The organism is Aerococcus kribbianus (genome assembly GCF_026805545.1).
Taxonomy (GTDB): Bacteria; Bacillota; Bacilli; order Lactobacillales; family Aerococcaceae; genus Aerococcus; species Aerococcus kribbianus.
Genome location: NZ_JAPRFR010000001.1, coordinates 346,029 through 403,699 on the forward strand (window position 1 = coordinate 346,029; position 57,671 = coordinate 403,699).

The window sequence follows — 57,671 nt, forward strand, 5'->3', positions numbered from 1 at the left end:
AAAAACAGAGTTTAACACGTTATATTGAAGATTATGGTGTTATTTTAGGGGTTTGTGGGGGCTTCCAGCTGCTAGGTGAATATTATATCAATGCAGCTGGCCATCGTTTAGAAGGGATTGCTGCCCTTGACCACTATACCTTAAATCAAGTTAATTCACGTTTTATTGGCGATATTGAACTCTATAATGACCGTTTTGATCAAAAATATTTTGGTTATGAAAACCATAATGGCCGTACCTTTTTAGGAGAAAATACCCAGCCTCTAGGGATGGTCAACCAAGGCCAGGGCAATAATGGTGAAGATAAAACAGAAGGTGTCATGTATAAAAATACCTTTGGCACTTATCTGCACGGGCCAGTTCTAGTCCGTAATCGTCACTTCGGCCAACAATTAGTTGATTTAGCCATTGACCGGTCGAACAAACGCCAAGCAAGTAATTCCTAAGTAATAACTGTTAAAAACTATTAATCACAAAAGGACGATCACTCTTAATTTGATGTGATCGTCCTTTTTTATGACAATAATATTCTAATTGGCAATTCTCACTCAATAAATTAATGCTAAACGATATTATCTTTTAATTCGTCATCTTCGTAGAGTCCAGAAACACGACGATACCAAGTAAAGAAATGGGTAACAACTACCTTGAGTACGGCATAGACGGGAATAATAATAATCACACCTAAGACTCCAAACATATTCCCACCAGCAATCAAGAGCAACATAATCGTGATTGGATGAATTTGTAGGTTGTTTCCCAATATTAATGGCGAAATGACCCGACTCTCAATCGTTTGCTCAATAGCAAAGACGATGGCAACTTTAATAATCATGCCAGGTCCAATTACAATCGCAATAATAAAGGCCGGTATCATGGCTAAAAATGACCCAACATAAGGAATAATATTCAGAAATCCAGCGGCTACCCCGATAATAGCACCATATTGCAAGCCAATAATCTGATAACCAATAACAAACATAATGGCAACCGCAATGGCGACTAAAATTTGTCCACGAATATACTGACTGATTTGTTGGTTCATTTCTTTTAGTAAACTAAGAGTTTTACCTCGAATCTTCACTGGAAGATTTTTTGCTATTAAGCCGGGTAATTTGTCTGCGTCCTTGAGCATATAATAGAGGATAATTGGTGCGGTGGCGATGGCAATTACAATCCTTGATACTGTGCCCACGAAACTACCAATAGAATCAGCTGCTCGGTTCAAAAGATCCTGCCAATCAAGATTAGATAACTGGGTATTGTCTTGAATAAAATGATTGATATAAGCTTGAAGTTCATTAGTCCATTCATTAGGAAGATAATCGTCTACCACCGCTTGGTAAGAGGTCCAGATTCCTTGCCAATCACGTACCAAGTCATTCCCTTGATCAATCAAGCTTGGAATTAACAAACCTAACAAGAAAATAAGTAAAGCAATTAAAATCAGAATCAGCCATGCCCCATAAGCACGCTTGACTCCCCTACGCTCTAATAACTCAACTAGAGGTACTGTTAAATAATAAAACACCGCTGCGAAAACAATCGGCAGTGAAATAATTTGAATAAATTGGCCCACAGGTGCAAATATTGGGGCGATTTGTTGTAACGATAAAATTAAAATAGCCAATAATATCAAGACGATGAGAACAGAAATATATTTATTATCGACAAACAGTTGGTAAAACCAGGAATTTTTTATGGTGTCTTTCTTTTTATCTGTTGTTCGCATAAAATCACCTCATTGTTATTTTAGCATATTACTGTTTAATCACTATAAATTTAGTATAATTAAGTTAAGATAAGCATAGAAAGGAAGATTTTTTGCAAACGATTTATTTAAGCGGTTATACCCGTAACACCAACCAAGGGATTCACCAAGTCACCTTTGACCCTGAACAAGGAAAATTGATCAAGGATAAGCTCCTGGTGACTGAAGCCAATCCTACCTATATTGCCTTGTCCAAAGACAATAAACATCTTTATACCTTAACGGAATTGAAAGACCAACCTGGTGTCAACCACTATGAAATTACCAATGACCAGGCAAAATTAATTGATCATGTGGATGTCTTCCCAGGCAACGCTTGCTATATTAGTCTTGACGAAGAAAAACAAGTCCTTTACCTGGCTGACTACCACCATGGTGCTTTAGCTGTGGTTAGCCTAGATGACCAAGGAAAAATGACGCTCGCTGATACTATTAGCCATCAAGGCTCAGGACCACATCCCAACCAAGAAAAAGCCCATGCGCATTTTCTCAACCGACCAGAAAACAGTAATTTTATCTATTCATGTGATTTGGGTACTGACCAAGTTCATACCTACCAACTAAATGAAGACAAACACTTACAGGAAGTTTCCGTTTACACTGCTGAACCTGGAACTGGTCCTCGCCACCTAGCATTCCATCCTAGCAAAAAAATCGCTTATCTGATTGGTGAACTGTCTTATACAATCGACGTTTTAAGCATGGAAGACAATGGCAAATTAACTTTTATTGAACGTTATCACAGCATGCCTGATGACTGGAATGACTTCAATTCTTCCTCTGCCATTCGTATCAGTCAAGATGGTCAATTCTTGTATGTCTCCAATCGCGGTCATAATTCGATCACTGCTTACAAAATCAGTGAAAACGGCGAAGAATTAACCTATATCGCTACCTACGCTAGCCAAGGTGACTTCCCACGCGACTTCAACTTCACCGCAGATGAAAACTACCTAGTTGTAGGTCATCAAAAAGATCCTAAAATTACGGTATTTAAGCGGAATAAAGATAACGGTGAACTCACTTTAAGTCAAAAGGACTACCCCATCGATGAAATTGTTTGTGTGGTAAGTGCTCATGACTAAATGGCACCAATATCGGAGTCAAGATCTCTCTAGTAAGGAACGACATAAAATCTTAACAGGTGCCTTGGCTCCTAGACCAATCGCTTGGGTTTCTAGTCTCAACCAAACAGGAGACGTGCTAAATTTAGCCCCCTTCTCCTTTACTTCGGTTGCTGCCAAAGAACTACCGCTCCTGTCCCTATCTGTATTACCCAACTCCCGAGGACAGAGAAAGGATACCAGTCGCAATATTATCCAACGCAAAGAAGCCGTCATCCATGTCGTTGATGAGAAAGCCATTGAGGCGATGAATACTAGCTCCAGCTCGCTTGACCCTGATGAATCCGAGTTAACCTTAATCAATGCAGACACTATCACAAGTGATTATATCAGTGTCCCAGGTATTGATTTATCGCCGCTTCGTATGGAATGTAGACTCTACCAACACCACCCCATGGAAGATTATAAAGGTAACTTAATTGGCGATCTCTTCTTATTAGAAGTCCTAGCTATCCATTTATCCGACAAAATTTACAATCCTGAAACTGGCTATATTAATTATGATAACTATAGCCCAGTGGGACGTTTAGCAGGCAACTTATACAGTAACATCACCCCACCATTCACCCTCAAACGTCCTGAATAAAAAAAGGATGTGAGCAAAAGCGGTAAGAGCGAGAGATTTGAGCCAATAGGCAAAAGATATGAACTTAAATCTATTAGCCTATTGGACAAATATTCGAAGCTCTTGCTTTTGCGAGCTCGACTAGAAGGATGTGAGTCAATCGCGTTAAGGGGCGGACCATATCGGAAGGAGACAAAAAATGGTGAAAGCCATTTTACTGGCTCATTCAGAAATGGACGCCGTCCCTGCGATTGCGAGCTCGACTAAAGGATGAGATGAAAAACGGTTAGCCCCAAAGGATTTATCTGAAAATGGGAAGTATTCGCAGAATACTGACTCATTTGCAGAAAATACTGATGGGGCTGTTTTTCAGAACTCGACTAAAAGGATGCGATGAAATGCGGGAGCTCCGAGCTGTTGGACTAAAGAGTGACGGATAAGAGAAACTTATCCAAACCTCTTTAGGAAACAGTCGAAGGAGCTGCATTTCAGAACTCGACTAAACAGGATGTGATGAAAAGCGGTAGGACGGAATCGTTGGACCAAAAGCCTGAAGATAGCGACTAGCTATCAAAGACTTTTGGGAAACGCATGTCAGTCCTGCTTTTCAGAACTCGACTAAAAGGGTGCGACAAAAGTTGTTAAGAACAAAAACCTTGGACTAAAACTCGAAAGATGGCATACGGCCATCAGAGAACTATTTCAATTAACAATATTACGTATTTCCTGCCAAATTCATAATATTTTAAAAAAGATCAGAGCCCAAACTCTGATCTTTTCTTTTGCTATTCAAGTTAATTTTTAAAAACTAAGCTTGTTCTTGGCTGGCGGAAACTTGACCGAGAACATCTCCTGCTGATACATGGCCTTGACCTGTGATTTCAAAATCAACGACTTCATTCATGTTAGTGAAAATAACAACCATGGTATTTTCCTTACCCGCTGATTCTAAAGCAGCTAAGTCAACATCAGCAATTTTACTGCCTTTATCCACTTTTTGCCCTTCTTCAACAGCAATAGTAAAAGGGCCACCTTCTAGTTCAACGGTATCAATACCCATATGTACTAAAACTTCTAAATCAGAATCAGTTTTAATATATACAGCATGTTTTGTTTGGAAAATACTCATGACAGTCCCTTTAACTGGAGCATAAATTTCACCATTGTCTGGTGTAATCCCATAACCATCACCCATCATTTTTTGAGAAAAAACAGGGTCGTCAATGGCATCAATAGCAACAAAGTCACCATCAGCAACAGCAAAAATATCTTGGCTGACAGTTTCAAGTTCTTTTTTGTCATTATCATTCTTTTTGCGTTTTAAGAAATCAAACATTATTTCACCATCCTTATTATGCCACTATTCTAACACAGTTTGCGCCTAGGTAAAAATAAACATCTTTAATTTTGTCTTAAAAATATTTCCCTTCATTAAAATTTAAGCTATACTATACATTAGCTTTAACGCAAGAAAGGATTATTATCATGATAGAACTTTTAAAAATTATTTTTATCGGTATTGTCGAGGGAATCACCGAGTGGCTACCGATTTCTTCAACTGGACATATGATTTTAGTTGAGGCGTTTATGCAATTTAATTTACGGCAGGAATTCTGGGATATTTTTCTCGTCGTTATCCAACTAGGCGCCATTATGGCCGTCGTTTGGATCTACTTTGACCGTTTAAATCCCTTTAGTCCGAATAAAACCGACCGCGAAAAACGTGGTACTTGGGATACTTGGTTCAAAGTAGCTATCGGTTGTGTACCCGCCGCCTTCTTCGGATTTTTACTAGATGATTGGATGGAAGCCCATCTGATGAACTGGTTTGTCGTGGCCTTAGCCTTAATTATTTATGGGATTGCCTTTATTGTCGTCGAAAACCATAATGAAGGCCGCCGCCCTTCCACTCAATCTATGGGTGAATTAACTTACAAGAAAGCCTTTCAAATTGGTCTTTTCCAAACCCTTTCATTGGTACCAGGAACGTCTCGGTCAGGCTCATCTATTTTAGGGGCGACTATTTTGGGGACTTCACGTCCTGTGGCTGCTGACTTTTCATTCTTCATGTCCATCCCAATCATGTTTGGAGCTTCTGGATTAAAGGTGGTCAAAGCACTCTTAGATGGCTTTGTCTTTACAGCTTCAGAATTAGGTTTTCTCCTAGTTGGCATGGTAGTGGCTTTCATCGTTTCGGTGATTACGATCAAATTCTTACTTCGCTACATTCAACGTAACGATTTCAAGGTTTTCGGGTGGTATCGGATTGCTCTAGGAATTATTGTTATTATGTATTTTGGATTATTTGCATAAAATATCAGACATAAATTTAGGCTGGAACTCAAGCGATTGGTTCCAGCCTTTTAAATTTATCCCTTGCTTTTGAACAATTCGGTCAAGACACGACCATCTGTTGGTTGAGGAAAGGCTAAATTCAATAGGGCTAAGAAAGTTGGGCCTTCATCTACCAAACGAGCTTCAATTAATTCAACCTCCTGGTCAATTTTTGGACCAGCAACCATCATCATGGTTGTATAATCCGCTTTTTGGGGACTATAACCATGACTACCGCGTAAGAGTTTAACTCCAGGAATTGTTTTGTTGGTATCTTCCAAAATAGGTCGTTGGATACTAGAGTCAAAGTAATAACCTGCCTTGGCTTCTAGAATAGCGAAACATTGGTCATCCGCACCCATAGCTTGGGCTTGGTTATGGTCATAAATCCGCTCAATAGTCGATTGAATAGGAGCTAAAATGGCTTGTAATTGATCAATGGTAAAATCTGGATCCTTGCTATAAATATAAGCAGACCCATCTGCTGCCTTGAGATAGACTTGATAATCTGCAATTTCTTGCTTTTTATTAACAGTCAAATAACCGGCATCTCTTAAAAGATGATTTGGTCGTACTACCGTATGAGTATCAATTTGGTAATGGTCTCCTAAAAGCACCATATGACAATCGCGATAGGATGGTGTTTCCTCTATGGCTTGGAAGATTTCTCCTAGATGGCTATCCATACGACGAATCGCTGCCTTGGCTTCCTCGCTTTGGACACCATTATCATGACGGGTAGAATCTAAGTCCACCAAATGCACCGCTAGAAGATCGGGTTGTTCTTTTTTAATGGTATCCACTGTCACTGCAGTAACGAAATGATCTAGTTCAGGCTGTTTAATGCCTTGGCGTAAATGTTTAAACTTTTGATTTTTCTCTAAAAGATACTTGGAAGAAGACGCATATAAGGACACCAAACTTTGCGATTGCCATTTACGGTTAGCAAAAATTTCGGCAATATTATAATCGATTGATGGGCTACGACCAGTGACTGGCCATAAAATCGCTGCCGTTGACAACCCATTATCCTTGGCCACATCAAACATGCTAGCTGTTTTTATTTCTTTGCTATACCAATACCAGTCGGGCGATTCGCGATGACTTTGTAAATGTGTGTTATTAATCACTCCATGCTTGTTGGGATAATTTCCTGTCGCAATAGAAGTATGGCACATGTAAGTTAGTGATGGATAAACCGTTTCAACTGACTTTACCAAGGCTGCCGATTGTCTGAAACGCTTGAAATTGGGCAAACTTAGGGCATAATCTAAATCAGCCGATCCAAAAGCATCTAAACTAATCACGATGAGTTTATTATTGGTCATAAAGTCCCCTCTTTACATTTAGTTCTAATTTCATTATACGCTACAATTGTAAAATAAGGATTAAGGAATTGTAAATTTACCAATTTATCAAAAAAGGTCAGGTGACTCATCACCTGACCTGATTTTAGACTAGGGCCAGCAGTTGTTCACATCAACCACTGACCAACACCCACTTCCTGTGTTGGTAATTGAATACCTGGTGTCTCTATTAGACTGATACCTTACATTCGGTATCATGTCGCCTCATCGCATGAAACTATATTAGCATGTCTTACTCCGTCTAGCAAGTTATTTTTCGCGAATGACTTCAATTTTATAGCCATCTGGGTCGACCGCGAAGTAATAACTTGGATCTTCACCAGGTAAGCCTTTTAATTCAGTGACATTTAAGCCTTTATCCACTTGGGCTTGGTGTAAACCTTCTAAGTCATCAGTGGCAATAGCGATGTGACCATAGCCATCACCAATTTCATAAGGGCCGTGGTCATAGTTATAAGTTAATTCTAATTGCACGCCGCCACTTGGTAAGGCCATATAAACTAAAGTAAATTCATTTTCGGGGAAATCACGTTTTTTTACAACTTCATAATTGAAAGCTTCTTCATAAAACTTAATTGAAGCCTCTAAATCTTCTACACGAACACAAACATGGTCTACTCTCACAATAATTCCTCCTTTGAATGCTATACAATACTCTTAATCCATTATCACAAATTTATAATGACTTATCCAGTAATAAGGCTTAAATTCAACCTAACTCTTTGAAAGAGGCTTGAAATTATTGGCATTTTTTTATATGCTTAGGGGTGCTTTAATCAACTTAACCATAAGGAGCGACAACTATGAGAAAATCCAAAAATTGGTTTACTTGGATCAAAAAGCGGCCCAAGCAAAATGCCAATCATGATAACATCACTATTAATGAAAATAGCCGCAAAAGTCAAAAAAATAACTATCGTAAAGGCTCTCTAGCCAACTATTGGCACTATCTGATGACCGGATTAAAAGCCCCCTTTTCTGACCATAAGGCAAGTTCCCCTCATCCCTACTATGGGCTATGGACTTTACTTTTGATTAGTATCTTTAATAGTATTAGCATCACGGCCACGAGCAATCATTTCATTTCCACCTATCAGTGGTTTGCCAATATCTCAATCCTACCTGGTCTTTCTTTTCGTTTTATTGCTTGGTTGTTTGCCATCCAAGTTTTCTTTTTCTTGCTTATTTCTTTATGGCTTCTTCCCGCTTTTATTTATGTCATAAAAAATAAGCTCTTCCAAGAAGAAACTGATTTGACCCTGTGGTTGAGCGAGTTTTATTCTCATAATGTATTACTGGTTTTCTTAAGTGCCTTAGCGCTAATAATGAGTTTACTAGCACCCTATGTTTTCTTCATAGTAGTCATTTTCTTATTGTTACTCCAAATCGGTATTTTATTGATGACAACAGTGATGACCCTATTGCTCTACCAAGACCAAGTTAAATTGCCAATTTTTTATTGGATCCTCGTCGTATTCATTGTTTATTTAGTCACAGAGATTATTCTCATCAATTTAATCTTTTAGTATTGACATCGACCTATTTATTATGTAATATAATATTTCGGATGCAATACGCGGCTATGGCGGAATAGGCAGACGCGCTACCTTGAGGGGGTAGTGAGAGTAACTCTCGTGCAGGTTCGACTCCTGTTAGCCGCATAAGCTATAGCAAAAGAGGTTAGGACAAAAAGTCCTAGCCTCTTTTTTGTATGGAATTTATTATTTTTTAAGAGTTATAATTTCTGTCCCCTGATAGTTCAAGCGACCTTGGCAACGACCACAAACAAAACGCTTGGTATCTATTCGCCGCTTGCGATGGTAGACATGCCCGCAATCTTGGCAAATATAAGTATGGATTTTACCTTTATTAGCAATAATGAGGGGCATAGCGTGCCCCTCCCACTGCTTTAAGCCAATTTTTAAAATCTTGGTCCTTATGTTGGTAACCACGTCCCAAAAGATGTAAGTGGTAATGGCAAAGTTCATGTTTGATAATCCCTAGGAGTTCTGTTTGTCCATAATCCCTTAAGATTTTAGGGTTAAAATCCAAATCGTGGCTCTGTAAATGATAGCGACCGCCACTAGTTCGCAAACGGCCATTCCACCGCGCTTGGTGACTAAAGGGACGATGAAAGTATTCTAAGGATATCTGTTCAACCAAGTCTTGTAATTGGGCATCAGTCATTGGCTCAACCTTAGTCAAGTGGAATCATGGACAAACCAATTCGGCCCCTATCCATATCCACTTCACTCACCCAGACATCAACAATATCGCCCACAGACACCACATCAAGCGGGTTTTTGACAAATTTTTCACTCAGCTTAGAAATGTGCACTAAACCATCTTCTTTGACACCTATATCAACAAAAGCGCCAAAATCAACCACATTACGAACAGTTCCCTGTAAGGCCATGCCAACAGTCAAATCTGAAATTGCTAAAACATCTTGTCGTAATAAAGGTGCAGCAACCTCATCACGTGGATCACGACCGGGTTGCAGTAAAGCGTCAATAATATCAGTCAAGCTTTCTTCACCGATTCCATAAGATGCAGCAGCAGATTTAATATCTAAGTTGGTAAGTATTTCCTTAATAGTTGGATCAGTAAAATTATTAGGATCAATAGCTAAATCATTGAGTATTTGGTCGACCAAATTATAATTTTCCGGGTGAATTCCTGTTTGATCGTAAATCGTATCCCCACCTAGCACACGTAAGAAACCAGCTGCTTGTTCAAATGTCTTCGGCCCCATTTGCTTGACTGCTTGTAATTGTTTACGGTTGGTAAATTGACCCTTATCATTACGGAAGTTAACAATATTTTTGGCTACTGTTTTTGTTAAACCTGCCACATGCTCTAGCAAGGGCACAGAAGCCGTATTGACATCCACCCCCACTCGGTTAACCACTGTTTCTACAGTAAAGTCTAAACGTTCAGCTAATTGTTTTTGACTGACATCATGTTGATACTGACCCACCCCAATAGCTTGGGGGTCAATCTTAACCAGCTCAGCGAGTGGATCTTGCAGACGTCGACCGATAGAAACTGCTGACCGTTCTTCAACATTATAATCAGGAAACTCTTCACGGGCAATATCAGAGGCTGAATAGACTGAAGCCCCTGATTCATTAACAATACTGTAGTAGAGAGCCAAATCATTCTCACTAATTAATTCCGCAATAAAGGCTTCCGACTCACGGCTGGCCGTTCCATTACCAATGGCAACCATATCAACGCCATAATCTTTGACCAATTGAAGTACCGTTTGTTTAGCTTGGTCGACTTTATTAATGGGTTGATGAGGATAAATGACCGTCTTAGTTAAGACCCGTCCAGTTTCATCTAAGACCGCCAACTTACAACCTGTTCGAAAAGCCGGATCCAAGCCCAAAACCGTTTTGCCTTTTAATGGTGACTGCATTAAGAGATGCCACAAATTATTAGCAAAGATTTCAATGGCATGGTCTTCAGCTTGAGCTGTCACTTGCTTATGAAGATCACGTTGGCTTTGTGGTAGCAGGAAACGTTCCACTGCATCTTGTATAGCAGCTTGCATTTGTTTGATAGAAACAGGATGTCCCTTAACATAACGGTTAACTAAACGATTAACGATAGGAAAATCATCAATATCAAGCTTTACTGTCAAAACTTTTTCTTTTTTACCGCGGTTAATCGCCAAAACTTGGTAGGGCTTTAAATCTTTAAATTTAGCAGAAAAATCATAATAAATGCCATAGACTGCTTTGGGATCTTCTGCTCGCTTACTCTTCTTGGTCACAATCAAGGCTTGGTTAAAGACATAGTTGCGTAGCCAGGATTTGACATTCGCATCCTCACTGATCCACTCACACATAATTTCATGCGCACCATCCAAAACACTTTGGATATCTGGTAGATCTTCATTAATATATGCTTGCGCTTGATTAGCAACATTACCCGTTTTAGGACTAGTAAATAGCCAGCGGGCTAGGGGTTCTATACCTTGTTCCTTGGCTATACTAGCTTTAGTTTGCCGTTTTTGTTTATAAGGAGCATAAAGGTCTTCAACCCTTTGTAAAAGCGTCGCTTCTTCAATGGCCGTTTTTAATTCTGGGGTCAACTTATCCTGGTCCGCAATAGCCTTTAGGACCGTCTCTTTACGATCTCCTAAATTCTTCGTGTAATCATAAGATGAAGCGATTTCGCGAATCTGTAATTCGTCTAGAGATCCGGTCATTTCTTTACGGTAACGCGCGATAAAAGGAACCGTATTACCCTCTGCCAATAAGTCTAATACTTGGTTGATTTGCTTTTCACTATAATTGAGTTGTTTCACTACTTGTTGACGGTAAGTCTTATCCACGACATTTCATCCTCTCTACGTCCTAACAATATACAATAATTTATGACTACCTGTCCAGTTTTGCTAAATGACACTGTTTTTCTATTGCTTTTTTGCGATTTTTAACCTATAATATGAGTAATCGAAATTCGCTTTCCATAGGGGAGTAATCAGTGGCGACTTGCCGCGGTGGTATCAACAATCAGGCAGACCAAGGACTGCTGGTACTACCTGAAATGATGAGACTTATGGCTACTGTTTTACGACATCAGTGGTCATGGGTCTTTTTTTATGGAAGTGGAGGCAGATAATTTATATATAGGAGTGATAGGAGTGTCAGAAACAAACAAGCAAAACTATTTTGCTCAAGATGTTGACTTCGCCAAGCAAGAACTGCAAACTTCTGAGCAAGGGATTTCTGCTAGCGAAGCCAAGGCCCGTCTGGAAAAATACGGTCCCAATGAAATTCAAGAAGGGAAGAAAAAATCAACCCTTGAAAAATTCATTGACCAATTCAAAGACTTGATGATTATAATCTTACTCATCGCTGCGGCCTTGTCTGTTGTTTTAGAAGGTAGCGAAGGTATGGTTGACGCTATCATTATTTTGGCCGTTGTTTTAATCAATGCCATTATGGGAGTTATCCAAGAAAACAAGGCGGAAGATGCCATTGATGCCTTGAAAGAAATGTCCTCCCCACAAGCCAATGTCATCCGTGATGGTGAACAAGTCGCTATTGATTCCAAAGAAATCGTTCCCGGTGATGTCGTTGTTTTAGAAGCTGGTGACGTGGTACCTGCCGATATTCGTCTATTCAAAGCCACTTCATTGCAAATTGAAGAAGCTGCTTTAACAGGTGAATCAGTTCCTGTAACCAAAGAATTAGGTGTCGTTGATAGTGACGCTGGTATTGGTGACCGGACCAACATGGCTTTCTCTTCTACTAATGTGACTTATGGTCGTGGTCAAGGGATTGTTACTGGTACTGGAATGGATACTGAGGTTGGTAACATTGCCGAAATGCTTGAAGGTGCAGAAGGCAAGACTACCCCGTTGCAAGAAAACTTGGATGCTTTAACCAAGTTCTTAACATACGCTATTGTTGCTATTGCCGTCTTTATCTTCGTTATTGGTTTGATTAATGGTCGTGAATGGGTTGAAATGCTATTAACTGCTATTTCAATTGCTGTTGCTGCCTTACCAGAAGGTTTACCAGCTATCACCACCATCATTTTGGCTTTAGGAACCCAAAAAATGGCCGACCGGAATGCGCTTATCCGTAAGTTACCGGCTGTAGAAACTTTAGGTGGTACTGAAGTCATCTGTTCTGATAAAACAGGTACGCTTACTCAAAACAAGATGACCATTGAAAAAGTTTACTATAATGGTCAACTTCACGATGCGAGTGAAGAAATTTCCTTTGATGAACCTGTTTTCCGAGTAATGAACATGGCCAATGATACTAGCATCAACAATGCTGGTGAACTGGCTGGTGACCCAACTGAAACAGCGATGATCCAATTTGGTATGGATAAGGGCTTTGATGTTAAAGCTGTCTTAGCTGACCAACCACGCGTTGGCGAAGTGCCTTTTGATTCTGATCGGAAAATGTCTTCAACGGTTCACCCAAGTGGTGATCAAGACCAAGGGCAATACATCTCAATGACTAAGGGTGCCCCTGACGTATTGATTGCTAACTGTAACTATTACTATGACAATGGTGAAATCAAAGAATTAACTGATGACGTTCGTCAACAATTATTAGATACTAACCATGACATGGCTACCCAAGCACTACGGGTTTTAGCGATGGCTTTCAAATATTGGGACCAAGAACCAGCCGCTTATGACAGCGAAACCTTAGAAAACGACCTTGTTTTTGCTGGTTTAGTAGGTGAAATTGACCCTGAACGTCCTGAAGCCAAAGACGCTATTGCTCGTGCCAAGGGTGCTGGTATCCGTACTGTAATGATTACTGGTGACCACAAAGACACTGCTTCTGCTATTGCCGCTCGTTTAGGCATTATCGAAGAAGGCGACGAAGCAGCAGTGACCACTGGTGCTCACTTAAATGAAATTTCTGATGAAGAACTCGCTCAAAAAGTGGACCAATATTCTGTTTATGCTCGTGTATCTCCAGAACACAAGGTTCGAATCGTAAAAGCGTGGCAATCACATGATAAGGTTGTTGCTATGACGGGTGATGGTGTTAACGATGCGCCTTCACTTAAACAATCTGATATCGGTGTAGGTATGGGGATTACTGGTACAGAAGTGTCCAAAGGGGCTTCTGATATGGTTCTTGCTGATGATAACTTCGCCACTATCGTAACAGCTGTTGAAGAAGGACGTAAAGTCTTCGCCAATATTCAAAAAGCTGTTCAATTCCTATTGTCTGCCAACCTAGGTGAGGTTACTACCCTATTCGTTGCAACTATGCTTAACTGGCAAATCTTAGAGCCAATCCATATTCTATGGATTAACTTGGTTACTGATACCTTCCCAGCTATCGCCCTCGGTTTAGAGGCTGCAGAAGCAGATGTTATGGATCATACACCACGGGGACGGCAATCAAATCTTCTATCTGCTGGTGTGCTACCATCCATTGTCTACCAAGGTTTATATGAAGGGGCGATTACCCTATTCGTCTTCTGGTTTGCCCGTGTACAAATGCAAGTGGAACTTGTGGATGCTGAAGCAATGGCGTTCTTGACCTTAGCCTTCATCCAATTATTCCACGCCTTTAACTCTAAATCTGTCTTCAAATCTTTATTCTCCCATAACCCATTTGATAACAAGTGGTTAAATATTGGGGTTGGCGTGTCTACCCTACTTATGCTAGTCACTGTTTTCGTTCCCGGCTTAAATGATGCCTTTGGAACAGTTCATTTAGTAGGTGACCCACGTTCTACTGAAATGTGGACAGTTATCTTGCTTGCCTCAGCATCTATCATCTTATATGTTGAGATTGTTAAGGCCATCCTACGTGCCACTGGTCTAGCAGCTAAATGGCAAGACAATAAATAAGTATCGTAAGGCATTATAAATAGAAAGAGTCACAACAGTTCGATAAACGAACTTGCTGTGGCTCTTTTTATATGAAGAATTGAAATAAATCGGCTTAAGATAAGTGAATATGATGTGGTAGTTAAAAAATATCGTCATATAACTATCGATTTGTCGCAATAATAGGTAAAGCGCGCCATATGACAAGAAAAAGGACACGATAAGTCTATTATCGTGTCCTTTATTTTATTAGCAGTGCTTTATACCTGATACCTTACCGCATGGTGACAAATTCTTCTGCACCTGTTGGATGGATAGCAATGGTTTGGTCAAATTGGGCTTTATTAGCCCCCATAGTCACTGCGACAGCGAAACCTTGTAAAATTTCGTCCATACCAAAACCAATACCATGTAAACCAACCACACGTTCTTCTTCCCCTACAACGACTAATTTCATCGTCACTTTACGCCGATTATTGGTAGAGGCTGCTGAATACATATCCGCAAAGTTAGACCGATAGCATTTGACTTGGTCATCGCCAAATTTTTCCTTAGCCGCAGCTTCAGAATAGCCAATTGTTCCAATTGGTGGATGAGCGAAAATGACAGTAGGAATCATATCATAGTCAATAAAGAATTTATCGGCTCCATTGAATAAGTGGTCAGACAAGGTTCGTCCTGCTTTAATGGCGACTGGGGTGAGCTCTACCTTACCAATGACATCTCCAAAGGCATAGAGACCAGGAACATCAGTAAAGTGATAATCATCCACTGGAATGTAGCCTTTATTATCTAATTGGATGTCGGTATTTTCTAATCCCAACTTGTCTGTATTCGGTTGCCGACCAATCGCATAAATTACCCGATCAACTTCTAAGACGTCACCTTCTTGGAATTTGACTTCCAATTTTTGATTGGATTCTTTAATTTCAGCGACATTGTGTTCAGTTAATAAATTTATGCCAGCTGCAGTCATTTCTTCCGTCAGGGTATCGATGATTGTTTGGTCATATTGCCTCAATGGACGATCATGACGAACCGCCAAAGTGGTATCAACACCTAAACCATTTAAGACGCCAGCAAATTCAACAGCGATATAGCCTGCGCCAATAATGGCCACTGATTCTGGTAATTGCTCCCAAGCAAAAATATCATCCGAAACATCAACCAACTCAATACCCGGTAGATCTGGTAAAGCAGGCCGCCCACCAGTCACTATGGCGATATGATCGCCTTGAATCTCTTCCCCATTCACACGAATGGTATGGTTATCAACAAACTCGGCATGGCCCTGAATAAAGTCGGTACCCCGACTCTCAAAACCTGAAAAATAAGACTTATGAACGCGGTCAATATAAGCTTGACGAGAGGCCCTCAATTCAGCAAAATCAAGCTGTTTATTATCCACATGGATACCATAGGCTGGACCAAAGCGGTCAATATCTTCATTGAGTTGAGCCCCGTACCACATAATTTTCTTAGGAACACAGCCCACATTAACACAGGTACCACCGACTTCATTTTCTTCAACGATTAAAGCCTTTTTACCATATTCAGCCGCACGATTGGCAGAAGCAATTCCTGCACTCCCTCCACCGATTGCGATATAATCATAATGTTTCATAATTACCTTCTTTCTAATGCTTTGGGTTGGTGACGAAAACAAGGTCGCTTTCATGACTCAGGACTGTTGTCGGTTTCTTTTCTGCGATATCTTTATCAGGATAAGGCAAAACATAGACATAAGAAAAAGTCTCTTTAGCCGGGATTATGGCTTGGGATTTGCCATGATTATCATAGGCTCTGAAATATAAGTCTCCTGCCTGGTCATAAGCATAAGCATAAACTAGGAGCCAATGATTTTTATAGGGAGAACCTAATAAGGATAAGGTTCCCACAATGACTGGACCCTTGCCTTGGTCAATCAGTTTAGGCACTGCTTTTTCAGTAAATAAGCCAGATTGGGCGTAATAGCCCACATTAGCCAACATATAATTTAAGGCAAACTGGATATTCCAGAAAAAAGATCCTGGATGTAAGGTTAATTTATCAATAGGTTTCAAAAGTCCATTGATAAGCAACTGTTGATCTAATTTAGCACCTGTATCCTTATACACGCGGTCATGAACTAGAACTGCAGCGCAATAAGTGCCACAAACACCTACTGGCCCATTATTTTTCCATTGGGCGTATGGACGATAATGGCTCCCTGCTTCGCCCCGCCATTGTAATTGTGTTTTCATCAGCCATCCCCCTTTGTTAGTCATTATAGCATGCTTAAAATTCAGCGATAAATTATCTGCCTTAAAGTTTAAAATAAGCTAAAAAATTGACAATTTCTCATTTTATAGTCGAATTTATTGTTATAATAAGGCATAAGTGTTTTGTTTTGGGAGGATCGTCGCATGGTCACAGATGAATTAAGTCCGCTTAATTGGCAGCTCAATCGTATCTTAATTACAATTTTATTTATTAGTAACTTTTTTCCTTTTTATATTACCTTAATCGTTTTTGTTGTCGAACTCATTCTTCTCTATGCATTGGGAGTTTTTCGCCGGATTGACAGTCGCCAACAAGCGTCACCTTATCTGTGGATTTTTATTGCTTATTCCTTAGTAATATCGATCATCTTCCAAAATATTGTCGGAGCCTTTATTAGCTTAGGATTAGCGGTCATACTTGTATATTTCCATTATTATCAGACAATAATTAAACCCTACTATTTCGAAGAGCTTTTGAATATGGCCTTGATTGCTTCCTTTATCCTCTTTATTTTTGCTGGTTTGGAGCATCTTGACTATATTCCAGAATGGGATTATACCTTTATTTCCGATATTATGGGACGGACTCACAATAATCGAGTAGAGGCCACATTTTTTAATCCCAACTATTATGCGATGATGTTAGAATTCTTCATTATGATTGGGGTCTATAAGGCTACTAGGACCCAAAAACTGCGTAAAAAATTTGTCTATAGTTTTATTAGCTTATGTAATGTGGTTGCCCTCTTATTTACAGGAACTCGTACTGCTCTCGTTGTTGTCATTGCTTGTTTGTTTATCTTTTTTTATGTTTATGGTTACAAACGCACGGCCATTTATAGCTTTATTGCCATGGGGGCAGCTACCCTAACACTTTATTATTTTAACCTTTTACCACGTATGGAAGATATCTTCTATGCGGTCACTGACCGTTTTGAAATTTGGCAGGTGGCAGGTAAAGCCTTATTAGATAATTATTGGTTTGGGCAAGGTCCTCTGACTTATATGCATGTTTGGCAAGATTACGGGGAAAAATATACCCAGCATGCCCATAATATCGTCTTAGATACTCTCCTAAATTACGGTCTTATCGGTTCGTCCATTCTAATCGTCCCGATGATAAAGTTTGGGCAAGTGATTAACCGCATGCGCCATTATCCCCAATTACGCCTACGTTTAGCTTTAATTTGTGCCATCATTGGGGTGGTCTTAATTCACGGACTTACAGATGTCACAATCTTCTGGGTTCAAACTGGCTTCTTATTCCTCTTCATTATCTTAGCTGCTCAACAAATGTTAAATGAAGTAGAAAATCACCCCACAATCTACCAAAAAACCCATAGAATTGAATGATGCTATACACGAGGCTGGGATAAAAATCTCAGCCTTTTTATTTTATCCATTTAGTCGGGCTTCTGTTCTTAACGACTTTTGTCACACCTTTTATTTGAGCTTTCAATCGCAGGGTTGGCGTCCATAAGCGCGATTGGTCACAGCCTTTTAAATGAAAAAAATCAGCCCTGACACTGAGGTCTAGGGCCGATTACTAATTATATAACTAGAATCTTACATTTCTTTTGGTGCTTGGACACCTAAGAGATTAAGACCAGCTTCTAATACTTGGGTAACAGCAAAGACTAAGGATAGTCTAGCATTTAATTGGTCATCATCATTAAGAATTCGCGTATTAGCGTAATAACGGTTAAAGCTTTGGGCTAAGCCAATCACATATTTAGCAATGACACTTGGTTCATAACCATAGTAAGCTTTTTCCACAATACTTGGGAAGAGGTTTAATTCTTTAACTACGGCAAAAGCATCTTCATCAGCTAAGGCAAACTCATGTTGAGTCGCAACCTTAGATTCATCAAACCCTGCTTTACGTAGTAAGGAATTGGCCCGTGCATTAGCATATTGAACATAAGGACCAGTTTCTCCTTCAAATTGCACCACTTCTTCAAGGACAAAGTCAAAACTATTGAGACGGTCGTTCTTAAGATCGTGGAAGACTACAGCTCCAACACCTACTTGGTGAGCTACTTCTTCTTTGTTGGCTAGGTCAGGGTTTTTGCTTTCAATTTGTTCTTTGGCCAAGTCAACCGCATCATTTAGCACATCTTCTAGTAGAATAACATTCCCTTTACGGGTAGACAATTTCTTACCACCAGCAGTGATTAACCCAAATGGCACGTGATGCATATCTTCTTGCCAGTCATGTCCCATACGAGCCAATACCGCTTTTAATTGTTTAAAGTGATAACTTTGCTCATTACCTACCACGTAGATGGATTCAGCAAAATCAAAGGTTTCTTTCCGATATTCGGCAGTGGCCAAGTCACGAGTAATGTAAAGTGACGCCCCATCAGATTTCAAAATCAGCGCAGGGTTCAAGTCGAACTCATCAAGATTAACGATGCTAGCGCCTTGATTTTTTTCGAGTAGGCCTTTGTCTACTAATTCGTCAACAATCCCTTGGAGACGGTCGTTATAGAAGGCTTCTCCTGTATAGTAGTCAAATTCCACCCCTAATTTATCATAAATCCGGTTGAATTCTTTCAAGGATTCATCCTTAAACCAAGTCCATAATTCAACTGCTTCAGGATCGCCATCTTCTAATTTTTTAAACCATAGACGACCTTGATCATTTAAGCTATCATCTTCTTCAGCTTCTTCATGGAATTGCACATAGTATTTCAATAATTCTGCAATTGGGTCACGACGGACATCTTCTTCATTTCCCCAATTTTTATAGGCTACGATTAACTTACCGAATTGGGTTCCCCAGTCACCTAAATGGTTGATACGGATAGGGTTGAAACCAACTTTTTTCTCAATATTCGCAATGGCGTTACCAATCACTGTTGACCGTAAGTGTCCCATAGACATAGGTTTAGCTATGTTAGGACTTGACATATCAATAGTAACATTTTCACCCTTACCAATATTAAGAGTTCCGTAGTCTTTGCCTTGGGCGTAAATTTCTTTGAGAATATTTTGAGAAACTAATTCATGATCAAGTTTGAAATTAATATAAGGTCCAGCTGCTTCAACTTCAGCAATACCTTCTCCAGAAATATCTTGTGCTAAGTCTTTAGCAATATCTTGTGGGGATTTTCGGAGCTGTTTAGCCAATACGAAGCATGGAAACGCAATATCTCCATGACCTTCATGACGAGGGACCTCTAATAAATCCTTAATTTCGTCATATGATAAATCTAAATCTGTTGATGATTCAATGGCATTAGCTACTAGCTGTTTTAAATCCATAAAATTTCCCCCTCTTAATTAAACTGAAGAATGTTTAGCTTGTCATTTTTCAGTTATTTACAAAATACCTCTCATAAATGATAATTTTTAACTCATCATTTGCTAGTTTGCGAGAGGCATTTGTTAATAATATATCCTATTATACCATTGCTTGACCCCATTATAAAGAAAATTAAAAATTTTCTTTTGAATACTTAACCTTCTTCTAAGACTTTGAGTTCGGCAATTTTTTCTTTGGCCTTGACTTGATCATTTTCAGCTCTTAAGAGCTGAACTTCAGCTCCAACATCCATATTGGTTAAAACCACCACAATAGTTGTTTTATAATGATGGCGACGAATGGCATCTAAATCCATCTCTGCCAAGGGCGTACCCACTTCAACCTGGTCTCCTTCAGCGACCAAAGCTTTAAAGGGATAGCCCGGTAGTTCAACAGTGTTTAGGCCTAGATGAATTAAAAATTCTAGACCTCGTTTAGTGACAATCGAAACAGCATGTTCGTGGGTGTGGATTTTTTCGACCCTACCTGCCACGGGGGAAAAAACTTGACCTTCAGTTAAAGGTTGAATAGCAAAACCGTCGCCCATCATTTTCTGCGAAAATACGGCATCAGCTACCTCAGTGATTGGCAATAAATCCCCACTAGCTGGGGCATATAAATCTTGGTGTCCGATAGTTTCAGTAGTTTGGCTTGTGTCTTCAGTTTCTTCACCTGGCCACCAGTCCTGGTCGCGTAAAAATTCTAGCATGCTTTATCCTCCGTTTTCCGTAAACGATTACATTATATATAATAACGTAAAATTCTCGGCGGCGCAAATTATTACGGCGCTTAAATGCTGACAAAATTATTCTATAAATAAAGCAAGAGAGACTGTGATTATGTCACACCCTCTCTAATTTCATTTACAGATAAATATCTTCATAATGGGCTTTTCGTTCTTGAATATAGCGAATGGTTTCTGCTTTGAAGGGTAAACGAATCCCACAGCCAGGACTAAGCAGTAGGCCTCGTCCGCCAGACTGACTAATGGCTGACTCAATTTGTTGATCAATGGCTTCTTTTTGATCATGAGTAATAGTCATTCGTTGTAGTCCTCCCATGATTGTTTGACTATAGTCAGCCAAACCCTGTGCCAAAGAAGGCTCAGACTCGCCGATATGCCAATTAATCACCTGAGTGGGATAATCTTTAAAGAGATTAGGCATGATATGGTCGCCATGCAAATGGAGTACATTAAACCAGCCATCCTTAGCCCCTTGTAGGGCTTTAAGATCATATGGTAAGCCATAATCGCGGTAAAGACTTTCCGTAGTCTTGTTTTGGTCAGCAAGTTGACTGGCAAAGTAAACGCCACTAGCACCTCGTTTAACCGCTTCTTGAGCTAATAAAGCTGTGCTATGGGCAATTTTATCGAGTGCCTTTCTGACTAGGTCCCCTTGCCCCGCTTGGATATGGTTTAAGACTTGACCGCCAGAAAGCTTATAAGCGGTAGTTAGGGGAGAAAAAATAGTCATAATAACTGGCGCTTTACCTTCAATTAAATCTAATAGCTGACTTAAATAATTTAATTCCCTATTCAAAGCTGGCGCTGTCACATCAAGCTCAGCTAAATTGGCCCAATCAGCTGCGTTTTGAATTGGACTGGCAACTAATTCAGCCACTCCACCTTCCATCACAGGTTGGTAGTCAATTGTGGCCCCATAATCTTCAATGGCATACATCCCAGAATTCAAGGTCTTAACGTAATCTAAATCAAAATCTTGGAAATTAGCATAAGTTTGTTGGGCTAGAGCTTTGGGGTCATGATCGATTTTAGGGTAATGACACCAAAACGAAAAAGGAACCGTCTTAACTGCCTTACCAGCCAGAACTTCTTTTATTAACTCGGTTTTATTCATCTTGACCTCCTAATTAAACTGCATCTTCCGTTCTATTCGGTTAAAGATAACTTGCAATAATCCACATAAGAGCCAATAAACCAAGGCAGCGGCAATATAAGATTCTAAATAGCGAAAATTAAGCGCCGCTGCATAACGTGCTTGGGCCAATATATCAACCACGCCTACTGTAAAGGCTAGTGACAGGGCCTTGATAATTTTTAAAAAATTATTTAAAAATAAGGGGGTTACAATCGCGGTTAATTGTGGAATAATGACCCGGCGCAGATTTTGTCGCCTTGTAAAACCAATGGCGTAACCTGCTTCAATTTGACTGGGATCTAGCGAGTTAAAAGCCCCCAAGATTGCTTGGCTTTCAATAGCCGCCTCTAACAGGATATAAGCTGTCAGGACAATCAACAAACTAGGAAAATCATTGGGATCATACGCCACATTAAAGACCGCCAATAAGGAGGCGCCTGCCTCAGGGGGAAAGCTTGCAAGATTAACAGGTGAATCAAAAGCGGAATCCCACGAAAATAGGACACATAGATACTTAGAAGTTGGCTTATGATTGGGATGCGTTTTTCCCTAATAAAAGCAAAAAGAAAGCCCAATATAATACCAAAAAATAATATAATCAACGCTAATACCAAGGTCCGTGGCACCGCTTGGCAAACAATTAAAAAGGTTTCCCAAATCACTTCAGGAGTAAATACCATCGCAACCACCTCCTACAAATACCGTGACCATGAACGACTCAAGCCTTGGAAAGCCCCATCGATCACTAAACACAAGAGCCAATAAATTAATCCAACCACTAAATACACTTCTAATTGGTAGACGCCATAATTTTGCGCAATTAGAATTTCTGCCTGTCCCATAATATCGACTAAACCAATTAAAAATAAAAGAGAGGTGTCTTTTAATAGATCGACCACGGCATTATTAATACTTGGCAAAGCTATGGGTAACATTTGTGGAATGATAATCCGTTTATTGGCCTGCCACTTAGTCATGCCAATACTCATAGCTGCTTCACGCTGGTTAGCCTCTACAGCCAAATATGCTGGCCGTAAAATTTCTGATATAAAGGCTCCATTATAAAGAACCAAAGCCAAAACGGTATAAAGCATGCGACTTAAGTGACCAATATTAATGCCTACTAGTCTTAGCAAAACTGGCAAACCATAATAAACCAAGAAGATATGAATAATACCAGGGGTGGCTCGCATAAAGGAAACATAAATTTCTAAAAGCCAATGTAAGATTGGCAAGTGTTTTAAACGCAACCAAGTGACCAAACTAGCTAAGGCTATACCCAGGACACTGGCTAGGATAAAAATATAAATTGTAATCGGTAAATACCGCAATAACTGAGGTAAAATATTCACCATATAAGAAATATCCATAAACAGGTCCTTTCTGTACTCACTATCATTAATACGTATTACTTAGCGTTTATTCATATTGGAACATGTTTTCGCCATACCATTTTTCAGAGAGTTCTTGTAACTTCCCATTTTCCTTGAGCTCTGCTAAACCTTGGTCTAAGGCTTCTTTTAAGTCTTCTTGATCTGGCGCCAAAACAAAGTAAGTCTGATTGACTTGAACAGGTTCTTCAACAGCATCAACATTAAGATCTAGCTGATCAATAATTTCGTTTGCCCCTAGGTTCGATGGCATCACGACAGCGTCAGATACCCCTTCATCTAAAGCTTGAAAACGTTGGGCGAAATCACCAGATTCACCTAATTGGATTTCAATTTGATTATCTGGGTGCTCGTCATTATAGGCAGTCAAGAGGTTAAAAATTCCCCCATTTGGTGTCACAGGGTGAACTGTTTTACCGACTAAGTCATCTAGGCCTTGGATAGAATCATCATCTGCACGTTTGTAGATTCGAATGACAGAAGCACCAGAAGCTTCATCTGGGAATAGATAGAGGTCTTCTCGTTCTGGTGTCTTGTAGAGTCCCCCACCAATCATTTGATATTTGCCAGAGTCAAGACCTACTTGACTTCCTTCTGCATCCACACTCTCAATATTAAAGTGGAAATCATCAATTACTTCATCAAGAGCTTGAATCGTTTCAACTTCATAGCCAGTCAAATCACCATTTTCATCAGTGAAACTTAAGGGTTTAGAGGCATTTTCCACTGCCACAGTAACAACAGTGCCTTGGCCTTCTTCCTCTTGACTAGTAGTTTGTCCACATGCTGCTAATACCATAATACTTGCTAGGGCTAATAAACTTTTTTTAAACATTTCTTCACTCCTCATTAAAAATATCATGGGAAATTTCGCGTACAAATTTCGCCGTACGTGCTTCTTTGGCATGGTTAAATATCTGGTCTGGACTCGCTTGTTCGACAATCCGACCTGATTCCATAAAGACAACCTGATTCGAAACATTTTCAGCAAAGGCCATCTCATGTGTAGCAATAATCATGGTTATACCGGATTGGGCTACTTCTTGTAGGATTCGCAAAACCTCAACTGAAGTTTCAGGATCCAAGGAGGACGTTGGCTCATCCAAAAGTAACACCTCGGGCTGTAAGGCTAGGGCCCGGGCAATACCGATTCGCTGTTGCTGTCCACCAGACAACTCCTTGGGGTAGGCATTTAATTTATCAGACAAGCCAACCCGTTCAATTTCTGCTTTAGCAATAGCTAAGGCTTGATCATGCGATTTTTTTTGAACAACCTCTAAGCCTTCTAAAACATTTTCTAAAACAGTTTTATGCTTAAACAAGGCATAGTTTTGAAAAACCATGGCTGTCTTTCGGCGCAACTTAATTATATCCTCTTGATTGGCCTTAGCCACGTCTAGTGTTTGGTCTGCAATTTGAATGGTGCCTTGGTCTGCAGGTTCAAGAAAGTTAATGGTTCTAAGTAAGGTTGTCTTTCCGGTTCCTGAAGGTCCAATTAAGGCAACCACGTCCCCATCATTAACAGTGAGGTCAACCCCTTTTAAGACCTCTTGATTTCCGTAAGACTTGCGAATACCACTTAATTGAATCATTGTCACCCACCTTTCCTTTCCATTGGTAATAATATCATGGTCTAATTTATCATTTCAGTTGGAAAACAGCAATTTTAATGCTTACTGATAATTAGCAAAAGTTGCCTTCTCTCAAGTTGAGCCTTGGTAAAAATGCTTGAGAACTTAGTGGGGGTGCAAAAGTTTTTGGTAGCTAAACGCTATCTTCAGTCTTTTGGTCCAACACTTCACTGCTACCGCTTTTCATCACACCCTATTTATCAGACATTAAAAGGAGTTGGATAGTCGCTCCAACTCCTTATTTAATGGTATTTTTCAATTATTTGGCTTTAATATAATTTTGTCCATTGGCTTTAGGTCCGGAAGCCCGACCAAGGAAGAGAACCAAAACAATAATTGTTATCACATAAGGTAAAATCTGTAGATAAACAGACGGGATCTGATTGATCACTGGTAATTGACCGCCAATAATCGATAATGATTGAGCAAAACCAAAAAAGAAAGCAGCCACAGTAGCACCAATTGGATTCCATTTCCCAAAGATCATAGCGGCCATGGCCATAAAACCTTGACCAGCAATTGTACCGATTGAGAATGAACCTGAAATTGACTGGGCAAACAAGGCGCCACCAATTCCAGCAAAGAAGCCTGACAGTAAAACACCGGACATCCGATACTTGCCGACATCAATTCCTAAGGTATCGGCAGCTTGCGGATTCTCACCAACGGAACGCAAACGTAAACCAAAGCGAGTCCGATAAATTAAAAAGGCAGCCAAGACACCTAAGATAATAGCTAAATAAGCCATAACAAAAGTGTTTTTGAAGAAAATATCACCAATGACAGGAATCTGAGCTAAACCTGGAAATGAGGCATAGCCAATCGTTTCGCTAATATTATCTGTTTGGCCCTTACCATCATAGATGACCTTCGTTAAGAAAACCCCCAAGGCTGGTGCCATCAAGTTGAGTACCGTACCAGAAATAATATGGTCCGCCCGCCATTTAATAGTGGCTAAACCATGTAAGGCTGCAAAAAGAATGCCAACTAGACCGCCTAATACAATCCCTATATATGGCGTCCAGTTGCCTAGACTATTAGCAAATTCCAAATTAAAAACAATACCTGTAAAGGCTCCCACAACCATAATGCCTTCTAAACCAACATTTACGATTCCACCACGTTCAGAGAAGGTCCCTCCAATAGCAGTCAAAACCAGCGGCGTGGAATAAACCAGAGTCGAGGTAACAATTAAAGAAATCAAACCTACCATATTCATTAATAGCTCCCTCCTTCGTCGCTAGTATTGGCGTTGGCTTCACTCTCTACTTTAGCTTGGGCTTTTTTTCCTTGCCCTTTTGCCAGTAATTTTTCAATCACATAACGAATGGCTACAAAGAAAATAATCAATGCGGTGATGATACTAACAATCTCAAAAGGAATTCCTGCGCCTGTTTGCATATTAAGTCCCCCAATTTGTAGGGCAGAAAATAGAATGGCGGCTAGTAAAATTCCTAGGGGCGTTCCAGCACCCAATAAAGAAACAGCCATACCATCAAAACCAATGGCCAGATTCGCACTTTGAACGAAGAAGTTTTGATAAGTACCTAAGCCTTCAACCACACCTGCCAATCCGGCAAAAACACCAGATAAGACCATAGAAATAATTATAGTTTGCTTACTTGACATCCCCGCATATTCAGAAGCAAAAGGATTCATTCCCACTGAACGAATCTCAAATCCTAAGCTAGTTTTCTTAAGGATGATCCAAATAACAACTAGAGCAATAAGTGCTAAAAATAATCCCAGGTTAACACGTGATCCCCCAAAGAACCGAGACAATCCTAAGACGCGTAAGCTAGCAGATTCACTCACCATAATAGAGGAATCGACGGAATTACGATAAGTCTCCGGCCAAATATTTTGCAAAATATAAGTAGAGGAATAGAGAATAATATAGTTCATCATAATCGTGACAATGACTTCAGAAGTACCAAAATAAGCTCTTAAAACCCCGGGAACCGCTGCAGTTAGAGCCCCTGCAAGGGCACCAATCAAGACACAGGCGGGAAGTAAAACAGCCCTAGGAAGATCAGGAAAGGCTAAGGCAAACCAAACAGAGGCTACCCAGCCAGCTAAGGCTTGCCCAGATAAACCAATATTGAAGAAGCCCGCCGCTGAAGCCACTGCAAAACCGATAGCCGTAAAAATTAAAGGACTAGCTTGTCGTAAGACTTCACCAAAAGCACGCGTCGTTCCAAAAGCACCTTGGATCAAAGAAGAATACCCAGCCACCGGATTAAAACCAAAAATAAGCATAATCAAGGCACCGGCGAAAAGACCACATATAACGGCAATAATTGGTACCATTACTTCTCTAATTTTTGTATTTTTATTGGTCATTTGTCGTCACCTCCACGCCTTGGCTTTCTGCTCGCGCTTTTTCCAAAGAAGAGCCTGCCATCAATAAGCCTAATTCTTCTTTGTTAGTATCTTCAGCCTTAACAATTCCGGCTACATGTCCATCATGAATAACAGCAATTCGATCAGATAGGTTTAATATTTCATCAAGTTCAAAGCTCACTAACAAGATAGCTTTCCCTTGGTCACGCTGATCAATTAGCCGACGATGAATATTGGATATGGCGCCGACATCCAAGCCCCGAGTCGGTTGAGCAGCAATAATAAATTGTGCATCACGATCTAACTCACGGGCAATAATCGCTTTTTGTTGGTTCCCACCTGACAAGGACCGCATAGTATTTTCAACTGAAGTGGTTCGAACGTCAAAATCGTTGATTAATTTTTCAGCGTTACTCGTCATCGCCTTATCATTTAAGAAACCATGTTTGCTAAAGGGGGCTTGGTAATAAGTCTGCAATGCTAGGTTTTCTGTAACTGTCATGTCTAAGATAGAACCATATTTTTGTCGGTCTTCAGGAATGTGCGACAAACCCTTTTCAGTAATTTGTCGTGGTTTTAACTTGGTCAACTCTTGACCAGCTAACTGAATGCTACCAGACTCAACCTTGGTTAAACCTGCCAAAGCATAGACCAATTCAGATTGACCGTTCCCATCGATACCCGCTAAGCCAACAATCTCACCACCCTTAATAGTTAAGGAGAAATCTTTGACTGCTGGTACACCGCGGCTTTCATTGACCTGCAAGTCTTTAATCACTAGCACATCATCTCTAATCTGACCGGGGGCCTTTTCCGCCTTAAAGCTCACACTGGACCCGACCATCATATTGGCTAATTCTTGACTAGACACTTCTGCCACCTCAACAGTCGCTATACTCTGTCCGCGACGAATAACTGTACAACGATCCGCTACAGCCTTAATTTCATCTAACTTATGAGTGATAAGGATGATTGATTTCCCTTCATCAGCTAGAGACCGCATAATTTTCATTAATTCGTCAATTTCTTGAGGGGTTAAAACCGCTGTCGGTTCATCAAAGATTAAAATATCTGAACCTCTATAGAGCGTCTTTAGGATTTCAGCTCGCTGTTGCATCCCCACTGAAATATCTTGAACCTTGGCATCAGGATTAATATTTAATTGATAACGTTGCGAGATTTCTTCGATAGTTGCCTTAGCTGTTTTTTTATCTAATTGACCGCTAGCCAATGGTTCTTGACCGAGAATAATATTCTCAGTAATCGTAAAGGCATCAATTAGCATAAAGTGTTGATGAACCATCCCAATTCCCAAACGATTAGCTTCTTTTGGGTCTTCAATGGTCACTTCTTGGCCATTAATGAAAATCTGCCCCGACGTTGGTTGCAACAGTCCGGACAGAATATTCATTAACGTTGATTTTCCTGCCCCATTTTCACCAAGTAAGGCATGGATTTCGCCAGGCCTTAAATCAAGATTGATTTGATCATTGGCTTTAAAATCGCCAAATTGTTTGGTGATGTCGCGCATTTCAATAACGTTATTGCTTGACATTATTTCCACTCCTATAGATTCTTCCTTAGTTCTCTGGTGAAGTTGGCACTTCAATATCGCCGTTAGTAATAGCTTCTTTCGCTTTATTGACAGCGTCTTTGGCGTCATCACTCAATTGGCCTTCAGTTAACCCAACGCCTTCATTGGCTAAACCAAATTCAACCACTTCGCCACCAGGAAATTCACCATTATCAGCAGCTTCTACCAAGTCAACAATTGATTCACCAACATTTTTAGTGGTTGATGTTAAGGTAAAGTTACCTTCATTACCATCAGCATCAGTATATGCTCCTTCAGCTTCTTGGTCACGGTCAACACCAATTACCCAAACTTGTTTGTCCCCAGCTTCATTGATTGCTTTAGCTTCTTGGAACAAACCATTACCAGTACCACCAGCAGCAGCATAGATAATATCAGCATCTTGTCCGTACATTCCCTGGGCAATTGAACGCCCTTTGTCTGGCGCATCAAAAGCATCAGCATATTGGACAACAACTTCAATATCTTTGCCTAATTCTTCAGCACCAGCTTCAACACCTGCTTTGAAGCCAGCTTCGAATTCATCGATAACAGCACCACGTACCCCACCAATGAAACCTACTTTGTCCGTTTGAGTTGTATGAGCCGCTGCAACACCAGCTAAGTAGGCAGATTCTTGGTCACGGAAAGTAGCAGAAGCCACATTGTCTTGTCCCTCAATCACTTCATCAACAATAATAAAGTTAGTATCTTGATTTAATGATGCACTTTCTTCAATGGCTGGTTTTAATTTAAAGCCAACTCCAGCAACCACATTATAGCCATTATTAATGGCTTGATCGATATTAGGGATATAATCCGCATCACTCTTGCCTTGGAAGACTTCATAACTTTCCCCTTGAGACAGACCATTTTCTTCACCCCAAGCAACTAGCCCTTCCCAACCAGATTGGTTGAATGAACGGTCATCAATCCCACCTTGGTCCGTTAAGAAAGCAACTTTAGTTTGGCCCTGGTCGGAACTTCCCCCATCAGAAGACCCACCATTACCTGAATCACCACAAGCCGCTAATAAAACAGCTGATGATAAAGTCAATAAACCAAAACTAAACACTTTACTCTTTTTCATTTGTATCCTCCCCAAAATTCAAATTAATAGCTTTTTTACACTAGTAACTATAGCTTATTTCTGAGGAAAAATCTAGACATTAGCGAATATTTTTACATTTCAATTTTGTAACGTTCGGATTTTACTAATTTACACCACTATTTAAATCCTTCTTCATCATATATCACCCTATCTATAAAGCGTTTTCTTACTTTGAAGTGATTTACTAATTTAATATTCGTGTTTATTCAGGCTAGCAATTAAACACACGCTAAAAAAAAGAGGCTATGACTTTCGTCACACCCTCTTCAATAGTACATTTTACTGGTCGATTTAGTTTAATATTTTTATTCATAACTTAACGGAAGCTATTTATTAGGATCAATAACAAGCAACCAATTTTTATCCGGATCATCACTATTCAACTCTTCGGGATAATCTTCTAAGCGAGAATTCTTAGCAACAATTTCACCTGAAACTGGCGCCAAAAAGTCCGTCACAGCCTTCGACCCTTCCACTGAAAAGAAATCCTCGTTTTCTACCAAGTGATCTTGTACACTAAAAGCAAAATAAGCGACATCACCAATGGTATCTGCACCTTCACGGCTTAAACCGATGCGAGTAGTCCCGTCAGTTTCTTCTTTAAACCAAAAGTCTTTTTTTGTCATTAGTCTTCCTCCCTTAGCTGTGCTGGTAATAATTGATTCAACTTTCGTACAATTTTTACAAGCCAATTCTTCTCTAAATCACTTGCTGTGGCTTCTTCCTGATATTTAATCGATAGAACGAGGCCAACACTCAACATATTATTAATTAGCGATGTTCCCCCCATAGAAATAAAAGGCAGAGGAATACCAGTTAAGGGTAAGAGTCCCACCGACATCCCAATATTTTCTACGATATGGAAAGTCAACATCATCACAATACCCGCTACCATAGTTGCATAAAAAGCATCGTGACTTTGATAAGAAATCGAAATCATCTGATAAATCAAAATGAAATAAAGTAATATTAGGACCGCCCCGCCGATGAAACCAAAGTTTTCTCCAATGGTCGCAAAAATCATATCCGATTCTCTAACGGGAACATAGACCTCAAATTGTCCTAATCCCTTACCAAACATACCGCCAGAGCCAATTGCTTTCAAACTTTGAGCTAATTGATAACTTTCATTAGCAGTGTTTCCAAAAGGATTCAACCATGAATCAATCCGTGCAAACTGGTAAGGTTGGAAGCCTAGAAATTCTAGAAAATCACGATTGTAGAAGACCAATAACAGAACTATAACTGCAATAAGGGCTAAAAAAAGACCTACTGGTGCAATAATATGCCAAGTAATTCCTGATACTAGGACTACCCCGACAAAAATCACCATGAATACCAAGGTCGTACCCAAGTCATTTTGTAAAATAACGAGTAATAAAGGGGGCAAGGTCCAAAAAAAGAGCTTGACTAAAAAAGAGAAATCATAACGAATACGGTCTTTACGACTCATGGCATCAATCTGATCTTGACTCCCTTGATGATTGTATTGGGACACTAAACGTCCCATCATCAATATATAAGCTATTTTCATTATCTCTGAAGGTTGAAATGAAAAGGGGCCAATACTAAACCAAGACCTTGCCCCATTAGTAACAGCTAATTCACGATCGTAAAAAATTAGTACCAGAATCAAAAGCGCTAGACCTATAAAATAGGCAATCACTGCAAAATCATATAAACTTTTATGGTCAAATTGCATGGCAATAAACATCAAGATAAAACCAACAACATACCAAATTCCCTGCATCAAGGTTGGCATCAACGAAGCGTTAGAATGTTGTAAATATGTCGTTGAGAAAATCGTCAACATTGACACAACAGCCAAAATGGCCACAACTGTTAAAATAGGAATATCAATCCGGCTATTAGAATGACTTTGTTGCTTAGTTCTTTGGTTGGATGTTCTTCTGTTATCCAAGCCTATTCCTCCTTAAATGAATTGGAACGAGGTAGATTGCCTCGGTAAATTTCATGTTCATATAGGGTTTGATAATTATCTGACTGATAGTAACGGGCCGGTTTAGGCTCTACCATAAATTCTTCCATATGGGTCAATTGGTAAATAATCTGATTCAACAAGGCACCAATGACAATCACCATCGCCGAAAAATATAGAAAAAGCATTAATACAATAAAGACTCCGATAGTCCCATTAGATACTGATGTTCCCCCAAAATACTGAACATACAAGCTAAAGAAACTTGATAATAATAGCATTAACAAAGAAGCGACAATAGCTCCAGGAAGATTATGAACAAGCTTATAGTGATGTTGGGGGATAAACTGATAAATATAAATAAACATTAATAGTAATACGACTAATAAAACCGGCCACCGTAGCGACGAAAATATGGATAAAATCTCTTCCGATATAGGAAACATCGGACTCAGACTCTCCAAAATTGTCTGACCAAAAACAAAAATAATAGACATCAAACCAACTGCCACTACTAAAGCTAGAGCCAAAAGAAAGGATAAGGCTCGGGTAATAAAAAAGTTTGTCGTATTATTGACTGCATAAACCCGGTTTAAGACATTTTGTAAGGTATTAAAGGCTACCGAAGCCGACCAAATGGATAAAATAAACCCAACAGACACGATTTCTGGATGACTATTAGATAAATAAGATTCCAATGTAGGCACTAGCAAAGCCGAAATCTGCTCAGGTAAGAATTCCTGAAAAAGTGACACTACCATGTCTTGGTCTAAAGGTAAAAGTGGAATAACATTAGCAACCATCAATAATGTAGGAAACAAAGCTAACAGCAAATAATAAGACATTTCTGCTGCTGATCCCGCTACATTTGCCTGGGTCACACTATCCATTACAATTGGCAAACGTACCTGTATCTTCTTAAAATTCATAGAAATCCTCCCTAATTCCTCTATCATTACAATATTATATAAAAAAAGGTGGTGATTTATCTACAACAAATGATAAATCACCACAGTTTTTTACTAAATACTAGGAAGGAGTGACATTCTTCCAATTAGCATCAACAATGTTTTGTTCCATAAGGTGACCATGCACACTATCATAACGGTAAATAGTAATCAAGTTAGAATGGTTTTGATCATCGGGTGCCTGTTTACGCACATCAATCTGTACTAAATTATCATTCAGTAACATTGGAATAAAGACATAACCTTCAGCTTTAAAGACATCATCAGAGGCTTCATGAATTAACGGCGCTGCTTCTGCAAGCAATTCACTGGCACGGGCATTATCATAGTTTTCTTCAGGTGCTTCTTCGTCAGCTTCAGTAGATTCTACAGCACTGGTGTCATCTGTATCACTTTGAACTTGTGCCTGACCCTCAGGCACTGGTTCACTAATAATTGATTCTTCTTCTGGCGAAAATTCGCTAGCAGTTGATTCAACCTCATTTTGACCATCGGCTACTTGGTTTTCATCTACAGCAGAATCGTCTTGGTCTTCGCTAGATTCATTAATTTGCTTTTTACTTTCATTGCTTTCGACAATCGGTTTCACTTGACCAGATTTTTCGCTTTCGTTTGAATAAGCTACATTCTCATTATCGTCATTAGAACAAGCAGCTAAAGCTAATACTGCAGAAGAGGCCATTAGTAATTTTAAGTATTTTTTCTTCATAATCTTCATATCCTCTCAACTATTTTCTTTATTATAGTTTATCATAGCTTGGTCAAATCATCATCTTCAAGACTGATTCTTTACTAATTATTAACTTTCCTCGCATTATATTTCAATAATTTAATGTGCAAAATAATACATTTACACTTTATCTAGAACGGTCATTTAAGACTATAGATTTTAAAAACTAAAATTTATAGATTTACCGATTAAAATAATTGTCTTGAAATTATTCGCTTTTAAGCGTATAATTAAGTAGTTATCGATACTTCTTGGGATAGCTCAGCTGGATAGAGCAACGGTCTTCTAAACCGTAGGTCGTGGGTTCGAATCCCACTCTCAAGATCTTTTCTTTTCACCGTCAAACCTTGGTTTGGCGGTTTTTTTTATGCTTAAAATATTTTCACTTATCACTGAAATATATCATTAAAGTGAATGTTTGGACAAATGTTTACACACTAATTTTTACACCCTATAGTTCCATAACCATTCCTCACCAGAAATTCAATCTCCCACATTACTATCTTTCAACTAAATTATAAAAGAAATTCACAATTTTGGGGCAAAATTAAAAAAGATTGATGATTTTTTATTCTAAAACATCAATCCTTTTTATCATAAAATAATTTTTGATTGTAGAAATGTTATCCTAAAAGATAGTCTTTAGGTTTATAAAACTTCACGTGGTAATTATCCTTATCTTTATCAAAACGCATTTCTTCAATATATAGAATATCGGCATCCTTAATCCAGCGGTTTATTTCTGCTGGCGAGACAGTCATTTCTAAATAATCATATTGTGTTTTCATTTGATCAACAATCCCTGTAATAAGAGCCTCAATGCCCTCTTCCTCTTGAGCGGAAATAAAGACTGAGGGTTGGCTAAATAAAATTTTGCCTTGGTCGCTATTCTCAAGTAGGTCTGCTTTATTATACACAAATAGCACCGGAATCGTATCCATACCCAATTCTTTTAATTGGTCTTTCACCACCGCTTCCTGATCAGCTGCATAGGGAGAAGAAGCATCCACAACAACTAAAAGTAAGTCAACTTGTCGGTTTTCTTCCAAAGTTGAATGGAAGGCGTCAATAATCATTGGTGGTAGGTATTGGATAAAACCAACTGTATCAGTGATAGTGAGTTTAAAATGGTTGGGCAGTGAAAACGTTCGTGTCAAAGGTGTCAACGTAGCAAACAATTGATCTGCCTGATAAGTTTCAGCACTAGAAATGTTGTTAATAATTGTCGATTTCCCAGCATTAGTATAACCAATTAAGCCTAATTGAAATACTGAGGAAGCTTTTCTTTTTTCACGTGTCCGTTCACGATGGGCTTCAACTTCTGCCAATTCCTTCTTGATTTTTTGAATTTCTTTACGTAAAACTCGGCGGTCTTGTTCGAGTTTTGTTTCCCCAGGGCCTCGACTACCGATTCCTCCAACTAGTCGCGACATCATTTGCCCAAAACCTGATAGTCGGGGTAATAGGTACTCATTTTGAGCGAGTGCCACTTGGAGCTTTCCTTCCACGGATTGGGCACGTTGGGCGAAAATATCTAATATTAATTGCACCCGGTCAATCACAGGAATATCCAATTCGGCTTGGACATTATTATTTTGAGATGGACTCATTTGTTGGTAAAAGATGACCATGTCAGCTTCATAGGCTTGACTAATTTGGTCTAGTTCGTTTAATTTACCCCGACCAATAATAAAACGGTTATCAATCTTCTCCCGTTTTTGCGTGACTTCAGCCACAACTTGACCTCCTGCGGTGTCAACCAGTTCTTTTAGCTCAATCATTTGCATGGCAAAGCGTGCATCGCTGGTTTCTTGGTTTTGAAGTCCGACAGTTACAATTTTTTGCATATTACTCCTTCTTATCCCTTAAAAAGTCAGCAATTTCTGTCATTAAGACAGCTTGACTTTCAGGTTCTTCTATTAAGTTAAATGAATGAACATTGGTCATCCGGTTACGGATCCAGGTTTCCTGACGTTTGGCATAACGACGTGAATTTTGTTTTAGCTGTTGGCTAGCCTGTTCTAAGCTGATTGCTTCGGCAAAATAAGGGAAAAATTCCTTATAACCAATTGCTTTCATACTTTGTGCTTCTTTATCTAAGTTGGCCTCATAAATCATACGGGCTTCTTCTATTAAGCCCTCTTTAATCATTAAATCGACTCTGTGATTAATTCGTTGATACAGCAGTTGTCGTTCTGTTGTTAAAGCTATAACGTATAAGTCATAAGGACTTTGATGATTATTGTGCGTTTCCTCTTGTTGGGAAAAGAGCTGATTGGAAAATGTACCGACTTCTAACATTCGAATGACTCGTTTTAGATTGTTGGGATGAACACGCGCTGCTGCTTGGGGATCGAGGGCTTGTAAACGCTGATAAACAGCTAGGTTCCCTTCTTGATTGGCAAGGTCATACATTGCTTGTCTAAAATGAGGATGAGGAGAAACACTCTGCCCCAATGACAAATCATAGAGAAAGCTTTCCAGATAAAGACCGGTACCACCAACAACAATTGGAAGCTTGCCCTGAGCTGATAATTGCTTGGTAACTTGCCGGGCATCTGTTTTAAAATCAGCAGCTGAATAGCCTTGCCAAATTTCTCGAATATCGATGAGATGATGACGGACTTGCCTTTGTTCTTGCGGGCTTGCCTTAGCAGTACCAATATCTAAGCCCTTATATATCTGCATGGAATCCCCATTAATAATCTCCCCATTAAATTCTTGGGCAATTGAAATACTAAGCGCCGTTTTCCCTACTGCAGTGGGACCAGTGATTACAATTAATTTTTCTTTTGTCATATGCTTGTGCCCTCACCTACGTTTCGCTTTAAATTCTTCAGAATAATCTAAGAGTTCGGAAGCCGCTTCCAAGGAATGTTGGGTAAGCTGGGTGCCCGCTGTCATTTGAGCAATTTCTCCTACCCTTTGTTTTGATGTCAACTCTTTGACTTCGGTAACGGTACGCTCTTTATCTTCTCGTTTTTGGATATGGAGATGGTGATCTGCCATAGCTGCTACTTGAGGCAAGTGGCTAATACATAAGACTTGGGCATGAAAAGCAATCTCTGCCATCTTATTGGCTATGGCTTGCGCCACGCGTCCTGACACTCCAGTATCTACTTCGTCAAAAATTATTGCCGTAACATTTTGCTGACTTTGTAATACTGTCTTCATTGCTAACATTAAACGCGACAATTCCCCACCTGAGGCGGTCTTAGCGAGTGCTTTAAAAGGCTCCCCAACATTACTTTTAATTAAAAATTCCACCTGATCTAAACCATTGGCATGAATTGTATCTCCCATTTGGATAGCAACCTTAAATTCAGCTTTTTCCATATAGAGAGCTGCCAATTCATGGTTTATGGCCTGATTTAATTGTTGGGCCACCTTTTCTCTGACTTGGTGAAGTTTTTGGCCTTGTGCCAATACTTTTTCTTTGGCTTCTTGATACTTGGCTTCCAGATCCGTTTGATAGGAGTCAAGATTTTCTAATTTCTCCAATTCAACTTGGGCCTGGTTACGAAAGGCCAGGATAGCTTTATCATCTGGGCCATATTTACGCTTAAGCTGACTATATAATTGCAAACGTGCCTCTATATCATCCAAACGTTGCGGATCATAGTAAAGACTATCTTGACTGGCTCGCAAGCTAGAAGCTAAATCTTGTAAACTATAATAGGCCGAATTAGCTTGGTCATAGGCATTTTCGTATTGGTCATCAATAGAGGAAATACTAGCCAATTCATTAATGACGTTAGCCAATAAATCAAGCACATTTACCTCTTGGTCAGTCAGAATTTGATTGCTAGCATTTAAAGCTTGCACTAGTTTTTCATAATTGCGCATTTGTTGTCGTTCTTCATTTAATTGACTTTCTTCACCTATTTGAATCTGACTTTGGTCAATTTCGTTAATTTGATAGGCGAGCAAGTCCATCCGTTGGGCCGTTTCCTGGTCGTTCAAGCTGGCTTTTTCACGAGCTTCTTTGCTGTCTCGATAGGCCTCATAGCTGACTTTATAATCAGTATAAACTTGAGGGGCTGTTTCTTGAGCAAAGGCATCAAGTAAATGAATATGCCGACTAGCCTGCATCAAGGATTGGTGCTCATTCTGTCCGTGAATATCGACAATAAATTGTCCCAATAATTTTAGTAAGCTAACCGTCAATGATACCCCATTAACCTTTATCACATTTTTTCCCGTTTGGTTTAATTCTCGTTGAATTAATAATTGCTGGTCATCAAAGGGAATGTCATTATCTTCGAGAAAAGCTCGACCCTCCTCATTAATATCAGGCATGAAGAAGGTCCCTCTTAATTGATACTTATCCTCGCCGTAACGAATAAAGTCAGTCGAACCACGACCACCCATCAATTGACCAATGGCATCAATAATAATCGATTTTCCGGCACCAGTTTCTCCTGTTAATACCGTCATTCCCTCTGAAAAATCAATGGCAACTTGGTTAATAATAGCAAAGTTCTTAATTTCTAGCACTTGAAGCATAATTATCACCTTCTTATGAGCTTAAACTAACAAGGTCTGATGAGCAGTTTTAACTACCTCATCAACAACAATCGTGTCGGAAATTTCCCCTAGATCAGCAGCGGTATTTTCTAAATGAAGTAGAAATTCAATATTGCCTGTTCCACCTGTAATTGGCGAATAGGTAAGATTTTTAGCAATAAACCCTGTATCCTTAGCAATCGTTAATACATGGTCCAAAACATCTTTATGGGTAGCTGGGTCTCTAACAATCCCCTTTTTACCTACCTTGTCCCGACCCGCTTCAAATTGTGGCTTTACCAGTGCAGCTACTTGACCCCCAACTTTTAATATGTGATGTAAAGGAGGTAAAATCAACCCCAGTGAAATAAAGGATACATCGATACTGGCCAGTTCTGGTTGACCAGCGGTAAAGTCTTCTGGTTGGCTAAAACGAAAATTAGTTTGTTCCATGACAATCACCCGTTCATCTTGTCGTAAACGCCAATCCAATTGGTTAGTACCTACATCTAAAGCGTAGACCTGTTTAGCCCCTGATTGCAAAGCAAAATCAGTGAAGCCACCTGTTGAAGAGCCAATATCCAGCATGATTTTATCTGAAAAATCGATAGCAAAATTTTCTTTGGCTTTCATTAATTTCAACGCGCCTCGCGAAACATATGGGAAATCATCCCCTTTAATTTCTAATCGACAGTTGATAGGCATTTTTTCCCCAGCTTTATCAACCCGCTCTTGCTTGTCAGTATAAACTTGTCCAGCCATGATGTAGCGTTTAGCTTTTTCACGAGAAGGCGCCAAGCCCTGTTTGACCATTAAAATGTCTGCACGTTCTTTGTCCATAAGTCACTTCCTTATAAGCTTAAATAATCAAGGAATCCTGCCATCAAGTCACTATCAAAATCGGCATTATACTCTTTAATCCGAGCTAAGCTAGCTTGGCAAGTGTCAATTTCAGCTTGTAAGCTATCTTTAGCCCCTTGAGTGCTTAAGAGAGCAGGATAGGTGTTTTTTTCATGGCTTTCATCTGAAGCTGCTTGCTTTCCTCTTTGTTCGTCGGTCCATAAGACTTCTTGTAAGTCATTATGAATTTGATAGGCCAAGCCAAAATGGGAGGCAAAGTGACTAAGTTCTGAGCGGATATCCGCACTTAAATCTAAAATAATAGCGGCCGCTTCGAGAGCAAAGCGCATGAGGGCAGCTGTTTTTTTATCATGAATCGCCTGAAGTTCCTCCAAATTGAGCTCCAGACCTTCACCCAAAATATCATTAATTTGACCACCAACCATGCCTAACATCCCAGCTGTTTCACTGAGTCGAGACACTAAGGCTAATTTCTTTGTGTCAGAATCCACTCGATCATCATTGCTTATAATGTAAAAGGCATGAGTTAATAAGGCATCTCCGGCTAAAATAGCAGTAGCTTCATCAAAGGCTTTATGGTTAGACAGCTGTCCACGCCGATAATCATCATCATCCATAGCCGGTAAATCATCATGAATCAAGGAATAAGTATGGATTGATTCTAAAGCCGCTGCAGCCGCCATGCCTTGGTCAACCGGTCCTTGAAATGCTTTTAGGGTTGCTAATACCATAAGGGGACGAATCCGTTTACCACCATTAGCCAAGGAATAACGCATAGAATAAACTAAATTTTTATTGGAGTAATTATTTTGATAGACCTGATCGAGGTAATCATTAAAGTCAGCAATAGTCAGGTCACTAAATTGTCCAAGTTTCATTTTTCTTCCTCTTTTCTATGGCTTTGACTGGAGTCACTAGCATCAAAATCTTTTAAAGACCCATCTTCTGCCACTAATTTAGTCATGGTTTCTTCTGCCTGGGCCAACTCTTGGCTACAGAACTGACTTAGCACCATACCATCTTGAAAGGCAGCCATAGATTCTTCCAAAGGCACATTGCCATTTTGTAATTTTTCTACGATTTTTTCCAAGGCTTCCATCGCTTCTTCAAAGGTCATTTTACTGGTATCTACAGCCATATTTTACTCCTTTTTTTGCTTGTTTTTAGAACTTGCAGTTACATTTGCATAAATTTTCCCATCAGCTAGATGAATCTTCAAGCGATCACCAATATCAATTTGACTCACTGAGTGAACAGGACCCTGGTCATTGGCTAAAAAAGCATAACCCTTACCCAATACTTTTAATGGGGACAAAGCATCTAATTGCTTGATCAAGGCCTGTAAGCGATGGGACTGATTAGTTAAACTTGTTTGAATTGATGAATGTAAATCTCTATGTAAGCTTTGTTGATTTTTTTTTGCTTGCCAAAGCATTTCCTTAGGACTCGCCTGGTCTAAACCGCGCACCTGCTTATTGAGACGATCTTTTTTATCAGTCAATTGCCCTTGCAAGGCGAATAATAAGTCTTGATTGGTCTGGCCTAAACGAAGATTTTGAATTTCATACAAGCGTTGAGGCTCCTTAAAGAAGTAGGCCGACTGTAATTTCAGCAAACGTTTGCGATAATCTAGTACTTCCTGGTTGGTTGCTTGATAAATGCGCCTTTGCCAGTCTTTTATTTTCAATAACATGTCACGCAAAACAGGGGTAGCAATCTCAGCAGCAGCAGTTGGTGTCGCTGCCCTTACATCTGCCACATAATCCACTAAGGTGGTGTCGGTTTCATGCCCCACTGAACTAATCACTGGAATTGGCATGGCCGCAACTTGGCGCACGACTATTTCCTCATTGAAGGGCCAGAGATCTTCAATTGAGCCTCCTCCCCTACCAATAATCACTAGGTCATAGTAATCATTTTGGGCAATTCGTTTCAAATTAGCGACTAAACTATCTTTCGCTTTAGCGCCCTGAACTTGACTAGGATAAAGATTAAGTTGAACAATCGGATAGCGGCGTTTAACAGTAGTAATGATATCACGTATAACCGCACCAGATTCAGACGTTACAACAGCAATTCGTTTAGGGTAGGATGGGATAGCCTTATGGTCAAAATCAAACAAGCCTTCTTTGGCTAATTTTTCTTTTAATTGTTCAAAAGCTTGATAGAATTGGCCCAGGCCATCCGGTAAAATGTCATCGATATATATCTGGTAAGCCCCGTTACCTTCATAAACCCCCACGTGACCCACGACATAAACGTTCATTCCAACTTCCAAATTAAATTTTAATTTTTGGAATTGGTTTTTAAACATGACCGCAGCAATCAAGGCTTTATCGTCTTTTAATGAAAAGTACTGGTGGCCATTGGGGCGTTTCCGATAGTTTGATACTTCCCCACGCAAGAGCACCCGTTCCAGATAAGGATCACGAGTAAACTTTGCTTTAATATAATGACTAAGCTGGCTCACTGTCAAATATTGGTCTTTATCCATAACATTCCGCCCTTAATTTATCAACAAATTGTTTAAACAACATGACATTGGTCACCGGACCTACCCCACCAGGAACGGGGGAAATAGCTTTGGCTTTAGGGGCAACCGACGCAAAATCGACATCTCCTACTAATTTTCCTTGGTCATTAAAATTGATTCCAATATCAATCACTATGGCTCCCTCCTTAACCATATCTCCAGTGATAAATTCGGGAGAACCGATTGCGACACATAAAATATCCGCTGCTTGTGTCATTGCCTTTAGATTCTGTGATTGACGATGACATAAGGTCACCGTACATTCTTTTTGTAAAAGTAATTCTGCCAAAGGTTTACCGACAATAGCTGACCGACCGACCATGACGGCATGTTTTCCTTTAAAATCTGTGCCAATTTCCTCCAACAAGGAAATGGCAGCTAAGGGAGTATTGGGAATTCGGGTTGGCGAATAGGTGAGCAAATTACCCAAGTGGGCAGGATGAATGGCATCACAATCTTTATTGGGCGAGATACTTAAGACCACACGTTTACGATCGATATGATCAGGCAGAGGCATTTCTACCATAATTCCTTGCACACTCTCGTCATTATTCAATTGCTCAATCACAGCAAGAACCTCTTCTGTACTCGCATCATCTGCGAGCTCTTTAATCCCATAATCAATCCCTAATTTACTAGCAAATTTTTGCTTTTGCCGTGAATAGGTATAAGAAGCAGGGTCGGACCCCACATAGACGGTAATGATTTTGGGCACAATGCCAGCTGTTCGCAGTTGAGCCACTTGTTTTTGCATAAGGCTGACTTCTCGTTCTACTAGAGATTTAGAATTAATTATTGTCATTTTGTCACCTATCTTTTTTAAAAGGACTAGATTGACAAATGCCAACATAGTCCTTTACCTGTTATTGGTCCAAATCAGCTAGAATATTAGCTAATACACCATTAATAAATTTTCTTGATGCGTCATCGGAATAGCATTTAGCTAATTCCAAAGCTTCCGATAGGGCCACCACATTAGGAACCACTTCTTCAGAGCTATAGCACATTTCATAGACTGCTAAACGTAAAATTTGAAGATTGATTTTTTCTAAACGTTGCACTGACCATCGCCCTTGAATATGTGCGTCAATCATTTGGTCTAACTCTTCTTGGTGGTTATGAATACCCGTAATAAGTTCGACTAAATAAGGAGGAATACCTTCTTTACTGACATCATTCTTGAGGTCAGTAAAGTTACTCTTAGAAAGGTCCTTTACTTGTTCTATTTTTTTAATCGGCGTCAGATGATTACTTAACTGCTCAAACTCCTCGTCACCAATTTCTGATTGTTGGGTAAATTGCACCAATAAATCACGATTAGCTAAATAATACTGGAAAGAAGCTGTCAAGTCGGAATCTTGGTTGATATCATGCTCATAAAGAAATAAAACTGCGAGTTCACGTATTTGGGAATTTTGCAATGTTACCAGTCACCTACTTCACTAATTCTTTATTGATATTGAGATTAATCACTGAGATATTAACTTCTGCTAGTTCAATATCAGTCATATTAGCCACTTGTTCAGTAATGGCTTCTTGAAGATTAAAGCAAACATTAGGGACAGAAACCCCATAATCTAAGACCACCGCCATGTCTAAGGAAATATGGTCAGTATCATTTTCGTAAAGAAAGGCACTTTCTTCCTTAGTAAATAAACTTTGTAAATTATTGTTTGGTCGCTTAACCGCATAAACGCCAGGAATTTGTTTAGCTGTTTCCACTGCAATACCAGAAATCACTTGGGCAGAAATATCAATATCACCTAACTGACTATCGTCCCATTGTTGGTTATTTTGTTTATTTGTTGACATAATGATCCTCCTTTAAGCAATTTTAATATGTAATGTTTACAAATGGATTAAATGACGAGGTGAATGGGTTAAAGGACGGTTACCTGATTCCGTAAGCAATAAATCATCCTCAATCCGCACGCCACCTAAACCTTCAATATATATCCCTGGTTCATTGCTAACAATTTGATTTGCTTTCAAAAGGTGGTTTGAATTTGGACCTAAATTTGGAGTTTCATGAATGTCTAAACCAAAACTATGTCCTAGCGAATGACCAAATTGATTACCAAACCCGTGTTGACTAATATAATCACGAGCGATAGCATCAGCTTCTTTGCCGGTCATCCCTGCTTTTAGCTCTTGAGTTACTAATTGGTTGGCATCTAAAACAATTTGATAGATTTCTTCTAAACGACTATCAATGTCCCCAACAGCTACTGTCCGAGTCATATCAGAGGCATAGCCTTGGTAATAGCAACCAAAGTCAAGAGTCACTAAATCCCCTTGAGCTATCTTTTTACTGCTTGCCACTCCATGGGGCATGGCTGACCGCTGACCGGAAGCAACAATAGTTTCAAAAGAGACCCCAGATGCCCCCTGTTCACGCATATAAAAATCTAGGGCATTAGCAATTTGAATTTCACTGACGCCTACCTTAATGTGATTTAAGATATAACTAAAGGCATCATCTGCAATCTGACAGGCTTTTTCAATCAAAGCAATTTCTTGGTCATCCTTTTCCTGGCGTAGAATCTCAATCATTCCAGAAGCCGGAACGAAATCAGCATCAATAAGACTTTCAATTTCATCAAAATCAGCCACAGTGATGTGTTCTTCTTCGTAACCAATCCGCGAAACACTTTCTTGGCTTACAATATCTTGAATGACTTTAAAGGGGCTAGATGATCCAGCAGATCCGCCTGCAATAATCACTTCAAAGCCTTGGCATTGGCTCTTAGCCTGTTCTTGATACCTAAAGTCAGTAATAAAATAAGCATTGTTCGCTGTAATTAGGGCCCGACCACTAGTGCCAGTAAAGCCACTAATGTAGCGTAGGTTAAATGGACTAATCACATAGTAAGCGCCCAATCCTTCACTAGCCATATTTGCTTGTAGTGCTCTTACTCTTTTTTCCAAAATCAGTCACCTTCTAAATCTGTTTCGTTTTTATCCATGAATAAAAACGCCTCTATATTCTATAGGCGTTTTTAAGTATACCATAAGTTAGACTGATTCGCATTAGCAAGCTAACATTGTCAACGACTATGATAAGTTATTGTTAAGTCATAAAGCATCACGTCAAATTGCCAACCATTATCATAATGGCACCTAACTCTTCCTATATTATAGTTATGAATGCAATCTTGGTGATCAATTTTTACTTCTACTTTTTCTTCATCTTCAACTTGATATTCCTCATCTTGCTTTTCATTGCCTTCTGCTTGAGTAACGATTAAGTCAACAGCCTTTATAGAGGAATCCTCCAAACTTTCTTCTTGGTCCTTAACTCGCTTAACTATGTCATTCGCTTCAGCTTCATCATCGTTTTTAATCTGGGAACCTGTCTTCTGATGATTGTCCTCTCGCTTGGTATAAGGCTTAGACTTGCCGTCTACATTTTCTTTATCAGTCAAATCTGATTCTTCAGCCTTTTCCTCTTGAGTGGTTGGCAAAGCACCTGATGCTTTCTCTTCTGACACAGTTTTCGACTGCAAGGCTAACTGCTCCTCTTCTTCAGCTAATAAGGTCTGACGTGATAGTTCAGCTAAGGTCATGGCTTGGTAGCTGGCCCGCATCGTCTCCATTTCTGCTAACTTTCCAGTAGCCAAAGACAAATTAATTAAATATAGGCTCGACAAAAAAGTTAAAACGATTAAGGTGTAAGCAAGGATGTGTCCTGATTTACTTTGTTTTTGGGAATGCATGTGTGATAAGCCTCCTTATTGATAAAAACCACCGCCAAATCATACGCCTCCTTACTTTCGCTTACTTGAAAAGATGCCACTTCCAAAAGCATCGGTTGATGGCCACTCCCATTAACCCGCCGTCGAATCATTTGGGAGTCTTTATTCTGATAATGTTCAAAACTAATGACTTGATTCGCTTGAGTACGAATCACAAAACGATTAGATCTTCGTTTCTCAACACTTTGAGCTTGGTTGACATCTGATTGTAATTGATAAACAAAAAATCCCAGTCAGTGCCAAAATAATCGGTCAAATTTTGATTGAAAGTATATTGGGCATTTAAAAGCTGTAGAGAGAAAGTATGGATCACTAAAAAAATAAATAAGGCCAATAATGCTTCAGCTAATGTAAAACCTTGTTTACTGGTCCCGGTAGATAAGCGGCTTTCCTCCCCAGCTAATTTGCCCTTTCTTAGCATCCACTTCAATCTTATCCCCCTCTTCCGACTGGCTATCCCTATGTAAGTGACTGGCTTCATATACTTGTCGACTTCGACTCAATTCTTGTCGACGCCATTGGAATTCTTGACTACTAGTTAAACTTGTACTTAAAACAATTAAAGCAATTGAAATTAATAAATAGAAACTGATAACAGCTTCAGCTAATAGATAACCTGAGCGGTTAAGGGCTGTCTTTAAAAACATAGTGTCCTCCTAATTGAATGGTAATCACTTTTTGTCCACGTGGGGTATTAAGTTTAATAGTTGTTGGTGGTGTGAATCGCTTTGGATAGATATTAACCCGTTGATAACGATTAAAACGACAAGAATCAGGAAATTCATAGCGTCGATCATAAGGTCCTTGCTGATTTTTATCTTGGTAAAAACGAATGTATTGATTATTGATTTCCATGAAAAATGCTTCGTTTTTTAATTTCGATTGTTTATTTAAAAAACTATAATAATCCATGACCGCCCGTAATTTAACTTCAGCATGGTAATCCTCTGCTGTCCAAGTGAATTGGGGAAGAGTCAAAGTGATAAGCAATAATGTGGTAAATAATACTAATAATACTTCTATTAAGGTAAATGCTTTTTTATTTAACATCCTTCCCCACCTTCCTATTAAATTAACCTACTATTCCACACCAATTTCTTTCATCCGTTTAGCCTGTTTATCGGTTAAATATCCAGCACTTTGCAAAGTATCCACACTGGGTTTGCTAGTAACGTCTTGGTCCATCTGGTAGAGTGATGCCTGCGAGTCATAGGTGGTTTGTAAGGCTTCGTCTCCCTTGGCTTGGACATTGTCCTTTTGACTAGCCATGTTAGGTAAAATTAATAGTAAGAGCACAGCAATTATGAACAAAACTAGCAACATCTCAATCAATGTAAACCCTTTCTTTCTATTCTTTTCACGTACTTTCTTCAATAATTTCTTCATTTAAAGTCCTCCCATCATAGTTAACATTGGTAACATTAAAATCAAATACACCATTACAACAGTCAGTGCTACCCAAACGAATAAAACATTCTGCAAGACCTTGCCTAATTGACTGATTTCCCGATAAAAACTAGCCAGAGCTTTTTGACTATAAAGTCGGGTTTTAATAGCTAGTAAATCTAACAGCTCTCCTTGACGGATGATAGCTGCGAATTCACGATTAAATAAACCTAGTTGATCAATACTATCAGCGAAACCTTCTCCAGTTTGCATCTTCTGGTCTAGGTAATGACCCAACGCCGATAGAAAGGCGACGCGATTTTGATCACGAAAAGTCACAGTAATCAATTGCAAAGAATAGCCAATTTGCAAGAGTTGACTAAATTCATTGGCGAAATAATAGGTATAATATAAGCGAAATAACTTTCCTACTATAGGTAAGCGGGTATAGAAGCGACTCTTCACTAAGGGATTAGCTTGTCTTTTCCACAAGGAGTAGCCTAAAAAGACAAGTAAACCAGTTATTAGAGTCAATAAAACAATTTGCGGAAAGTGTCGCAAGAAATTAATCACTAAGGCAGCCGACCCTGTTTCCAGGTTTCCTTGCAAGCTTTCCAATTGGGGCAAGAGAAAGAGGCGAATCCCAAAAACTAAACTAATCAGTAGGAAAAATAAGACAAAGGGGTATAAGAGAATCCCTATCAGTTGACGACGCTGGCGATCTTTTTCACCGATATATTGAGCAATCTTCAACAAGTTATTAGCAAAGTCTCCATGTTTCTCTGCGATTTCAATCTGAAAAGCCACATCAGGACTAATTTTCATCAAAGATAAAGTTGTATAAAAGAATTGTCCATTAGCCAAGTCCTCTTCCATAGCTGAGAAAACAGCTCGCTGCTGTGGATAAACCAACTTGATAAAGGCTAAAGTTTCTAATAAAGAAAAACCTTCTGCCAGCATCTCAGCAATATAACTTAGGATTTCACTTTGAAAACTTTGCGTCCATACCCTACCAATATTAGTCGTCAAAAGAGTCTTCAATGTGGTGGTATTGGTAACTTTGCTCTGAGATATAGCCACTAGCAACTGCCTCCCTTAATTTATAATTGAGCGATTTGAAGTTTTTGGTAAAAGCTTGATTATTCACTGCCAAGAGTAAGTTTTCCCCATCTAGACGCTCATAAATGACCATTTGCTGGTCGTTTACTTGGGCACTAGGCAACAAGCGCTGACTGGTCACCATTAATAAAGTTTGTCGTAATTGTTCCTTAGTAATGCCCAATTCTTTTAAACGACCGATGACCCCGCGTGTGTTTTTGGCGTGAATGGTGGCTAAAACTAAATGCCCAGTCAAAGCAGCCCGAATCATCATCCTAGCTGTATGTTCATTGCGGACTTCACCAATTACTAGAATATCAGGATGGTGCCGTAAGGAGGCTGAAATCAAATGGTCATAGTCTATTCCCGCTTTAGGATTCACCTCTGTTTGTAGAAAGGCAGATTCCTTGATTTCTACTGGATTTTCAATAGTAATAACCTGCTGCTTGCGTTTTTGATAGGCCTGTCTTAAAAGTTGATAAATGGTTGTCGTTTTACCTGAAGCCACTGGTCCTGAAAAAATTATTAATCCACTTTTTCGTTGCATTGCCTGTTCTAAAGCCAAGTAATCTTCCCTATTCACATCATTGGTCTTGGGACAATAGCTATGATTTTGATGCAATAAACGCACTACCAAAGATTCCTGGAGCAAATAATTGCCAATGGTAGAAATCCTTAGTTCAACATTTTGACCATCCGCCAAAGAATAAAGCAAACCGCCATCTTGAGGACGGCGTCGCTCTCCAACTTCCATATTGGCAATGTATTTAATATAGCGAATCATCTTGCTTCCTTGATCCAGAGTCATTTCTTCTACTAGATTCAACTTCCCTCGATAGCGAATCATCTTGCTTCCTTGATCCAGAGTCATTTCTTCTACTAGATTCAACTTCCCTCGATAGCGAATGAATACTTGATAGCCATCTTCTCCAGGGTTAATGTGAATATCATCACAGTGACACTGTCGAGCCTTATTTAGCCATTCTTCAAACTTTACTTGCATGACATTCTCTCCTTTTTTTGACCGGTCACTTATAAATACGTATTTTTTCACTGATTTAACCCAAAAAATTATTGCAAAAACAAGCTAATCTTATTAAAATGCATAGATTTGCATACTATAGAAGAATAAAATTTGGTTCACAAATTGAAATGAGCTAATGTTAATTCAGTCAACAATGACTTAATTCAAAAGGAGGGATAATATGGATGCCATTTTAGAAGAGTTGTATGACTTAGAAATGAAAGCACAAGGCCACGAAGCAGGCGTTTCGGACCATAAGCTTAATCTTAAACATGATTTTGAAGACCGTAAAAAACAATTGGACGCCCAATTTCAAGCGGATTTTCAAGAAAAGCTAGCCAACTATCATAGCCAAGCTAGTCAAGAGCGTGAAGCTGTTATTGGAGAAATGACTCAACAGTTCTCCGATGATATGCAAAAGATTAATCAGGCGGTTGAAAATGATCAACCTAAGTATGTTGCTAACTTTATGGCCAAAGTAAAGGCCCTAGGAGTGAACCATAATGAGTAACGATGCTGCCGTTAAAACTAAGCTCAAAGCCATGCGTAGTCAGATGATTAAAGAATCCGACTTAGATGACGTGATTGCCCATAATAATTTGGATGATATTTATCGTTATCTAATGACAAATAAATCCTTCCAAGCTGCAGCTAAAGAACTTAACCTCAAATCTAGTGGGCGCGAAGAATTAGAATACTTATTGGAAATGAGCTTTTTTACTGATTTTCTTAAACTTTATCGTTTTTCAGATTTAAAAACGCGACAATTTTTGAAATTATATATAATGACCTATGAAGCCCATATTATTAAACGGCTATTTAAAAACTTATCGCAAAAGCAAACAGCCGATTTAACCTTAAACCAACTCAGCCATTTTCTAGAAGACAAAAAGCATATTAATATGACTGAGCTATTAATGGCTAAATCAATTAGTCAAGGCATCGCTTGTTTCGATGAGTCTATCTATGCCCCCTTCTTTGCAAATAATGCCCACTTATTCCAAGAAAATGACTATAACCGTTATTTATTCGAGAGTTCTTTAGACCAATTTGTGGCTAAAAAATTATGGCAAGGGGCTAGAAAAATCTTCTCAGTGAAAGACTTGCGGGAATTCAAAAAATTCTATGGCAGTGAGTTTGATTTATTGAATATCAATACCATCTACCGGTTGAAATTTTATTATCATGTTGACGACAGCAAAATTTTAGAATCACTGATTCCTGAGTCTTATCGTGTGGATGATGAAATCTGCAATCAACTGATTAATGCTAATTCCATCAGAGAATTTAACGAAATCATTCAAAGAATTGGTTATGAGGAGGTATTTACTAATGATAATGATTTAGCCAGCTTACAAGGCAAGCAAGAAAGCTATCTCACTCATCTACGTAAGGGCATTGCCCGCCAACATTCAACCACCCTATTTGAAATGATCAATTATCTAGATGACAAGTTGGCTGAAACCCGACTAATCACCCACAAAATTGAACAAGTTGCCTTAAAACATTACTCACCAATAGAAAGGAGCTTTAGTTAATGATTACTAAAATGACTTTGGTAAACATTACCGGTCCGCGTGACGATATCGACCGAATGGCAGATCAATATCTTAGCCATTATGAAATCCATCTCGTCAACGCGTTAAAAGAATTATCAGAAATATCGACCCTAAAGCCTTATACTAGTCCTAACCCTTACGAACCATGGTTAGAGAAAATTGCTAAATTACTTGATTTAACTCATGTCAGCAATGACCACCAACATCTAGACCGTCCTTATAGTTTTGAACAAGCTAAGAACTTAGTCACTGAAATCGATTCTTCTCTGGTCAAAGAACAAAGTGAACTAGAACACTTACAAGCCGAATATGATGACGCAAAGGCCAAGGCTGATGCCTTTGCTCCGTTCATTGGGATAAACTTCCCAATGGAAAAAATCCTAGCGATGTCTCATATCAAGTTCCGTTTTGGACGTTTTACCAAAGAGAACTATTTAAAATTCAAAAAGTATATTGATCGGATGGTCCCTTCTATCTTTGTTCCTGCCAAAGAAGTAGATGGTTATGTTTATGGCGTTTACTTTACCCCAGTAGAATCCCGTCAAAGAGTGGATGCTCTTTATCTCTCACTCGCCTGGGAACGAATTTACCTACCAGAAGAAACTGGTACGCTTAAAAGTATTTACCAAGCCTACTCTAACCAAGCACAAAACCTTAATAAACAAATCAAAGATTCTAAGATGCAATTGCGGGCTTTAATTACGCCAGTGGTCCCTGACTTAATGGCTGCCCAAAGCCGTTTGGAAGACTTGTCTCGTGCATATGGCGTACGTAAATACGCGGCGATTACACGGGAAGAATTTGCCCAAAAGGAAACACGTTATCTGCTTATAGGATGGATGGAACATGACGATGCCATTAAACTAGAACATGAAGTGGCAGATGATGAATCTATCTCTATGTATATTGAAGATGACGAAGACAATAAAGACCAGACACCACCAACTAAGATGAAAAATAATCTGTTTGTCCGCCCTTTTGAGCTATTAACTAAGATGTATGGTGTACCGAATTATCGTGAAATGGATCCTACAATCTTAGTTGCCTTAACTTACACCTTACTATTCGGTGCTATGTTTGGTGATGTGGGGCAAGGCCTTATCCTCTTCCTAGTAGGCTTAATTGGTGTTTTCAATCCTAAGTTGCGGCCTTTAGGGATGTTATCCGCAGTGGGTTTATCTTCTACCTTCTTTGGCTTCCTCTATGGTTCCATTTTTGGCTTTGAAGATGTCTTACCTGCATTATGGTTGAGACCCATGGCAGCCATGACTGAAATTCCTTTCTTTGGGCGATTAAATACAGTTTTTATTGTGGCTGTATGCTTTGGATTATTTTTAATTATTTTGACAATGACCATGAATATTATCCAAGAATTCAAAAATGGTAACCGTTGGAACGCTTTGCTAGATAAGAATGGTTTAGCAGGATTGATTTTTTACGGAACGATGGTATTAATCTTAGTGTTATATATGACGAATAATCCAATTCCTGCTTCTGCCTTATTGGTAGCTATTCTCGCTATATCATTAGCGATTATCGCTTTTAAGGAACAAATTATTGCTAAGTTAGAAGATAAAAAAGAAGAAAATGGTGACAGTCTTGTCATTGAACTATTAACGGTCTTCTTTGAAACCTTTGAAACCTTATTAACCTACTTCTCTAATTCAATTTCCTTTGTCCGGGTTGGTGCCTTCGCAATCAGCCATGGTGCCATGATGGGAGTTGTTTTAATGTTTGCTGGTGCCGAAAACGGAGGCTCTATCAACTGGCTAGTTATTTTACTAGGAAACCTCTTCGTTATCGGTTTTGAAGGCTTGGTTGTTGCTATCCAAGTGCTTCGTTTGGAATTTTATGAAATCTTTAGTCACTTCTACAAGGGTGACGGTATTGAATTTAAAAACACATTGGTAAAATAATAAAAAATAGGAGAGATAAAAATGACAATTAATGTAATGATTAAATTAGTAATGGTAGCAACTTTTGTTCTAGGATTTGTATTACCTTATGGTTACTTCTTTGCTGGTAAACAAACTAAAACACGTTACAAGAAATCATTCTTCACTAATATTGCTTTTGTGGTTGCTGGTATCTTAATTGCCACAATCATTGCTTATAACCCTGGTATTGTAGAAGCGGCTGAAACAAGCGCTGCTGCAGAAGCTGGCTTGGCTACTGGTCTTGGCTATATCGCTGCTGCCTTATCTACTGGTTTATCTTGTGTTGGTGGCGGTATTGCCGTTGCTTCTGCTGCTTCTGCTGCCTTAGGTGCAATTTCAGAAGATGGTTCAATCTTCGGTCGTTCCCTTATCTTCGTTGGTCTTGCTGAAGGGGTTGCCTTATATGGTTTAATTATCTCCTTCATGATCTTAGGACAATTATAATTATGAAACAGTTTGTCTTAGCGGATAATTTAGATACCCTAATAGGCATGCGTTTAAGTGGTGTGGATGGGAAATTAGTCACTGAAAAAGATGACTTTACCAAAATTTTTAACGACTTGGTCACCAATGACAGCATTGCTTTAATGCTGATTTCCCCTAAGCTCATTGAAAAAAATCAAGACCTAATCAATGAGGTGCATTTTAACCAGTCAACCCCACTTATTACTGCTGTATTAGGGCCTAATGAATGGCAAGAAAAGAACAATCAAATTGCTGACACCATTCAATCAGCAATTGGTATCCAATTATAGAAAGGAGCCGTTGTCAGTGGAACTCGAAGAAAAACTGGCTTTTTTTGACAAGCAAGTCATGAAAGAAGCAAACGGCAATATTAATCAGCAAATCAGTCAATACCAAGATACTTTGCAAAAAGATTTTGATGATTATCAAGAAAAACTGCAAAAAAATTATAGCCAACGTTTGGAAAATGAAAAAACCAATACACGTAAGGAAATCAACAAAGAAATCTCCCAAACACAAATCAAACAACAAAGAGATCTTTTTGTTGAAGAAGAGAAATTAAAGAAATCTCTATTTGAACGTTTCCGTAATGAAATCAAGGACTATATGACTAAATCAGACTACCATGAGCAACTACAAGCCATGATTACTAGTATTGCAGACTTTGCTGGTCAAGAAGATTATGTCATTTATGTTGACCCCAAAGACCAAGAACTAGCTTCAACACTCTTGGCACCTAATAAGGGCACAATTAAAGTGTCTGACCGTGACTTCATTGGTGGTGTTCGAGGGGTTTTAACTGCCCGCAATATCCTAGTGGATTATTCTTTTTCCACTCTTCTAGCCAATGAGGAAGAAAATTTTATCTTGAAGGAGGTAGACGCTAGTGAACGCAACTAGTCAAATTCATGCGATTTCTGGTCCGATTGTTAAAGTTGCTGGCCCTACTGATTTCTCCATGCAAGAAATGGTGTATGTCGGTCACGACCAACTTATCGGTGAAGTTATCGCCATCTCAGATGAGGAAACAACCATCCAGGTCTACGAAGAAACAGCGGGGCTTACCCCTGGCGAAGACATCGTTGGTACTTCAATGCCGATGAAAGTGCAATTAGGACCAGGTCTTATCAATAATATTTATGACGGGATTGAACGTCCCCTAAAAGAAATTGAAAAACAATCCGGTTACATGATCAAACGCGGAATCAACGTGGCTGCCTTAGATACTAATAAAAAGTGGCCAGTGACAATGAAAGTCAAAACTGGAGAACAAGTATCAGGCGGGGTGGTTATCGCTGAAATTCCTGAATCAAATGCCGTTACTCATAAAGTGATGGTCCCCCCTCAAGTTGTGGGTGAAGTCGTTGAAGTGGTTAGTGATGGGGACTACACAGTCAATGATACCTTAGTCAAGGTAAAACATTTTGATGGTAGTTTGACCGAAATTAAGGCCTACCAAGAATGGCCTATCCGTCAAGCTCGCCCTGTGGCTGAACGTTATGAATCAACTATTCCCCTACTAACCGGACAACGTATTATCGACTCTGTTTTCCCAATTGCTAAGGGAGGAACAGCTGCTATCCCGGGTGGATTTGGTACAGGAAAAACTACCATGCAACATCAAATTGCTAAGTATGCCGACGCTGATATCATTATCTATATTGGTTGTGGCGAACGGGGCAACGAAATGACTGAAGTACTTGAAGACTTTTCTAAGTTAATTGACCCTCGTTCAAACGCTCCGTTGATGGAACGGACTGTCCTTATAGCTAATACCTCTAACATGCCAGTAGCAGCGCGGGAAGCTTCAATTTATACTGGTTTAACGATTGCTGAATACTATCGTGATATGGGTTATGATGTGGCCATTATGGCAGACTCTACTTCACGTTGGGCTGAAGCTTTACGTGAATTGTCTGGTCGTTTAGAAGAAATGCCTGCTGAAGAAGGTTACCCTGCTTATTTGGCAAGTCGAATTGCTACTTTCTATGAACGCGCGGGCTACATGCACAACCTCAACCATTCAGAAGGTTCAGTCTCTATTATCGGTGCGGTTTCCCCTCAAGGAGGAGACTTCTCGGAACCAGTGACACAAAATACTAAACGTTTTGTGCGTTGCTTCTGGGGACTTGATTCGAACCTAGCTCACGCACGTCACTACCCTGCCGTATCATGGATGAATTCTTATAGTCAATATGTTGGTGACTTAAGTAATTGGTACAATAAAAATATCTCTGAAGACTTTGTGGCTGATCGGGCTGAAATGGTGTCTCTACTTCATGAAGAAGACCAATTAATGGAAGTCGTTAAATTGATTGGACCCGATATTTTACCTGACCATCAAAAACTGGTCTTACAAACAGCTAAAGTCTTACGGCTTGGTTTCTTGCAACAAGCATCATTCCACAAAATTGATGCCACTGTTCCTATGGCTAAGCAAGCCCAAATGCTCCATGTAATTCTTTACCTACACCACCGGGCCAAAACATTAGTACAATGGGGTATGCCGATGTCATATATTAGTAAATCAGATATCTTTAATAAGGTGATTAATATGAAATTTGATGTTGCTAATGATGATCAAGCGGTCTTTGAAAACTATTATCAAGCAATCGATGCCTTCTATGAAAAAGCAATGGAAGAAAATGGCTAAGGAGGAATATAAATGGCAATCGAATATTTAGGATTAGACTCCATCGAGGGCCCCTTAGTTGTTGTTGACGGGGTCCGAGGAGCTGCATACAACGAAATCGTACGGTTTCGTTTCAATCGTTCAGAAGAAAAAATCGGTCAAGTTATCGCCATCGAAGGTGAAAAAGCCATGGTTCAGGTTTTTGACTCAACTACCTCTATGTCTTTAAATAATACCCATACAATTTTTTCAGGTCACGGTATGGAAATCGAATTGTCACCGGAAATTCAAGGTCGTATTTTTGATGGGATTGGTCGTCCAATCGATGGTCTAGGCGCTATCCACTCCAACATTAAACGTGATGTCAATGGTGCACCATTGAACCCAGTGTCACGGATTTATCCACGAGACTATATTGAAACAGGGTTCTCTGCTATTGATGGGTTGATGACCCTGATTCGGGGCCAAAAATTACCAATCTTCTCTGGTGATGGGATGAGTCACAATGAATTAGCCGCCCAAATCGTCAAACAAGCCAAACTAGGTGAAAACTCCGATGAAGAGTTTGCTGTTGTCTTTGCAGCTATGGGGGTAAAACATGATGTGGCCGATTTCTTTAGACGGTCCTTTGAAGAATCAGGTGCCTTAGACCATGTGACGATGTTTGTTAACTCAGCTGATGATCCAGTAATGGAACGGTTAATCACCCCACGTGTTGCCTTAACGACTGCAGAATACCTAGCCTATGACCTAGGTAAACATGTTTTGGTTGTTTTAACTGATATGACGTCCTTCTGTGAAGCCTTGCGTGAAGTATCATCCGCTAAACAGGAAATTCCTTCTCGTAAAGGCTACCCAGGTTACCTTTATTCTGAACTAGCGACGATTTATGAACGGGCAGGGATTGTCGCTGATCGCCCAGGATCAGTCACTCAAATCCCAATCCTCACTATGCCTAACGATGATATCACCCACCCAATTCCTGACTTAACAGGTTATATTACAGAAGGTCAAATTGTATTAGACCGTAGCCTAGAAGGTAAGAATATTTTCCCACCAGTTGGGATTCTCCCTTCCCTATCCCGTTTGATGAAGGATGGGATTGGTGAAGGTTATACCCGTGAGGACCATGGAGATGTGGCCAATCAACTTTTTGCCGCTTATTCAGGTGCAGCCGAAGCTAAGAGTCTCGCTTCGGTTATCGGAGAAGAAGAATTATCTGAAATTGACCGTACTTATCTCGACTTTGGTGACAAATTTGAAAAAGAATTTGTCGGCCAAGACGCTGATGAAACACGGTCAATCAAAGAAAGCTTAGATATCGGTTGGCAACTACTGCGTCAATTCCCTAAAGATGAGTTAACACGAATGGATACCGATATTCTCAGCAAATACTATGACCAAGAGCCTTCAGAAGAAACATCTCCTGAACAAGGTGGTGAAGACTAATGGACATCAATAGCGCTCCTACCAAGGGGAACTTGATGCAGATTGAAAAGACTCTAGACTTGTCTAAAAACGGCTATCAATTAATGGACCGTAAACGGATGATTCTGATGAATGAGCTTGTCTCCTTAGTTGACCAAGCCCAGAAGGCACAAGAAGACCTAGAAACTGCCTATCAAGAGGCCTATCATTACTTGGCTATGGCAACTTACGATAATGGAATGCTAAGTGTCCATGAAGCCGCAGAAGATATTCCAGAATCCAATGATTTAGAAGTCAAAGTGCGCTCCATTATGGGATCTGAAGTACCGGAGCTCCGTTACCCAGAACAAATGCTCTTACCTGCTTATTCTTTCTTTGATTTATCATTAGCCATGGATAAGGCGCGAATGGCCTTCACCAAAGTAAATGAAAAACAAATCAAATTAGCTCAAATTGAAAATGCCGCCTACCGGCTAGCTAACAATATGCAAAAGACACAAAAGCGGGTCAACGCCTTGCAAAATGTAACTATCCCGCAGCTAGAAACTGCTCAAAAGGAAATTTCTGCTGCCCTAGAAGAAAAAGAACGGGAAGAATTTACCCGGCTTAAAGTCGTAAAACGGATTTTAAATTCTTAAACTAAAGAGCCAAAGCCAGTCCATAGTTAATGGATTGGCCTTGGCTCTTTTATAATAATAAGATGTGCGTTAATCACATTAAGGGGACGGACCTGTGATTGCAAGTTCGACCAAAGAATGTGGCAAAAGTCCTTAAGAACAACAGTCTTAGACTAAAACTCGAAAGATGGCTACCAACCGTCAGATAGATTTTAGGAAAGGCATGTCAGTCATGCTTTGCAAAG

General features: G+C 39.5%; 56 protein-coding genes, 2 tRNA genes and 1 pseudogene (1 of these 59 only partly in view). 18 read left to right on the plus strand and 41 right to left on the minus strand.

Annotation, left to right across the window (positions count from 1 at the left end; genetic code table 11):
• Positions 1-446 carry the 3' portion of a type 1 glutamine amidotransferase gene (locus tag OW157_RS01630; protein WP_268751590.1) on the plus strand. 229 nt of this gene lie to the left of the window's left edge, so the window shows 446 of its 675 coding nt (coding positions 230-675); its start codon lies off the left edge, out of view; the stop codon is at positions 444-446.
• Between the two features lie 116 nt (positions 447-562).
• On the opposite strand, the gene OW157_RS01635 is transcribed toward OW157_RS01630, so the two are convergent.
• On the minus strand, positions 563-1,732 hold the full coding sequence (locus OW157_RS01635) for an AI-2E family transporter (protein WP_268751591.1): 1,170 nt from the start codon (positions 1,730-1,732) through the stop codon (positions 563-565).
• 92 nt (positions 1,733-1,824) lie between these two features.
• On the opposite strand from OW157_RS01635, the gene OW157_RS01640 reads away from it, so the two are divergent.
• Both OW157_RS01640 and OW157_RS01645 read left to right on the plus strand, forming a co-directional pair.
• Complete coding sequence (locus tag OW157_RS01640; protein WP_268751592.1) at positions 1,825-2,856, plus strand: lactonase family protein; 1,032 nt, start codon at positions 1,825-1,827, stop codon at positions 2,854-2,856.
• On the plus strand, positions 2,849-3,481 hold the full coding sequence (locus OW157_RS01645) for a flavin reductase family protein (RefSeq protein WP_268751593.1): 633 nt from the start codon (positions 2,849-2,851) through the stop codon (positions 3,479-3,481). Before OW157_RS01640 ends, OW157_RS01645 begins: the two co-directional genes overlap by 8 nt.
• Before the next feature lie 787 nt (positions 3,482-4,268).
• Here the strand turns inward: OW157_RS01645 and OW157_RS01650 are convergent.
• On the minus strand, positions 4,269-4,796 hold the full coding sequence (locus OW157_RS01650) for a PTS sugar transporter subunit IIA (RefSeq protein WP_268751594.1): 528 nt from the start codon (positions 4,794-4,796) through the stop codon (positions 4,269-4,271).
• 149 nt (positions 4,797-4,945) lie between these two features.
• Between OW157_RS01650 and OW157_RS01655 the strand changes: the two genes are divergently transcribed.
• Positions 4,946-5,773 carry an undecaprenyl-diphosphate phosphatase gene (locus tag OW157_RS01655; RefSeq protein ID WP_268751595.1) on the plus strand — a complete coding sequence of 276 codons (828 nt, stop codon included), beginning with the start codon at positions 4,946-4,948 and terminating at the stop codon, positions 5,771-5,773.
• Positions 5,774-5,829: 56 nt separating this feature from the next.
• On the opposite strand, the gene OW157_RS01660 is transcribed toward OW157_RS01655, so the two are convergent.
• Positions 5,830-7,122 carry an alkaline phosphatase family protein gene (locus OW157_RS01660; RefSeq protein ID WP_268751596.1) on the minus strand — a complete coding sequence of 431 codons (1,293 nt, stop codon included), beginning with the start codon at positions 7,120-7,122 and terminating at the stop codon, positions 5,830-5,832.
• A 288-nt stretch (positions 7,123-7,410) separates the two neighbouring features.
• Positions 7,411-7,785 carry a lactoylglutathione lyase gene (gene gloA / locus OW157_RS01665; RefSeq protein WP_268751597.1) on the minus strand — a complete coding sequence of 125 codons (375 nt, stop codon included), beginning with the start codon at positions 7,783-7,785 and terminating at the stop codon, positions 7,411-7,413.
• 179 nt (positions 7,786-7,964) lie between these two features.
• On the opposite strand from gloA, the gene OW157_RS01670 reads away from it, so the two are divergent.
• Complete coding sequence (locus OW157_RS01670) at positions 7,965-8,687, plus strand: hypothetical protein (RefSeq protein ID WP_268751598.1); 723 nt, start codon at positions 7,965-7,967, stop codon at positions 8,685-8,687.
• A 50-nt stretch (positions 8,688-8,737) separates the two neighbouring features.
• Positions 8,738-8,822: transfer RNA gene (locus OW157_RS01675), tRNA-Leu, on the plus strand.
• 60 nt (positions 8,823-8,882) lie between these two features.
• On the opposite strand, the pseudogene OW157_RS01680 reads toward OW157_RS01675, so the two are convergent.
• Positions 8,883-9,348: pseudogene (locus OW157_RS01680) on the minus strand (SprT family protein).
• Positions 9,349-9,358: 10 nt separating this feature from the next.
• The gene (locus OW157_RS01685; RefSeq protein WP_268751599.1) at positions 9,359-11,506 is read right to left on the minus strand and encodes a Tex family protein; all 2,148 of its coding nucleotides are present in this window, start codon (positions 11,504-11,506) and stop codon (positions 9,359-9,361) included.
• 312 nt (positions 11,507-11,818) lie between these two features.
• Between OW157_RS01685 and OW157_RS01690 the strand changes: the two genes are divergently transcribed.
• The gene (locus tag OW157_RS01690) at positions 11,819-14,512 is read left to right on the plus strand and encodes a cation-translocating P-type ATPase (RefSeq protein WP_268751600.1); all 2,694 of its coding nucleotides are present in this window, start codon (positions 11,819-11,821) and stop codon (positions 14,510-14,512) included.
• 253 nt (positions 14,513-14,765) lie between these two features.
• On the opposite strand, the gene gorA is transcribed toward OW157_RS01690, so the two are convergent.
• Both gorA and OW157_RS01700 read right to left on the minus strand, forming a co-directional pair.
• Positions 14,766-16,115, minus strand: a complete 1,350-nt coding sequence (gorA, locus tag OW157_RS01695; protein ID WP_268751601.1) for a glutathione-disulfide reductase — start codon at positions 16,113-16,115, stop codon at positions 14,766-14,768.
• Positions 16,116-16,128: 13 nt separating this feature from the next.
• Positions 16,129-16,734 carry a dihydrolipoamide dehydrogenase gene (locus tag OW157_RS01700; protein ID WP_268751602.1) on the minus strand — a complete coding sequence of 202 codons (606 nt, stop codon included), beginning with the start codon at positions 16,732-16,734 and terminating at the stop codon, positions 16,129-16,131.
• Positions 16,735-16,896: 162 nt separating this feature from the next.
• On the opposite strand from OW157_RS01700, the gene OW157_RS01705 reads away from it, so the two are divergent.
• On the plus strand, positions 16,897-18,105 hold the full coding sequence (locus OW157_RS01705; RefSeq protein WP_268751603.1) for an O-antigen ligase family protein: 1,209 nt from the start codon (positions 16,897-16,899) through the stop codon (positions 18,103-18,105).
• 213 nt (positions 18,106-18,318) lie between these two features.
• On the opposite strand, the gene argS is transcribed toward OW157_RS01705, so the two are convergent.
• The 15 genes from argS to OW157_RS01780 all read right to left on the minus strand — a co-directional run bounded on the left by argS (position 18,319) and on the right by OW157_RS01780 (position 33,604).
• Entirely contained in the window at positions 18,319-20,019 is a 1,701-nt protein-coding gene (gene argS / locus OW157_RS01710) for an arginine--tRNA ligase (RefSeq protein WP_268751604.1), read from the minus strand.
• A 194-nt stretch (positions 20,020-20,213) separates the two neighbouring features.
• On the minus strand, positions 20,214-20,768 hold the full coding sequence (locus OW157_RS01715; RefSeq protein WP_268751605.1) for a PTS sugar transporter subunit IIA: 555 nt from the start codon (positions 20,766-20,768) through the stop codon (positions 20,214-20,216).
• Positions 20,769-20,922: 154 nt separating this feature from the next.
• Complete coding sequence (locus OW157_RS01720) at positions 20,923-21,918, minus strand: uroporphyrinogen decarboxylase family protein (protein WP_268751606.1); 996 nt, start codon at positions 21,916-21,918, stop codon at positions 20,923-20,925.
• A 9-nt stretch (positions 21,919-21,927) separates the two neighbouring features.
• A complete protein-coding gene (locus tag OW157_RS01725) occupies positions 21,928-22,365 on the minus strand; it encodes an ABC transporter permease subunit (RefSeq protein ID WP_268751607.1) in 438 nt (145 codons plus the stop codon).
• A gap of 266 nt (positions 22,366-22,631) precedes the next feature.
• Complete coding sequence (locus OW157_RS01730; RefSeq protein ID WP_268751608.1) at positions 22,632-23,309, minus strand: amino acid ABC transporter permease; 678 nt, start codon at positions 23,307-23,309, stop codon at positions 22,632-22,634.
• 49 nt (positions 23,310-23,358) lie between these two features.
• On the minus strand, positions 23,359-24,165 hold the full coding sequence (locus OW157_RS01735; RefSeq protein ID WP_268751609.1) for a transporter substrate-binding domain-containing protein: 807 nt from the start codon (positions 24,163-24,165) through the stop codon (positions 23,359-23,361).
• 4 nt (positions 24,166-24,169) lie between these two features.
• A complete protein-coding gene (locus OW157_RS01740; RefSeq protein ID WP_268751610.1) occupies positions 24,170-24,922 on the minus strand; it encodes an amino acid ABC transporter ATP-binding protein in 753 nt (250 codons plus the stop codon).
• Positions 24,923-25,220: 298 nt separating this feature from the next.
• Positions 25,221-26,180: an ABC transporter permease gene (locus tag OW157_RS01745; RefSeq protein WP_268751611.1), complete on the minus strand. Its 960-nt coding sequence runs from the start codon at positions 26,178-26,180 to the stop codon at positions 25,221-25,223.
• Entirely contained in the window at positions 26,180-27,304 is a 1,125-nt protein-coding gene (locus OW157_RS01750; RefSeq protein WP_268751612.1) for an ABC transporter permease, read from the minus strand. Before OW157_RS01750 ends, OW157_RS01745 begins: the two co-directional genes overlap by 1 nt.
• Positions 27,294-28,862 carry an ABC transporter ATP-binding protein gene (locus tag OW157_RS01755; RefSeq protein ID WP_268752234.1) on the minus strand — a complete coding sequence of 523 codons (1,569 nt, stop codon included), beginning with the start codon at positions 28,860-28,862 and terminating at the stop codon, positions 27,294-27,296. Before OW157_RS01755 ends, OW157_RS01750 begins: the two co-directional genes overlap by 11 nt.
• Positions 28,863-28,884: 22 nt before the next feature.
• Positions 28,885-29,967, minus strand: a complete 1,083-nt coding sequence (locus OW157_RS01760; RefSeq protein ID WP_268751613.1) for a BMP family lipoprotein — start codon at positions 29,965-29,967, stop codon at positions 28,885-28,887.
• A gap of 347 nt (positions 29,968-30,314) precedes the next feature.
• Positions 30,315-30,614: a glycine cleavage system H family protein gene (locus OW157_RS01765; protein WP_268751614.1), complete on the minus strand. Its 300-nt coding sequence runs from the start codon at positions 30,612-30,614 to the stop codon at positions 30,315-30,317.
• Positions 30,614-31,909 (minus strand): FtsW/RodA/SpoVE family cell cycle protein, encoded by a 1,296-nt coding sequence (locus OW157_RS01770; RefSeq protein WP_268751615.1) that lies wholly within the window; start codon positions 31,907-31,909, stop codon positions 30,614-30,616. The genes OW157_RS01765 and OW157_RS01770 overlap by 1 nt, the downstream gene beginning before the upstream one ends.
• Positions 31,910-31,911: 2 nt before the next feature.
• Positions 31,912-32,856, minus strand: coding sequence for a YihY/virulence factor BrkB family protein (locus OW157_RS01775; protein ID WP_268751616.1), 945 nt, complete (start codon positions 32,854-32,856; stop codon positions 31,912-31,914).
• Between the two features lie 100 nt (positions 32,857-32,956).
• The gene (locus tag OW157_RS01780) at positions 32,957-33,604 is read right to left on the minus strand and encodes a hypothetical protein (RefSeq protein WP_268751617.1); all 648 of its coding nucleotides are present in this window, start codon (positions 33,602-33,604) and stop codon (positions 32,957-32,959) included.
• A gap of 271 nt (positions 33,605-33,875) precedes the next feature.
• Between OW157_RS01780 and OW157_RS01785 the strand changes: the two genes are divergently transcribed.
• Positions 33,876-33,949, plus strand: a tRNA-Arg gene (locus OW157_RS01785).
• 299 nt (positions 33,950-34,248) lie between these two features.
• Here the strand turns inward: OW157_RS01785 and hflX are convergent.
• From hflX to comGA, 18 genes are all read right to left on the minus strand, one after another.
• Positions 34,249-35,472 (minus strand): GTPase HflX, encoded by a 1,224-nt coding sequence (hflX, locus tag OW157_RS01790; protein WP_268751618.1) that lies wholly within the window; start codon positions 35,470-35,472, stop codon positions 34,249-34,251.
• A 1-nt stretch (position 35,473) separates the two neighbouring features.
• Positions 35,474-36,424: a tRNA (adenosine(37)-N6)-dimethylallyltransferase MiaA gene (miaA, locus tag OW157_RS01795; RefSeq protein ID WP_268751619.1), complete on the minus strand. Its 951-nt coding sequence runs from the start codon at positions 36,422-36,424 to the stop codon at positions 35,474-35,476.
• Positions 36,425-36,436: 12 nt separating this feature from the next.
• Positions 36,437-38,131, minus strand: coding sequence for a DNA repair protein RecN (gene recN, locus OW157_RS01800; protein WP_268751620.1), 1,695 nt, complete (start codon positions 38,129-38,131; stop codon positions 36,437-36,439).
• Between the two features lie 21 nt (positions 38,132-38,152).
• A complete protein-coding gene (locus OW157_RS01805; RefSeq protein WP_268751621.1) occupies positions 38,153-38,971 on the minus strand; it encodes a TlyA family RNA methyltransferase in 819 nt (272 codons plus the stop codon).
• Positions 38,972-38,982: 11 nt separating this feature from the next.
• A complete protein-coding gene (locus tag OW157_RS01810; protein ID WP_268751622.1) occupies positions 38,983-39,870 on the minus strand; it encodes a polyprenyl synthetase family protein in 888 nt (295 codons plus the stop codon).
• Positions 39,867-40,130 carry an exodeoxyribonuclease VII small subunit gene (locus OW157_RS01815; RefSeq protein ID WP_268751623.1) on the minus strand — a complete coding sequence of 88 codons (264 nt, stop codon included), beginning with the start codon at positions 40,128-40,130 and terminating at the stop codon, positions 39,867-39,869. Before OW157_RS01815 ends, OW157_RS01810 begins: the two co-directional genes overlap by 4 nt.
• 3 nt (positions 40,131-40,133) lie before the next feature.
• Positions 40,134-41,486: an exodeoxyribonuclease VII large subunit gene (gene xseA / locus OW157_RS01820; protein WP_268751624.1), complete on the minus strand. Its 1,353-nt coding sequence runs from the start codon at positions 41,484-41,486 to the stop codon at positions 40,134-40,136.
• Positions 41,479-42,327 (minus strand): bifunctional 5,10-methylenetetrahydrofolate dehydrogenase/5,10-methenyltetrahydrofolate cyclohydrolase, encoded by an 849-nt coding sequence (locus OW157_RS01825; protein WP_268751625.1) that lies wholly within the window; start codon positions 42,325-42,327, stop codon positions 41,479-41,481. Before OW157_RS01825 ends, xseA begins: the two co-directional genes overlap by 8 nt.
• Positions 42,328-42,388: 61 nt before the next feature.
• Positions 42,389-42,946, minus strand: a complete 558-nt coding sequence (nusB, locus tag OW157_RS01830; protein ID WP_268751626.1) for a transcription antitermination factor NusB — start codon at positions 42,944-42,946, stop codon at positions 42,389-42,391.
• Positions 42,947-42,959: 13 nt separating this feature from the next.
• Complete coding sequence (locus tag OW157_RS01835; protein WP_268751627.1) at positions 42,960-43,337, minus strand: Asp23/Gls24 family envelope stress response protein; 378 nt, start codon at positions 43,335-43,337, stop codon at positions 42,960-42,962.
• A 36-nt stretch (positions 43,338-43,373) separates the two neighbouring features.
• Complete coding sequence (locus OW157_RS01840) at positions 43,374-44,453, minus strand: M24 family metallopeptidase (protein WP_268751628.1); 1,080 nt, start codon at positions 44,451-44,453, stop codon at positions 43,374-43,376.
• A gap of 119 nt (positions 44,454-44,572) precedes the next feature.
• Complete coding sequence (locus OW157_RS01845; protein ID WP_268751629.1) at positions 44,573-45,241, minus strand: hypothetical protein; 669 nt, start codon at positions 45,239-45,241, stop codon at positions 44,573-44,575.
• Entirely contained in the window at positions 45,190-45,513 is a 324-nt protein-coding gene (locus OW157_RS07605; protein ID WP_417882746.1) for a competence type IV pilus minor pilin ComGF, read from the minus strand. Before OW157_RS07605 ends, OW157_RS01845 begins: the two co-directional genes overlap by 52 nt.
• 129 nt (positions 45,514-45,642) lie before the next feature.
• Complete coding sequence (locus tag OW157_RS01850) at positions 45,643-45,927, minus strand: hypothetical protein (RefSeq protein ID WP_268751630.1); 285 nt, start codon at positions 45,925-45,927, stop codon at positions 45,643-45,645.
• Entirely contained in the window at positions 45,905-46,330 is a 426-nt protein-coding gene (locus OW157_RS01855) for a hypothetical protein (protein ID WP_268751631.1), read from the minus strand. The genes OW157_RS01850 and OW157_RS01855 overlap by 23 nt, the downstream gene beginning before the upstream one ends.
• A gap of 30 nt (positions 46,331-46,360) precedes the next feature.
• Positions 46,361-46,666, minus strand: a complete 306-nt coding sequence (gene comGC / locus OW157_RS01860) for a competence type IV pilus major pilin ComGC (RefSeq protein ID WP_268751632.1) — start codon at positions 46,664-46,666, stop codon at positions 46,361-46,363.
• Positions 46,667-47,695, minus strand: a complete 1,029-nt coding sequence (gene comGB / locus OW157_RS01865) for a competence type IV pilus assembly protein ComGB (protein WP_268751633.1) — start codon at positions 47,693-47,695, stop codon at positions 46,667-46,669.
• On the minus strand, positions 47,685-48,767 hold the full coding sequence (gene comGA, locus OW157_RS01870) for a competence type IV pilus ATPase ComGA (RefSeq protein WP_268751634.1): 1,083 nt from the start codon (positions 48,765-48,767) through the stop codon (positions 47,685-47,687). The genes comGB and comGA overlap by 11 nt, the downstream gene beginning before the upstream one ends.
• Positions 48,768-48,969: 202 nt before the next feature.
• Here comGA and OW157_RS01875 point away from each other — a divergent pair, with 202 nt between their 5' ends.
• The 9 genes from OW157_RS01875 to OW157_RS01915 are packed head-to-tail and all read left to right on the plus strand — an operon-like array spanning position 48,970 to position 57,447.
• Positions 48,970-49,299: a hypothetical protein gene (locus OW157_RS01875; protein WP_268751635.1), complete on the plus strand. Its 330-nt coding sequence runs from the start codon at positions 48,970-48,972 to the stop codon at positions 49,297-49,299.
• On the plus strand, positions 49,292-50,326 hold the full coding sequence (locus OW157_RS01880; protein ID WP_268751636.1) for a V-type ATPase subunit: 1,035 nt from the start codon (positions 49,292-49,294) through the stop codon (positions 50,324-50,326). Before OW157_RS01875 ends, OW157_RS01880 begins: the two co-directional genes overlap by 8 nt.
• Positions 50,326-52,263 (plus strand): V-type ATP synthase subunit I, encoded by a 1,938-nt coding sequence (locus tag OW157_RS01885; RefSeq protein WP_268751637.1) that lies wholly within the window; start codon positions 50,326-50,328, stop codon positions 52,261-52,263. Before OW157_RS01880 ends, OW157_RS01885 begins: the two co-directional genes overlap by 1 nt.
• A gap of 21 nt (positions 52,264-52,284) precedes the next feature.
• Positions 52,285-52,728, plus strand: coding sequence for an ATP synthase subunit C (locus tag OW157_RS01890; protein WP_268751638.1), 444 nt, complete (start codon positions 52,285-52,287; stop codon positions 52,726-52,728).
• Between the two features lie 2 nt (positions 52,729-52,730).
• The gene (locus tag OW157_RS01895; protein WP_268751639.1) at positions 52,731-53,039 is read left to right on the plus strand and encodes a V-type ATP synthase subunit F; all 309 of its coding nucleotides are present in this window, start codon (positions 52,731-52,733) and stop codon (positions 53,037-53,039) included.
• A 16-nt stretch (positions 53,040-53,055) separates the two neighbouring features.
• Positions 53,056-53,649: a V-type ATP synthase subunit E gene (locus OW157_RS01900; protein WP_268751640.1), complete on the plus strand. Its 594-nt coding sequence runs from the start codon at positions 53,056-53,058 to the stop codon at positions 53,647-53,649.
• Entirely contained in the window at positions 53,636-55,402 is a 1,767-nt protein-coding gene (locus OW157_RS01905; RefSeq protein WP_268751641.1) for a V-type ATP synthase subunit A, read from the plus strand. The genes OW157_RS01900 and OW157_RS01905 overlap by 14 nt, the downstream gene beginning before the upstream one ends.
• A gap of 12 nt (positions 55,403-55,414) precedes the next feature.
• Complete coding sequence (locus OW157_RS01910; protein ID WP_268751642.1) at positions 55,415-56,830, plus strand: V-type ATP synthase subunit B; 1,416 nt, start codon at positions 55,415-55,417, stop codon at positions 56,828-56,830.
• On the plus strand, positions 56,830-57,447 hold the full coding sequence (locus tag OW157_RS01915; protein WP_268751643.1) for a V-type ATP synthase subunit D: 618 nt from the start codon (positions 56,830-56,832) through the stop codon (positions 57,445-57,447). The genes OW157_RS01910 and OW157_RS01915 overlap by 1 nt, the downstream gene beginning before the upstream one ends.
• Positions 57,448-57,671: the final 224 nt, after the last annotated feature.

Coding starts and splice junctions, on each gene's coding strand:
- OW157_RS01635 (WP_268751591.1), bottom strand. CDS start 1,732: ATGCGAACAACAGATAAAAAGAAAGACACCATAAAAAATTCCTGGTTT.
- OW157_RS01645 (WP_268751593.1), top strand. CDS start 2,849: ATGACTAAATGGCACCAATATCGGAGTCAAGATCTCTCTAGTAAGGAA.
- OW157_RS01650 (WP_268751594.1), bottom strand. CDS start 4,796: ATGTTTGATTTCTTAAAACGCAAAAAGAATGATAATGACAAAAAAGAA.
- OW157_RS01655 (WP_268751595.1), top strand. CDS start 4,946: ATGATAGAACTTTTAAAAATTATTTTTATCGGTATTGTCGAGGGAATC.
- OW157_RS01660 (WP_268751596.1), bottom strand. CDS start 7,122: ATGACCAATAATAAACTCATCGTGATTAGTTTAGATGCTTTTGGATCG.
- OW157_RS01670 (WP_268751598.1), top strand. CDS start 7,965: ATGAGAAAATCCAAAAATTGGTTTACTTGGATCAAAAAGCGGCCCAAG.
- gorA (WP_268751601.1), bottom strand. CDS start 16,115: ATGAAACATTATGATTATATCGCAATCGGTGGAGGGAGTGCAGGAATT.
- OW157_RS01700 (WP_268751602.1), bottom strand. CDS start 16,734: ATGAAAACACAATTACAATGGCGGGGCGAAGCAGGGAGCCATTATCGT.
- OW157_RS01705 (WP_268751603.1), top strand. CDS start 16,897: ATGGTCACAGATGAATTAAGTCCGCTTAATTGGCAGCTCAATCGTATC.
- argS (WP_268751604.1), bottom strand. CDS start 20,019: ATGGATTTAAAACAGCTAGTAGCTAATGCCATTGAATCATCAACAGAT.
- OW157_RS01715 (WP_268751605.1), bottom strand. CDS start 20,768: ATGCTAGAATTTTTACGCGACCAGGACTGGTGGCCAGGTGAAGAAACT.
- OW157_RS01720 (WP_268751606.1), bottom strand. CDS start 21,918: ATGAATAAAACCGAGTTAATAAAAGAAGTTCTGGCTGGTAAGGCAGTT.
- OW157_RS01730 (WP_268751608.1), bottom strand. CDS start 23,309: ATGGATATTTCTTATATGGTGAATATTTTACCTCAGTTATTGCGGTAT.
- OW157_RS01735 (WP_268751609.1), bottom strand. CDS start 24,165: ATGTTTAAAAAAAGTTTATTAGCCCTAGCAAGTATTATGGTATTAGCA.
- OW157_RS01740 (WP_268751610.1), bottom strand. CDS start 24,922: ATGATTCAATTAAGTGGTATTCGCAAGTCTTACGGAAATCAAGAGGTC.
- OW157_RS01745 (WP_268751611.1), bottom strand. CDS start 26,180: ATGAATATGGTAGGTTTGATTTCTTTAATTGTTACCTCGACTCTGGTT.
- OW157_RS01750 (WP_268751612.1), bottom strand. CDS start 27,304: ATGACCAATAAAAATACAAAAATTAGAGAAGTAATGGTACCAATTATT.
- OW157_RS01760 (WP_268751613.1), bottom strand. CDS start 29,967: ATGAAAAAGAGTAAAGTGTTTAGTTTTGGTTTATTGACTTTATCATCA.
- OW157_RS01765 (WP_268751614.1), bottom strand. CDS start 30,614: ATGACAAAAAAAGACTTTTGGTTTAAAGAAGAAACTGACGGGACTACT.
- OW157_RS01775 (WP_268751616.1), bottom strand. CDS start 32,856: ATGAATTTTAAGAAGATACAGGTACGTTTGCCAATTGTAATGGATAGT.
- OW157_RS01780 (WP_268751617.1), bottom strand. CDS start 33,604: ATGAAGAAAAAATACTTAAAATTACTAATGGCCTCTTCTGCAGTATTA.
- hflX (WP_268751618.1), bottom strand. CDS start 35,472: ATGCAAAAAATTGTAACTGTCGGACTTCAAAACCAAGAAACCAGCGAT.
- miaA (WP_268751619.1), bottom strand. CDS start 36,424: ATGACAAAAGAAAAATTAATTGTAATCACTGGTCCCACTGCAGTAGGG.
- recN (WP_268751620.1), bottom strand. CDS start 38,131: ATGCTTCAAGTGCTAGAAATTAAGAACTTTGCTATTATTAACCAAGTT.
- OW157_RS01805 (WP_268751621.1), bottom strand. CDS start 38,971: ATGGACAAAGAACGTGCAGACATTTTAATGGTCAAACAGGGCTTGGCG.
- OW157_RS01810 (WP_268751622.1), bottom strand. CDS start 39,870: ATGAAACTTGGACAATTTAGTGACCTGACTATTGCTGACTTTAATGAT.
- OW157_RS01815 (WP_268751623.1), bottom strand. CDS start 40,130: ATGGCTGTAGATACCAGTAAAATGACCTTTGAAGAAGCGATGGAAGCC.
- xseA (WP_268751624.1), bottom strand. CDS start 41,486: ATGGATAAAGACCAATATTTGACAGTGAGCCAGCTTAGTCATTATATT.
- OW157_RS01825 (WP_268751625.1), bottom strand. CDS start 42,327: ATGACAATAATTAATTCTAAATCTCTAGTAGAACGAGAAGTCAGCCTT.
- OW157_RS01835 (WP_268751627.1), bottom strand. CDS start 43,337: ATGTCAACAAATAAACAAAATAACCAACAATGGGACGATAGTCAGTTA.
- OW157_RS01845 (WP_268751629.1), bottom strand. CDS start 45,241: ATGCATTCCCAAAAACAAAGTAAATCAGGACACATCCTTGCTTACACC.
- OW157_RS01850 (WP_268751630.1), bottom strand. CDS start 45,927: ATGTTTTTAAAGACAGCCCTTAACCGCTCAGGTTATCTATTAGCTGAA.
- OW157_RS01855 (WP_268751631.1), bottom strand. CDS start 46,330: ATGTTAAATAAAAAAGCATTTACCTTAATAGAAGTATTATTAGTATTA.
- comGC (WP_268751632.1), bottom strand. CDS start 46,666: ATGAAGAAATTATTGAAGAAAGTACGTGAAAAGAATAGAAAGAAAGGG.
- comGA (WP_268751634.1), bottom strand. CDS start 48,767: ATGCAAGTAAAGTTTGAAGAATGGCTAAATAAGGCTCGACAGTGTCAC.
- OW157_RS01875 (WP_268751635.1), top strand. CDS start 48,970: ATGGATGCCATTTTAGAAGAGTTGTATGACTTAGAAATGAAAGCACAA.
- OW157_RS01880 (WP_268751636.1), top strand. CDS start 49,292: ATGAGTAACGATGCTGCCGTTAAAACTAAGCTCAAAGCCATGCGTAGT.
- OW157_RS01885 (WP_268751637.1), top strand. CDS start 50,326: ATGATTACTAAAATGACTTTGGTAAACATTACCGGTCCGCGTGACGAT.
- OW157_RS01890 (WP_268751638.1), top strand. CDS start 52,285: ATGACAATTAATGTAATGATTAAATTAGTAATGGTAGCAACTTTTGTT.
- OW157_RS01895 (WP_268751639.1), top strand. CDS start 52,731: ATGAAACAGTTTGTCTTAGCGGATAATTTAGATACCCTAATAGGCATG.
- OW157_RS01910 (WP_268751642.1), top strand. CDS start 55,415: ATGGCAATCGAATATTTAGGATTAGACTCCATCGAGGGCCCCTTAGTT.
- OW157_RS01915 (WP_268751643.1), top strand. CDS start 56,830: ATGGACATCAATAGCGCTCCTACCAAGGGGAACTTGATGCAGATTGAA.